This window comes from Cryobacterium sp. N21 (genome assembly GCF_002929575.1).
In the GTDB taxonomy this organism is placed as follows: Bacteria; Actinomycetota; Actinomycetes; order Actinomycetales; family Microbacteriaceae; genus Cryobacterium; species Cryobacterium flavum.
Genome location: NZ_PJJQ01000025.1, coordinates 1 through 57539, shown reverse-complemented (window position 1 = coordinate 57539; position 57539 = coordinate 1). Strand labels below are relative to the sequence as shown.

The 57539-nt window shown below is 64.0% G+C and carries 51 protein-coding genes and 1 riboswitch; of the genes, 19 read left to right on the top strand and 32 right to left on the bottom strand.

Translation table 11 applies throughout. The features are described from left to right. The first annotated feature begins 2 nt into the window (after window positions 1–2). A complete protein-coding gene (locus CXY77_RS20505; RefSeq protein WP_233197188.1) occupies window positions 3–242 on the top strand; it encodes a hypothetical protein in 240 nt (79 codons plus the stop codon). Window positions 243–650: 408 nt separating this feature from the next. After that, window positions 651–944: a hypothetical protein gene (locus CXY77_RS02915; protein ID WP_104129618.1), complete on the top strand. Its 294-nt coding sequence runs from the start codon at window positions 651–653 to the stop codon at window positions 942–944. A 201-nt stretch (window positions 945–1145) separates the two neighbouring features. Here the strand turns inward: CXY77_RS02915 and CXY77_RS02910 are convergent, their stop codons facing one another. From CXY77_RS02910 to CXY77_RS02900, 3 genes are all read right to left on the bottom strand, one after another. After that, window positions 1146–1694, bottom strand: coding sequence for a hypothetical protein (locus CXY77_RS02910; protein WP_104129617.1), 549 nt, complete (start codon window positions 1692–1694; stop codon window positions 1146–1148). A gap of 11 nt (window positions 1695–1705) precedes the next feature. After that, the gene (locus tag CXY77_RS02905; RefSeq protein ID WP_104129616.1) at window positions 1706–2734 is read right to left on the bottom strand and encodes a hypothetical protein; all 1029 of its coding nucleotides are present in this window, start codon (window positions 2732–2734) and stop codon (window positions 1706–1708) included. 238 nt (window positions 2735–2972) lie between these two features. Beyond that, on the bottom strand, window positions 2973–3617 hold the full coding sequence (locus CXY77_RS02900) for a uracil-DNA glycosylase (RefSeq protein WP_140425464.1): 645 nt from the start codon (window positions 3615–3617) through the stop codon (window positions 2973–2975). Between the two features lie 358 nt (window positions 3618–3975). Here CXY77_RS02900 and CXY77_RS02895 point away from each other — a divergent pair, with 358 nt between their 5' ends. Next, window positions 3976–4452, top strand: coding sequence for an HAD domain-containing protein (locus tag CXY77_RS02895; RefSeq protein ID WP_104087776.1), 477 nt, complete (start codon window positions 3976–3978; stop codon window positions 4450–4452). Window positions 4453–4456: 4 nt separating this feature from the next. On the opposite strand, the gene CXY77_RS02890 is transcribed toward CXY77_RS02895, so the two are convergent. Then, window positions 4457–4780 carry a multidrug efflux SMR transporter gene (locus CXY77_RS02890; protein WP_092341947.1) on the bottom strand — a complete coding sequence of 108 codons (324 nt, stop codon included), beginning with the start codon at window positions 4778–4780 and terminating at the stop codon, window positions 4457–4459. Between the two features lie 11 nt (window positions 4781–4791). Beyond that, a riboswitch (guanidine-III (ykkC-III) riboswitch) is annotated at window positions 4792–4855 on the bottom strand. 31 nt (window positions 4856–4886) lie between these two features. Between CXY77_RS02890 and CXY77_RS20070 the strand changes: the two genes are divergently transcribed. Continuing rightward, a complete protein-coding gene (locus CXY77_RS20070) occupies window positions 4887–5057 on the top strand; it encodes a hypothetical protein (protein WP_158252760.1) in 171 nt (56 codons plus the stop codon). Here CXY77_RS20070 and CXY77_RS02885 read toward each other — a convergent pair. Beyond that, the gene (locus CXY77_RS02885; RefSeq protein ID WP_092341948.1) at window positions 5054–6103 is read right to left on the bottom strand and encodes a dipeptidase; all 1050 of its coding nucleotides are present in this window, start codon (window positions 6101–6103) and stop codon (window positions 5054–5056) included. The two genes, CXY77_RS20070 and CXY77_RS02885, sit on opposite strands and share 4 nt — an antisense overlap. A 480-nt stretch (window positions 6104–6583) precedes the next feature. Here CXY77_RS02885 and CXY77_RS02880 point away from each other — a divergent pair, with 480 nt between their 5' ends. The 5 genes from CXY77_RS02880 to CXY77_RS02860 all read left to right on the top strand — a co-directional run bounded on the left by CXY77_RS02880 (window position 6584) and on the right by CXY77_RS02860 (window position 12755). Next, on the top strand, window positions 6584–8131 hold the full coding sequence (locus tag CXY77_RS02880) for a sugar transferase (RefSeq protein WP_104087778.1): 1548 nt from the start codon (window positions 6584–6586) through the stop codon (window positions 8129–8131). 1 nt (window position 8132) lies between these two features. Next, window positions 8133–9386 (top strand): DUF1972 domain-containing protein, encoded by a 1254-nt coding sequence (locus CXY77_RS02875; RefSeq protein ID WP_199181862.1) that lies wholly within the window; start codon window positions 8133–8135, stop codon window positions 9384–9386. Continuing rightward, window positions 9383–10156 carry a CDP-alcohol phosphatidyltransferase family protein gene (locus CXY77_RS02870; RefSeq protein ID WP_104087779.1) on the top strand — a complete coding sequence of 258 codons (774 nt, stop codon included), beginning with the start codon at window positions 9383–9385 and terminating at the stop codon, window positions 10154–10156. The genes CXY77_RS02875 and CXY77_RS02870 overlap by 4 nt, the downstream gene beginning before the upstream one ends. Before the next feature lie 128 nt (window positions 10157–10284). Beyond that, complete coding sequence (locus CXY77_RS02865; RefSeq protein ID WP_092341951.1) at window positions 10285–11751, top strand: polysaccharide biosynthesis tyrosine autokinase; 1467 nt, start codon at window positions 10285–10287, stop codon at window positions 11749–11751. A gap of 53 nt (window positions 11752–11804) precedes the next feature. Further along, the gene (locus tag CXY77_RS02860; protein ID WP_140425463.1) at window positions 11805–12755 is read left to right on the top strand and encodes a hypothetical protein; all 951 of its coding nucleotides are present in this window, start codon (window positions 11805–11807) and stop codon (window positions 12753–12755) included. 41 nt (window positions 12756–12796) lie between these two features. Here CXY77_RS02860 and CXY77_RS02855 read toward each other — a convergent pair whose 3' ends face one another. The 5 genes from CXY77_RS02855 to CXY77_RS02835 form a co-directional block, all read right to left on the bottom strand. Then, entirely contained in the window at window positions 12797–13885 is a 1089-nt protein-coding gene (locus CXY77_RS02855; protein WP_104087782.1) for a glycosyltransferase, read from the bottom strand. 22 nt (window positions 13886–13907) lie between these two features. Further along, window positions 13908–15422: a PKD domain-containing protein gene (locus CXY77_RS02850; protein WP_233197187.1), complete on the bottom strand. Its 1515-nt coding sequence runs from the start codon at window positions 15420–15422 to the stop codon at window positions 13908–13910. A 116-nt stretch (window positions 15423–15538) separates the two neighbouring features. Continuing rightward, complete coding sequence (locus CXY77_RS02845) at window positions 15539–16489, bottom strand: glycosyltransferase family 2 protein (protein WP_092341954.1); 951 nt, start codon at window positions 16487–16489, stop codon at window positions 15539–15541. Between the two features lie 97 nt (window positions 16490–16586). Further along, window positions 16587–20057, bottom strand: a complete 3471-nt coding sequence (locus CXY77_RS02840; RefSeq protein WP_092341955.1) for a PKD domain-containing protein — start codon at window positions 20055–20057, stop codon at window positions 16587–16589. Window positions 20058–20262: 205 nt separating this feature from the next. Beyond that, the gene (locus tag CXY77_RS02835; RefSeq protein WP_140425462.1) at window positions 20263–20973 is read right to left on the bottom strand and encodes a hypothetical protein; all 711 of its coding nucleotides are present in this window, start codon (window positions 20971–20973) and stop codon (window positions 20263–20265) included. 174 nt (window positions 20974–21147) lie between these two features. Here CXY77_RS02835 and CXY77_RS02830 point away from each other — a divergent pair, with 174 nt between their 5' ends. Then, the gene (locus CXY77_RS02830) at window positions 21148–22281 is read left to right on the top strand and encodes a glycosyltransferase family 4 protein (RefSeq protein ID WP_092341958.1); all 1134 of its coding nucleotides are present in this window, start codon (window positions 21148–21150) and stop codon (window positions 22279–22281) included. On the opposite strand, the gene CXY77_RS20065 is transcribed toward CXY77_RS02830, so the two are convergent. Next, the gene (locus tag CXY77_RS20065; protein WP_104129612.1) at window positions 22278–24164 is read right to left on the bottom strand and encodes a hypothetical protein; all 1887 of its coding nucleotides are present in this window, start codon (window positions 24162–24164) and stop codon (window positions 22278–22280) included. The genes CXY77_RS02830 and CXY77_RS20065 overlap by 4 nt on opposite strands. Window positions 24165–24488: 324 nt before the next feature. Beyond that, the gene (locus CXY77_RS20305; RefSeq protein ID WP_199181869.1) at window positions 24489–24626 is read right to left on the bottom strand and encodes a hypothetical protein; all 138 of its coding nucleotides are present in this window, start codon (window positions 24624–24626) and stop codon (window positions 24489–24491) included. On the opposite strand from CXY77_RS20305, the gene CXY77_RS02820 reads away from it, so the two are divergent. Beyond that, the gene (locus CXY77_RS02820) at window positions 24576–25037 is read left to right on the top strand and encodes an adenylyltransferase/cytidyltransferase family protein (protein WP_092341985.1); all 462 of its coding nucleotides are present in this window, start codon (window positions 24576–24578) and stop codon (window positions 25035–25037) included. The genes CXY77_RS20305 and CXY77_RS02820 overlap by 51 nt on opposite strands. An 85-nt stretch (window positions 25038–25122) precedes the next feature. On the opposite strand, the gene CXY77_RS02815 is transcribed toward CXY77_RS02820, so the two are convergent. The 4 genes from CXY77_RS02815 to CXY77_RS02800 all read right to left on the bottom strand — a co-directional run bounded on the left by CXY77_RS02815 (window position 25123) and on the right by CXY77_RS02800 (window position 30049). Further along, window positions 25123–26412 carry a right-handed parallel beta-helix repeat-containing protein gene (locus tag CXY77_RS02815; protein ID WP_140425461.1) on the bottom strand — a complete coding sequence of 430 codons (1290 nt, stop codon included), beginning with the start codon at window positions 26410–26412 and terminating at the stop codon, window positions 25123–25125. 190 nt (window positions 26413–26602) lie between these two features. Beyond that, window positions 26603–27613: a hypothetical protein gene (locus tag CXY77_RS02810; protein WP_140425460.1), complete on the bottom strand. Its 1011-nt coding sequence runs from the start codon at window positions 27611–27613 to the stop codon at window positions 26603–26605. A 110-nt stretch (window positions 27614–27723) separates the two neighbouring features. Next, window positions 27724–28788, bottom strand: coding sequence for an acyltransferase family protein (locus CXY77_RS02805; protein ID WP_158252759.1), 1065 nt, complete (start codon window positions 28786–28788; stop codon window positions 27724–27726). Then, on the bottom strand, window positions 28781–30049 hold the full coding sequence (locus tag CXY77_RS02800; protein ID WP_092341963.1) for a hypothetical protein: 1269 nt from the start codon (window positions 30047–30049) through the stop codon (window positions 28781–28783). Before CXY77_RS02800 ends, CXY77_RS02805 begins: the two co-directional genes overlap by 8 nt. A 296-nt stretch (window positions 30050–30345) precedes the next feature. Between CXY77_RS02800 and CXY77_RS02795 the strand changes: the two genes are divergently transcribed. Then, window positions 30346–31755 (top strand): oligosaccharide flippase family protein, encoded by a 1410-nt coding sequence (locus tag CXY77_RS02795; RefSeq protein ID WP_140425459.1) that lies wholly within the window; start codon window positions 30346–30348, stop codon window positions 31753–31755. An 18-nt stretch (window positions 31756–31773) separates the two neighbouring features. Here CXY77_RS02795 and CXY77_RS02790 read toward each other — a convergent pair whose 3' ends face one another. Next, entirely contained in the window at window positions 31774–32733 is a 960-nt protein-coding gene (locus CXY77_RS02790; RefSeq protein WP_104087796.1) for a glycosyltransferase family 2 protein, read from the bottom strand. A gap of 155 nt (window positions 32734–32888) precedes the next feature. On the opposite strand from CXY77_RS02790, the gene CXY77_RS02785 reads away from it, so the two are divergent. From CXY77_RS02785 to CXY77_RS02775, 3 genes are read left to right on the top strand one after another with little or no spacing between them, the layout of a single operon-like run. Next, on the top strand, window positions 32889–33905 hold the full coding sequence (locus CXY77_RS02785) for a glycosyl transferase (protein ID WP_233197185.1): 1017 nt from the start codon (window positions 32889–32891) through the stop codon (window positions 33903–33905). Next, on the top strand, window positions 33902–34900 hold the full coding sequence (locus CXY77_RS02780) for a glycosyltransferase family 2 protein (protein WP_104087797.1): 999 nt from the start codon (window positions 33902–33904) through the stop codon (window positions 34898–34900). Before CXY77_RS02785 ends, CXY77_RS02780 begins: the two co-directional genes overlap by 4 nt. 5 nt (window positions 34901–34905) lie before the next feature. Then, entirely contained in the window at window positions 34906–36420 is a 1515-nt protein-coding gene (locus tag CXY77_RS02775; RefSeq protein ID WP_104087799.1) for a lipopolysaccharide biosynthesis protein, read from the top strand. A 22-nt stretch (window positions 36421–36442) separates the two neighbouring features. On the opposite strand, the gene pip is transcribed toward CXY77_RS02775, so the two are convergent. Genes pip through CXY77_RS02760 form a run of 3 tightly spaced genes read right to left on the bottom strand, consistent with a single transcriptional unit; the run spans window position 36443 to window position 39379 of the window. Next, a complete protein-coding gene (gene pip, locus CXY77_RS02770) occupies window positions 36443–37399 on the bottom strand; it encodes a prolyl aminopeptidase (RefSeq protein WP_104087800.1) in 957 nt (318 codons plus the stop codon). A gap of 31 nt (window positions 37400–37430) precedes the next feature. Further along, window positions 37431–38081 carry a response regulator transcription factor gene (locus CXY77_RS02765; protein ID WP_092341986.1) on the bottom strand — a complete coding sequence of 217 codons (651 nt, stop codon included), beginning with the start codon at window positions 38079–38081 and terminating at the stop codon, window positions 37431–37433. Between the two features lie 32 nt (window positions 38082–38113). Then, on the bottom strand, window positions 38114–39379 hold the full coding sequence (locus CXY77_RS02760; RefSeq protein ID WP_104087802.1) for a sensor histidine kinase: 1266 nt from the start codon (window positions 39377–39379) through the stop codon (window positions 38114–38116). A gap of 561 nt (window positions 39380–39940) precedes the next feature. On the opposite strand from CXY77_RS02760, the gene CXY77_RS02755 reads away from it, so the two are divergent. Continuing rightward, the gene (locus CXY77_RS02755; protein WP_104087803.1) at window positions 39941–40786 is read left to right on the top strand and encodes a hypothetical protein; all 846 of its coding nucleotides are present in this window, start codon (window positions 39941–39943) and stop codon (window positions 40784–40786) included. Between the two features lie 1375 nt (window positions 40787–42161). Here CXY77_RS02755 and CXY77_RS02745 read toward each other — a convergent pair. The 12 genes from CXY77_RS02745 to paaA all read right to left on the bottom strand — a co-directional run bounded on the left by CXY77_RS02745 (window position 42162) and on the right by paaA (window position 54772). Further along, window positions 42162–43007, bottom strand: a complete 846-nt coding sequence (locus CXY77_RS02745; protein WP_104087805.1) for an ABC transporter permease subunit — start codon at window positions 43005–43007, stop codon at window positions 42162–42164. Next, the gene (locus CXY77_RS02740) at window positions 43004–43936 is read right to left on the bottom strand and encodes an ABC transporter ATP-binding protein (protein WP_092341974.1); all 933 of its coding nucleotides are present in this window, start codon (window positions 43934–43936) and stop codon (window positions 43004–43006) included. Before CXY77_RS02740 ends, CXY77_RS02745 begins: the two co-directional genes overlap by 4 nt. A 147-nt stretch (window positions 43937–44083) precedes the next feature. Next, window positions 44084–46192 (bottom strand): acyl-CoA dehydrogenase, encoded by a 2109-nt coding sequence (locus CXY77_RS02735; protein WP_092341975.1) that lies wholly within the window; start codon window positions 46190–46192, stop codon window positions 44084–44086. Between the two features lie 277 nt (window positions 46193–46469). Further along, a complete protein-coding gene (gene recQ / locus CXY77_RS02730; RefSeq protein ID WP_369831285.1) occupies window positions 46470–48530 on the bottom strand; it encodes a DNA helicase RecQ in 2061 nt (686 codons plus the stop codon). A gap of 73 nt (window positions 48531–48603) precedes the next feature. After that, a complete protein-coding gene (locus tag CXY77_RS02725; RefSeq protein WP_104087806.1) occupies window positions 48604–49245 on the bottom strand; it encodes a copper resistance CopC family protein in 642 nt (213 codons plus the stop codon). Window positions 49246–49344: 99 nt separating this feature from the next. Continuing rightward, window positions 49345–49971, bottom strand: a complete 627-nt coding sequence (locus tag CXY77_RS02720; RefSeq protein WP_092341977.1) for a hypothetical protein — start codon at window positions 49969–49971, stop codon at window positions 49345–49347. A gap of 170 nt (window positions 49972–50141) precedes the next feature. Beyond that, window positions 50142–50915, bottom strand: a complete 774-nt coding sequence (locus tag CXY77_RS02715; RefSeq protein WP_104087819.1) for an enoyl-CoA hydratase/isomerase family protein — start codon at window positions 50913–50915, stop codon at window positions 50142–50144. Window positions 50916–50942: 27 nt separating this feature from the next. After that, entirely contained in the window at window positions 50943–52094 is a 1152-nt protein-coding gene (gene paaE, locus CXY77_RS02710; protein WP_092341978.1) for a 1,2-phenylacetyl-CoA epoxidase subunit PaaE, read from the bottom strand. Further along, a complete protein-coding gene (paaD, locus tag CXY77_RS02705; protein ID WP_233197191.1) occupies window positions 52094–52615 on the bottom strand; it encodes a 1,2-phenylacetyl-CoA epoxidase subunit PaaD in 522 nt (173 codons plus the stop codon). The genes paaE and paaD overlap by 1 nt, the downstream gene beginning before the upstream one ends. A gap of 17 nt (window positions 52616–52632) precedes the next feature. Beyond that, window positions 52633–53475 (bottom strand): 1,2-phenylacetyl-CoA epoxidase subunit PaaC, encoded by an 843-nt coding sequence (gene paaC, locus CXY77_RS02700; protein WP_104087821.1) that lies wholly within the window; start codon window positions 53473–53475, stop codon window positions 52633–52635. Between the two features lie 5 nt (window positions 53476–53480). Further along, window positions 53481–53786 carry a 1,2-phenylacetyl-CoA epoxidase subunit PaaB gene (gene paaB, locus CXY77_RS02695; RefSeq protein WP_092106867.1) on the bottom strand — a complete coding sequence of 102 codons (306 nt, stop codon included), beginning with the start codon at window positions 53784–53786 and terminating at the stop codon, window positions 53481–53483. Next, window positions 53783–54772, bottom strand: a complete 990-nt coding sequence (gene paaA / locus CXY77_RS02690) for a 1,2-phenylacetyl-CoA epoxidase subunit PaaA (RefSeq protein ID WP_174774960.1) — start codon at window positions 54770–54772, stop codon at window positions 53783–53785. Before paaA ends, paaB begins: the two co-directional genes overlap by 4 nt. Window positions 54773–54971: 199 nt before the next feature. Between paaA and CXY77_RS02685 the strand changes: the two genes are divergently transcribed. From CXY77_RS02685 to CXY77_RS02675, 3 genes are read left to right on the top strand one after another with little or no spacing between them, the layout of a single operon-like run. Further along, window positions 54972–55415: a hotdog fold thioesterase gene (locus CXY77_RS02685; RefSeq protein ID WP_092341980.1), complete on the top strand. Its 444-nt coding sequence runs from the start codon at window positions 54972–54974 to the stop codon at window positions 55413–55415. Window positions 55416–55432: 17 nt separating this feature from the next. Next, window positions 55433–56752: a phenylacetate--CoA ligase PaaK gene (paaK, locus tag CXY77_RS02680; protein ID WP_104087809.1), complete on the top strand. Its 1320-nt coding sequence runs from the start codon at window positions 55433–55435 to the stop codon at window positions 56750–56752. Window positions 56753–56793: 41 nt separating this feature from the next. Continuing rightward, window positions 56794–57393 (top strand): TetR/AcrR family transcriptional regulator, encoded by a 600-nt coding sequence (locus tag CXY77_RS02675; RefSeq protein ID WP_092341982.1) that lies wholly within the window; start codon window positions 56794–56796, stop codon window positions 57391–57393. Window positions 57394–57539 lie beyond the last annotated feature (146 nt).

Genomic DNA, 57539 nt, shown 5'->3' with positions numbered 1-57539 from the left:
CAATGTCCACGCCAAGCGGTATTGAACAACATGATGTCTCTCTCCCGCTGCGATCTACCGACGGTGAGACCGGAATCCGTCTCACCGTGGGCAAGGGTGAGTTCCTCTCCATCATGATTCAGAATCGGGCCGACACCGGCACCGTGACGTGCGAGATCGTCGTGGACGGAGCCACCGTCGCGCAGAACACGACGAGCGCTGCGTATGGGATAGCGAGCTGTGATTACGGGATCCCCTATTGATTCCGCCGCATCCCGGCAAAGCAATGTCGCTGACGAAGGGGGTTAACTCGCGAGTCTCGGAACCTGTCCACGGTCCGTGTACGAGCGGGCTCGTCAGAGATGAGCGGATCGAAATCCAATCGCGCGCCGAAGCGATGCAGCAGCTGAGGAATCCGCCGCCCTAGTCATCGAACTCCGCACCGCATTTGAGGCCCTCGAGCAGCGAGCGGCCACCTTGGAGCAGGATCTGGCCATCGCGAGCGAAGACACAGCACGGGCAACCGAAGAGATCGCCACCCAGACAGGCCAGGTCGCCGCACTAGGCGCCGAGAACACCGCCATGACAGCACAGCTCGTCGAGGCCCGGGAGATCGCACAACGACCGCAACGGCCAAGGACGAGGCCCTGGCGGCCTCGAGGGACGCGGCCGTGCGTGCGGACACCGCCACTGCGCGCGCCGACCGAGCCGAGACAGAGGCTGCGAGCACTCGCGGCCAGCTTGACCAGGTCCGGACCGAGCGCGAGAGTGCTCGTGCGGAGGCGCTCGTGCTCACCGGACAGCTGGCCACTGCAGTAAGCGAACGTGACAGTTCCACGGCCGAGACCACGCGGGAGCGTACTTACGCGGAGCAGCGCGTCACTGACATGCGCGCCGCCTATGAGCAGCAGATCGCCCTACTGCGCGCCGACCATGACCAGTTGCGCACGGGTGGACGCCAATAACGTACCAGCACGGAAACACGGGCGGCCAAGCACTCCATGCGGCGGATGGCCACCCGACCCTTTCCCCCAAGCAATTCCTCGCTGGGAGGGCGCGTCGCCCCGGCCTACATCGCGAGTAGGTCCGCATCGAAGGGGCGAGGTCGCATCGGGGCAGCACCGTCTCGTACGGGGAACCGCAAGGGGCTCCGTCAGACGGAATTCCTAACTGCTCTTTGAGCCATCGAGCCCGGGGTCAACCCGGTTCATCTGCAGATAGGCGCTATACAACGCGGGTACAGCGGAGAAGAAGAGGATCAGCGAAAGTGTCGAACCTGCCCAGGTAGCAGCTGCGAAGACCCCGACGACGTGACCTTCCTCATCTGGTGCGATGCTCGTGCCGACGACCAGAATTGCTGCTGTCGTGGCGCTGACGAGGGTTGCCCCGAGCAGCCTTGTCACTGCGATGTCGACAAGGTCGCGCTCGGGTGCTTCTGCGGCACCAAGAGTGCTGTGCCGAGCATCCAGAACTTGACGTACTGAAGAGAGATGGGTGAATGCGGCCAAGAACCCACCGGCAAAGATCGCAATTCCAGCGATTAGTCCGTCTGAAGAGACGATGTCCCAGCTGAAGTAGAGGCTGCAGAAGACGATCGCAGAGAGCAGCAACCCCAGAATTACGAGCTTCGTCCAGAATGTGAATGAAGAGCGCGATCTGAATCGGGAGACCTTGAACTGACCACGGATAAGTGCCGTGAGGCTCATGAAACCCATGTAGCACCGCCTTAGATGTTCAGGGGAATCCTTAAGCTCGCTTCCAGCTTACGGATCCTCGATTCAGCTTTTGTTCGAATCTCGGAGGCCGTCGGTCGTTCCCCGACCTTGACCGGATAAATGAAGACGTCCCCAACATTGCTTGGACGGATCGTCTGAGTTCTACCCTGAGCATCATCGTAGGAGAGACTGCCGTCATCGAAGAGTGCGGCATCAATATCGAACCCAACGAGGCTTGCAAGCTGTTCTACAGGACTACCCGTGGGTGGTGCATCGTAATTGTCAGGTACCTGAATCTTGGCCCATCCAAGGACCATCGCCTTCACCGCGCCTAGCTTCCCAGCAGGTAGCCCGTTCCTCCTGAGGACCACCTTGCCGGTTCCCCGGGGCTGGCCCTTCGCCGCGGTGTGCCGCTCGAGCTGAAAAGCCAGGCCGTTGCCTTGCGTCAGGACCTCTTCAAGTCTTTCCGCATCGCCAATGGGGTTGCTCGCGAGCCGCCACCATTGGTCGTTATCACCATTCTGATTGGAGAAAGCACTCTCAAAAGAGAGTACGCCAATGAGTTTCATGAGCTGGCTGCCGGCAGATGTCCGCGATCGCACTTCCGAGACCAGTACGGCTTCGCTGCCAGTCGTGGGGAGATAGAGGGAGACGTGAAACGGGTTGGTTGACGCTTTGTCTTCCAGGCCCACGTCTTCACTTGAATCAGCCGCAATTGCGAGGTCGTGACTCCCCTGTCTCCCGACTCGAATCACGAAATCGATCCGAGAACTATTGATTGTCATCCGCTCAACACGCAGGGTAGGGATCGACCCACCCTCGTTGATGACCTCCTGATCTGCTTCAGAAGGCACATACTTCAGGTCTCCGACGCGAGTCACCCCGACGATACGGCTGCGCATTGATTCGAGCGTTTGGACGAATGTCTCGCCCTGTTGCGTTTCCAGCTTTGTGGTGGCGAAGTCCTGGCCTTGCCTGGTCCGCCCGTGGTTAAGGGTCACCCGATCCAAGCGGAAGCCAAACATTGTCTTGTTAGACATACACCCTCACCAAAGCGTCATTGAGTGGATCACCTTGAGCATATCGTCACGTGGTGGCGTAGAGAGGCGACCGATGACACCACCGCGACGTTCATCGAGTCGACGCTCAACGTCGAACATGTTTCCTACTAGGAGCGCAAGCGTTAGCCCCGATGGGCTTGATCGAGGTCCGTCGAGTTGCGCGACGAACGCGCGATGTCCCAAACGCAGGTGCGACGCTCTCGCTGTCACACGTTGGCTAATTCAGTTCCCAGATGCTGAGCGCGTCAACGGTCTGAGAGTGAAATAGCAGGGAGCCACCGTGGCTAGGGTGGCGGACCACTATCGCCGGGCTGGTATGAGAGGCGTGGCGGATTTCGGGGATCTTGTGTCCTAGAAGTCGTTCGACCCGGCCCTCGGCCTTCCTCCCGACGCAAACGATGCGACGCCCCGCAATAGCCAAACGGAGGGCAGCCATGCCGGTATCCAGCTCGGCGGACTTGGGAGTCCGATTGGAGCGAGGCTTGCCCGGATTATGCGGATGGAGCGGGAACGCATTCCAAAGAAGCGTGCGTTCTTCCATCCCGACGCTCGCAAGCAAACTGTGCACGGCAGTGGCACTTGGCTCCTTGCTGCCGCGGAGACCCACCGCGGCGGCTGAGGTGAACGGCACCCCGGACTGCCGAGCCCCCTGCCAGCCCGCGGCCTCGCCGACGAGCACGAGGTCGCCGGCTTCCACCGCACTGAGGTGCTCGTACAGACGCTCCCGTCGTTCCGCGGCTGTCGAGAGGAAATTCCCCTTGAGATCACTATCGTCAAGGTAGAAGTTGGTAGCTACCAGCGTCGAGGGCATTGCCAGAACTGCATCTGCGAGGCCGAGTGACACTGGCGGTGTTGTGGTCATGGGATCAGCATAAGGGCCGAGTGCGCGCGACTGAGACTGCCGTCGAACCCCGCATCTATCCCGCAAATTCAGTGACAGCCAGTGAAAGCCGGTAACAGCGGAAAACGGCTGTGATCAGGGAGGATCGAAGAAGCTGGCACTCCGCAGTAACCCCTGAAAGAGCCGTACTCTTACTCGAAAGGTCACCGGATCGACGCCGGTCGGGGCCACCACCGCCACTCCCTAGGAAACTCACTTGTGAGTAACTCGGGGAGTGGCCTTTTTTTATGCTCGCCACTCTCACTCGACAACTTTGGGGGGTGTGGCGGGGTCGCAACCGCTCAAAGTTGTCCAGTGAGCGGCCAGCTAGGCTCGAATGATGACCACGCGCACCGTTCTGATCCTGCTCGACGTCGACGACGTGCTCAACCCGCGGGTCGTCAACCAGAGGCTTGTGCTCGATCCACCCCGCGCAGAACTGGTGCGGCGGCTGGCCAAACTCGGATCCATCGTGTGGGCTACCACCTGGTCGCCGACACACACGTTTCACCTGACCCGGGATCTTGGCTTATCGTCGGACACCGAGGGCATCGCTTTTCCGCGCAATCTGAACTTCGACCCGTCAGCGCCCGCACCCACCGCGAAGCTGCACTGGGTCGCCCGCTGGCTGGCCAGGCAGGATCCGCAGCCCGACGCGGTGATCTGGATCGACGATATCCTGCGCCACGATGCCGTCGGCTGGGCCGACGCGCAGGCGCGGCCCACACTCCTGGTGCAGCCCGAGATGGACATCGGGCTCACGGCCGCGCACGTCGACGATGTGCGGCACTTCATCGAGGGCCTCGCTTCGTCCTGAGTGTTCAGTGCGCGCCGTCGACGAGCTTGAGCCCGACGATGCAGCCGATCAGGCCGAGCAGCAGGGCGATCTTCAGCCAGGACACGCTCGCATCCCCCGTGACCATCGCCCAGGTGACCGTGAGTGCCGCTCCGATGCCGACCCAGACGGCATAAGCCGTGCCGATCGGAATCTCCCGCATCGCCCAGGCCAGGCCGGTCATGCTGAGCGCGAGTGCCCCGCCGAAGATGACGGTCGGCCACAACTTGGTGAACCCCTCGGATTTACCAAGCGCCGTCGCCCAGACCGCTTCCAGAACTCCGGACACAATAAGCAGAATCCACGACATGACTAATACTCCTCGGCCAGTCTTGTCTTGTGCCGGGTACTGATCCGTCGTCCGGGGCCGCGCATCGCGACCTGCTTCGACCTTAGGCACAACCACTGTGCAAACGATGTGCAGAACCGCGTCCCGCCTCGAAACGGATGCCGCGGCATCCGTTTCGCGCGCCCGTCTGCTGCGCAGGCTGTCGTTTTCTGCTCGCGCGAGTGGCCGGCCAGCAGCGCAAGCAATCAGCGACAGCTGTTGCATCATTGCACCGCGCAGCCGCGGCTACGGCGGCTAGGCCACGAACGCCCGGTAGGCCGCATCGTTTGCGCGCAGTACGCGCAGCACGTTCTCGGAGCCGAGCTTGGCGAGTTCGGCGTCGGTCCAGCCGCGCCGCTCGAGCTCGGTGAACAGGTTGGGGTAGTCCGCCACGGTGGCGAGCCCGACTGGCATGTCCGGGCAGCCGTCGAAGTCGCCACCGAGACCGATGTGATCGACTCCGGCCACGCTTCGGGCGTGCTCCACATGGTCAGCAACGTGCGCCACGGTGATCTGCGGCTTCTCCGCCACCGAACCGTTGTCTTCCCAGCGTCGATAGTCGGCCGAGATGAAGGCCGGCACGAAGGTGATCATCTGAACGCCGCCGTTGGCGGCGAGCTGACTGAGAATCGCATCGGGCACGTTGCGAGGGTGCGGGTTCAGGGCATAGCACGAAGAATGGCTGAAGAGAACGGGGAGCGTTGAGGCATCGAGGGCGTCCTGCATGGTGGCAGCCGAAACATGGGACAGGTCGACCATCATTCCGATGCGGTTCATCTCGGCGATGACGACCCGGCCACGCTCGTTGATGCCGTCGTGGGTCACCTCGCCGGCAGCCGCGTCGGCCCACTCGGTTGACGAGTTCCAGGTGAGCGTCATATAACGCACGCCCAACCGGGCGTACTCGCGCAGTACCGCGAGAGAGTTGTTCATCTGGTTGCCGCCCTCAACCCCGAGGAGCGATGCAATTTTTCCGCCGTGCCGTGCACGCTCAACGTCGTCGGCGGTGACGGCCCGCTCGAAATCGTCGGGGTAGGCGGCAATCAGGCGGTGAATAAAGTCGATCTGCTCCAGCGTCGCCTGCACCGAATCGGTGCCCTCAAGGTCGGTGTGCACCCACACCGACCAGAACTGCCCCTGCACACCTCCGCGCCGTAATTTGGGGACATCCGTTTGCAAATGATTGCGGGCAGAATCCTGCTCGGAGTCCAGCCCGGCAACGGAATAGTCTCTATGCTCGCGGCATGCCCAGGCGAGGTCGTTATGCCCGTCAATAACGTCAAATTTCGGTTTTCTTACGGTCATGTGAACTCTTCCCGGCAATCGGTGCGAAATACCAGCCTAGGACCCTCACCATCGGGCATTTAATGCGCTCGAGCCGGTTTGCCCCCTGGCAGTGCCTGCCTGATTTCTACCCGCAATTCCGGGCCTGACAGGGACGTCGGCCGCTCTCAGGGTGAACACGCCCAAATAGGTCCCCCCATACAGGGCATTTTGACCCCCATTGAGGTTACAGCGCCGCCGACTTGAAACGGGGTAGTCTCTGCCAGTAAGTTGCTGAGAAAGAATCATCTTCATCCGCCGCGCCCCATCGAACGACAAGTGCCAGCATCGCCGCCTTGTCACTATGACCACCTGTTCCTGTAAACCCGACTGCAGGGAATGAAAACGTGACATTTATTCCACCCCGCCGAACCACCCCCAGAACCCGCGACACGCGCCCTCGCACCACAACCACGACGACACCCGGCACCACTTCCAGTTCGATCGCAGGGGGAATGACGCATGAGTGAATCAGATTCGCCCGCCTCTTTCCCGCAATCCCTGCCCCTTCGGCGTACCGCCAAACTCCGACTCGTTGACCAGACAGCGTCCGCGCCGGCCGACATCGCGGTGGACACCCCCTCGTCAGGGCTGATTTGGGCTCGGCGGTACCGCACCAAGCTGCGACTGACCGATGTCGTAGTCATTATTCTCGCGGTCGGTAGCGCACTGGTCTTTCGGTTCGGCGTGGACGGCATTCCGGCCGTTCCTGGATCGTTCAGCGCCAACTACTGGCTCGTGTCGCTGCTCATCGTGGCGACCTGGCTCACAACCCTCGAGCTCTTCCATACCAGGGACTCCCGCGTCGTGGGTGTTGGAGCGAGCGAGTACAAACAGGTCATCAACGCCAGCGCCGTGACCTTCGGCATGCTGGCCATCGTTTTTCTGATCGTTCACATCGATATCGCCCGGCTCTATTTCGTGCTGGCGCTTCCTATCGGAATTGTTGCGCTCGTTCTCGAACGGTGGCTGTGGCGCAAGTGGCTGCTGCACCAGCGCAGGTTCGGCCACTACCTCTCCCGCGTGATCGTCGTCGGCAATCGCGACGACGTGGAATACGTGGTCAGCCAGATCGACACCAAGTCCGGAGCCGCGTACTACATCGTCGGCGCAGCTCTGGAAGACGGCATTGGTGACGAGATCTCGGCCGGCGAACGCATAGTGCCGATCGTGTCCGATTTCGAGCATGTCGCCGCGGCGGCCGCTGCCATGGGCGTCGACACGGTCATCGTTGCTGGGCAGCCCAGCGGCGGCAGTTCCTACATTCGCAACCTGGGTTGGGACCTCGAGGGCACCTCCGCGGAGCTTGTTCTGTCGAGCCGGCTAACGGATGTCGCTGGTCCCCGCATCCACTTTCGTCCGGTCGACGGCCTCCCGCTGATCCATGTCGAAATCCCCCGGTTCGAGGGGGGCCGCCACGCCCTCAAGCGCACTCTGGACATCGTAACGACGGCTGCCGCGATCGTGTTCTTGCTGCCCGTGCTCGCCGTGATCGCCGTACTCATCAAACTCGACAGCCCGGGCCCGGTCCTCTTTCGGCAGGAACGGTGCGGCCGCAACGGACAGACCTTCCGCATGATCAAATTCCGCTCGATGGTGCAGACCGCTGAGGACGACCTGGCTGGCCTGCTCGACCAGAACGAGGCATCCGGGGTGCTGTTCAAGATTCGCAATGACCCTCGGATCACCAAGATCGGCCGCGTGCTGCGCAAGTACTCGCTCGATGAGCTGCCTCAGCTGTGGAATATCTTCGTTGGCGAGATGAGCTTGGTCGGGCCACGCCCGCCGCTGCCCGAAGAAGTTCAGGTCTACGAAACCCACGTGCACCGCCGCCTGTACATCAAGCCCGGCCTGACCGGCATGTGGCAGGTCAACGGGCGATCCAATCTCAGCTGGGAAGACAGCGTCCGGCTCGACCTGTACTACGTCGAGAACTGGTCCCTGACCGGCGACCTGATGATCATTTGGCGCACCTTTAAGACCGTCATTCAACCAGTAGGGGCATATTGACATGACCGCGGGCATCGAACACACTGCGCCCACCAGCCACCGGCGTCTGAGCATCGCAATGATCGGTACCCGAGGCGTTCCCGCAGCCTACGGCGGTTTTGAAACCGCCGTCGAGGAGATTGGTCGGCGACTCGTTGACCGCGGCCACGACGTGACCGTCTATTGTCGCCGCACGACCCAGCCGGTGCCGAAAGAGTACCTCGGCATGAAACTGGTCGAGCTGCCGGCGCTGCGCCACAAGATTCTCGAGACCCTGAGCCACACCGGGTTGTCGGTTCTGCACGCGACCCTGCACCGTCCGGCCGATGTCGCGTTCGTGTTCAATGCCGCCAACGCTCCGTTCGTTCCGCTGCTGCGCCTGCGCGGCATCCCGAGCGTCGTGCACGTCGACGGACTCGAATGGAAGCGCGACAAATGGGGCGGCGCCGGTCGCCGCTACTACCGCTGGGCCGAGGAAGTCTCGGTGCGCGAAGCGGATGCCCTCATCGCCGACGCGCAGGGAATCGTCGACTACTACTGGGACGAGTTTTCCATCCCGACCGAACTGATCTCCTACGGCACCCGAATTCTGCACGACACCCCGACTGATCGGCTCGCCGAACTCGGACTCCGCCCCGGCGGCTACCACCTCGTCGTCGCCCGGTTTGAACCGGAAAACCACGTCGACATCATTGTCGAGGGATATCGCGCGAGCGACGCGCGCCTCCCGCTGGTTGTCGTTGGCTCAGCGCCCTACGCGGCCGTCCACACCAACCGCATCAGTGACTTGGCCACATCCGATTCCCGCATTCGCATGCTGGGCAGTGTGTGGGACCAGAATCAGCTGGACCAGCTCTATACGCACGCCGCCACCTACGTGCACGGCCACTCGGTGGGCGGTACGAATCCGTCGCTGCTGCGGGCGATGGGTGCCGGAACCAAGGTCATCGCGTGGGACGTCGTGTTCAATCGTGAGGTCCTCGGCAGCGATGGCGCCTACTTCTCGCGGGCCGATTCTCTCAGTGGCCTGATCGAAGATTCCGAGCTGAACCCCGAGCAGGTCGCCGCGGTCGCGGCGGCGCTGCAACAGCGGGCCGAGCAGTTGTACAACTGGGACAGCGTCGCGGCCAGCTACGAAAGACTCGCTCGGCGGGTGGCCGTAGGCTACAGCACCCATCACCAGAGCAGCGGCCGGGCTGGAGTCTCAACGTGGAGCCTTCCCGACGGCATGAAACGCCAACCGTCAACCGCACCGTCCAGGGGGATCACCTCATGACCAGTACCCCGGCCCACGCCACTGCCTCGACGGAAACGTACTTTGACACCGTGCGTCGTTTGTCGTCCGCCCAGAAGACGGCGGCCCGCGGTGCCCCGCCCTACTCCGTCTATGTCAACCGCCGGGTTGGTCGCTACCTCGCGGCGGGCGCGTTTCGCTTAGGCCTGACTCCGAACAACGTCACGGCGATCAGTGCCGGCTTCACGTTCTGCGCGATCGGGCTGCTCGCGATCGGTGAGCCCAGTTGGTGGCTTGGACTCGTCGTGTGGCTGTTGCTGGCCATCGGGTACGCCTTCGACTCGGCCGACGGCCAAGTCGCGCGTCTGCGTGGTGGAGGCTCCCCCTCGGGCGAATGGCTCGACCACGTCGTTGACTCCATCAAGATCTCAACGCTGCACCTCGCGGTGCTCATCACGATGTTCACGCACTTTCCTCTGTCGAGCTCGATCTCGCTGCTCGTGCCGATCGGGTTTGCGGCCGTGGCCGCCGTGTCGTTCTTCGCCATGATCCTGAACGATCTGCTCAAAGCCAAGCACGCGCCAACGGCCGCCCTCTCCACTGCCCCCCGCACCGTGGTGCGGTCGCTTCTTGGTCTTCCCACCGACTACGGTGTGCTTTGCCTCTCCTTCGTGCTGCTGGGCGCTCCGTTGGCCTTTTTCGGCTTGTATACCCTTCTCTTTGTCGCCAACGCGCTGTATCTCGCACTGGCGCTGGGTAAATGGTTTCGCGACATGACAGCGCTGGGTCGAGTGGACGTCGCGCGACCGTAGTCAGGCATCCGCTGCCCTCAGGCGCCAGCTCTGCCGTGTGCCCCCTTCTGGGGATGCTCCCTCCCGCATTCAGAGGTGAGTTTTGGTCAGCTTGATTGTAGTGTGGGCGCAACCGGACGGAGAATGCTGTGGAACCAATCGACTATCTGAGGACCATCACGAGACGGTGGCTGCTCATTGTCATCGTGGGCATCCTCGGTGGGGCAGCCGGGTGGGGCTACGCGGCCACCCTGCCAGCCCAGTATCAGGCCACGAACAGCGTGTTCGTCACGAGCGATCGAGGTGAGACCACGAGCGAACTTCTGCAAACGTCGACGTTCACGCAGAACCTCGTGCAGTCCTACGCACAGTTGGCGACGACGCCGACAGTGCTCGACCCGGTCATCAGCCGGCTCGGGTTGAACGTCTCCAGCCAGGCCCTCGCCGCGCGCGTGAGCGCCGTCACTCCCCTGAACACGGTATTCATCAATATCACCGTCACCAGTCGGTCGGCCCAGCAGTCCGTCGACCTGGCCGACGCAGTTTCCCAGTCGCTCGCCAACACGGTCGAGAGCCTGGCCCCGAAGGGCCCCGATAACCTGCCGTCGATCACGGTCAAGACCGTCTCGCCCGCGCAGCTCCCCGGCGGTCCGTTCGCACCGAATACGCAGCTCATAGTTCTGACCGGCCTCCTGCTCGGGTTCGGCCTGGGCGTGCTGTATGCCCTGGCCCGTGAGGTGTTCGACACCCGGGTGAGTACGGAAAAGGACCTCGACCGGGTCTCCTCCGATCCGCTGCTGGGTATGGTCGGCTACAAACGCAGAAGCGACCCGGCCGGTCTGGTGATGCGGGTCATGCCGCACAGCGCACTCGCTGAGTCGTACCGCCGGGTGCGGGCCAACCTGGAATTCATCGACGTGGACCGCCCGCCGCGCAGCGCTGTCGTCACGTCGGCGGTCTCCAGGGATGGAAAATCCACCACAGCGATCAACCTGGCCCTCGCCATGGCTGAACGGTCGTCGCGCGTACTCCTGATCGATGCCGACCTTCGACGTCCGTCGATTGCCGAGCTCTGCGACCTCGAAGGCGACGTGGGCCTCACCACCATCCTGCTCGGCGATGTCGGGCCCGAGGACGCCATCGTGCGCTGGTCGGACGGCCTCGACGTGCTGCCATCCGGCGCCGTACCGCCCAACCCCGGGCAGGTACTCGGTTCGGACGCGATGAAGACCCTGATGAAGACCCTGCTGCAGGACTACGACTTCATCGTCATTGATTCCCCGCCCCTGCTTCCAGCAACGGATGCCCTCGGCCTGTCTCACCTCACCGATGGCGCCATCGTCGTTGCCCGGTACAAGTCGACCACCCGCCAGCAGCTCGCCACCACTCTCGAGTCCCTCGAAGCGGTCAATGCGCGCATTCTGGGCATCGTCCTCAACCAGGTGCGCGAGCGCCGGGCCGAGGTCTACTACGGCCCGCTCGCCGCGGTAACCGGCCCGAGCGTGCCACCATCGGTGCCAGCCAACCGGGTCACGGCCACGCGGGCACCGCGCACATCCTTCGACGAAGCTGGCCGCCGCAACTCGCGGTCGTCGGAATCGACGCGGTCGTCGTAGTGCGGGTCCTCCAGTCGTTTCCGGAGGGTCGATCCACCACCAATCCTTACCTTGTGCAACTCGACCGGGGACTGCGCGAGCACGTTCAGGTCGACGGTTTCTCCTGGTGGCGCGCCCTGACGGCACCGTACGACGTGTTCCATGTGCATTGGCCGGAGATTCTGCTGCAGGGGCGCACTCCCGCGCGTGCGCTCGCGCGGCGAGTGCTGTTTTCGCTCCTGCTGACGCGGCTGCGGTTGCGGAGCACCGCGGTGGTGCGCACCCTGCACAACCTGCGCAGTCACGAAATGCAATCCCCGCGTGACCGGCGACTGATGGAGCTCTTCGACCGCCGCACGACCGTGTGGATTCGGCTCAATTCCTTCACGCCGGTGCCGGCTGGCGCCCTCGAACGCACCATAGCGCACGGCGACTATCGCGACTGGTTCGCCCAATACCCGAGCCCGCCGACCGTTCCCGGCCGCGTTTTGTATTTCGGACTGATCCGCCCCTATAAAGGAATCGACACGTTGATCAGCGCGTTCAGCACCGAAACGGATGCCGCCGCCTCAGCCGCGACCCTGCGAATCGTCGGTGCACCCCAGACCCCCCAACTTGCCCACAATCTCGAGTCTCTAGCTGCCGCCGACTCACGCATCACGTTCAGCTTCGGGTACGCGAGCGATGCGGCCCTGTCGCGCGAGATCGGAGAGGCCGAATTGGTCGTGCTCCCTTATCAAGAGATGCACAATTCGGGGGCCGCTATTCTGGCCCTGTCGCTGTGCCGCCCGGTCCTGGTGCCACAGAACAGCGTGACCGATGCCCTGGCGAGCGAAGCGGGCGGTGACTGGGTATCGACCTACCCCGGCGCGCTCTCCGCTCAGAACCTCAAAAACGCGGTCGCTGCCGCACGGCGCCGACACGACACCGAGCGTCCAGACCTCTCGGCCCGAGCCTGGCCGGCCGGTCTGGCCGCGCACCTGGAAGCCTATGAGTGCGCAGTGCGCGCCGCTCGATCGCGCTAACCGATCGCACTGACCGATCGCGCAGACCGATTCGACGGGGGCTAGCTCGCCCCGGCGAACAACCAGGCGTCGGCGGCCAGCCGCCCGTCAACGGCCGGAAGATCGGCCGCCAGGCTGGCAGCAGTTGCGCCCCCGCGCTTCTGCAGGGCGTGCACCACGGAATCCGCCAACGCAGACGAGGGAGCCCCTGGCGCGACCACGTCATGCCCGTGCTCGCTGAGCCACCCGGCCAGGCCGGTTTCCGAGGTGGTCACGATGTTGCACCCGTGCGCGAGGCCCTCCACAATGGGCAGGCCAATTTGCTCCCGCCAGGTGGCGGTCGGCTGCGAAAGAAGGGCGAGAACACTGGCGCCGCGCAGGTGCCGGTGTATCTCACTCCGCGGTGGGTCGATAACCAGCGCGATCGTGGGGTCCTGCTCCGCCGCCTGGCGCGCCCGGTCCTCGAGTGCCCCTTTCCCGATGATGGTCAGGCGGGCGGTCGGGACCCGAGCGGTGACGCTTGGCCAGGCCTCGAGCAGGTCGAGAAAACCCTTGCGGGCCACGAGTGCTCCGAGAAAGACCACGCGCGGCTCGTTTGGACCGTCACCGGCGGGGCAGGTACAGGGCGCTGGCAACGCCGGAATCACGGTGGTCGTGAGTCCCCCGGGCCGGTGGCGCATGGCGCTCCCGTAGGTGACCCTCGCTGCATCCGTTCCAAAGGCGATTCGATCGGTGTGTCGCCAGACGAACCGCGACAGACGGCTGGTGGCGAAGCGTCGCAGTTGTCCCTCTCCTCCGACCGGGCGCCGAAGCGGATTCGAATTCTCCATGGCGTAGCTGACAATTGTCGCGCCGGGGCCACCGAGCAGCGACCTCGCCCGCAACCCAATGATGGCCAGCGAGCTGCCCCACACGCTCGAGAGCATCAGCGGTTCATTGATCTCCAGCGTCGTCACCTCCGACCGGGCCAGCAGCCAGGCAGCCCGCACTGGCGCGGCTTGAATAACCGTGAGTCCATCGACGAGGGATTCCTGAAAGTCATACCTTTTGACCCGAAAGAGAATGGTGGCCTCCGGCAGCAGATGCGCGCGTTCGAGATAGGCGCTGCGCAACGTTCGATACAGCCTCGCCCGCGAGGTCACGATGTGCATCAAGTCAGTCCTCTGGTCGCCATTAGTGCGATGGTTCAGCAATCAGATCGTCGAAGGTCGCGGTCATCGGGCTCAAGGTTGCCGACGCGCTGACGTAGAAGGCGAGTCCGATTGAGCCGGCCTGCTGGAGCGCAGCGGTAGAATCCGTCGCGCTCACCTGCCACGCCTCGGGAACAGCATCCCCCAGCTTCCACACCATGGCCTTGAGGGTTGTCGGCGAAGTGCCGGTCACCTGCAGTCGGAGTTTCAGCTGGTCGCCCGCCGCATAGCTGAGCCCAGGGACCGTCAAGTACTTCAGACTCGTCGCCCCACGCATCAGCTGCACCTGCACCGCCCCCGACGCGAGCAGTTTCGCGCGGGCCCGGTAGTCATTGCCCTCCACCCGACGCCCGATGGCCGACAGGTAGGTACCACCGCCGGTCACGGCCTGTTGCGTCCCCATGCTCACGGTCAGGTCGGTATCAACGGATGTCGCACCAGGGAGGTAGGCGTTGACCGTCTGACCGGCTGCTGCCTGAAGCTTACCCACACCGTCACCGACCGAATAGTTCGCCGTTGACCCCGTCGTGGTCCACGGCCCAGCGATATCGGCCGAGCCCAGGCCCCTCGTGATCGTGCGGCCGAAGGCATCCCCGGCGAACGCCGTGATCGGCGGCGCCGGTGGGTCGGTGGCCACAATGGTCTGCGTGTCGCTGGCGGTCGCGCCGGCGGTGTCGGTGACCGTGAGCACGACCTCGTACATTCCCGCACCGGGGTAGGTGTGCGTTGCCGTTGCAGTCGCCGCCCTTTCGGTCGTTCCATCGCCCCAGGCCCAGGCATACTGTGCGTTGACCGCGCCCCCGTCTGGCTGACCGGTCCAGGTGCCGAGGGCGCCGTTGGACGTCGCGAACGAGGCCGTCATGGTGCGGGATTGACCGCTGGCGACGGTGAACGTTCCCCCCGCGTAAACCGTGTTCCCGAAGATTCCCAACGCCTTGACCTGGGCATTTACTACCGGCTTCCAGGACGAGACCAGGGCGCCCGTACCGGTGTCGAAGGCCGCCAGTCGGAAACGAGTTTCTGAACCGACCTTGGTGAAGCCTCCTCCGGCGTACACTCGAGTGCCGTCGGCGGAGGCGACCAGGGCACGAACAGCCCCGTTGACGTTGGGATTGAACGAGGTGATCAGTTTTCCGGTGGTGAGGTTGTAGGCGAGCAGGTTGTTGCGCACGACTTCATTGACGCCGCGGGCAGAACCAGCCGGCCGGGACCGGGTGAATTCCCCGCCGACGTAGACGGTGTCCCCCACAATCAGCTGCGCCCAGACCACGCCGTTGATCTGCGTGGTCGGCAGCGAATCGGCAGAAACCGTCACCGGAGTGGCGGCATCGGCCGGGGCAGAATCGGCCAGCGCAACCGAGGGGGCGCTGAGAACCGCGGCGACCACGGCCACGACCGTGGCGAGCCCGACCCAGCCCGCCCGTGCCAAACGGGCCAGGCGCGGGCTGGGATTGTCCGCAACAGAACGGCGCGGAAGAACGAACACGGGAGTAGCCACCAGGAGGCCTCACTTAGGGTTTGGACCGCAGCCTTCGAGTAGCTACCGCACTAATTCGCAGTATATTGAATCTTTGTCATTTATAACTGCCCCCCTTACGGGGCGAGCCGTCGCGCTCAGCTGCGCTTGTACTCGTGATAGACCGATCCGACCGAACCGCTCAGCATGCCGGCTCCGCGGGCGGCGGTTCGTAATCCTCTGGCGCGCTGCGGCAGCTGCCCGACGATCAAACCGGCCAGGTAGCGGGCAAGCCCGCCCAACACCCGTACCGTTCCACGAACGAGCAGGGTGAACCGAACCAGCATCCGCTCGCCATTCTCGGTGTCGTCCAGGTTGATTCGACTCCAGGTGTTGCCCATGCGGAAAGCGCGTTGCAGCACCCATTCGTGGGTGAGCCGGTCGGCCGGAACCACGTCGATGACAACGGCCTCGTCGCACCAGATCATCTGCCCTCCCCGTCGGTGCAGCTGCCGGGTGAACAGCGAATCGGAGCCGCCGGAAAGTCCGAACCGTTCGTCGAAACGCAGACCCAGACGGCGCACCTCCACGAGGTCGAGCAGCAGGTTGTTGGTGGCGGCGAGCGAAACCGAAGTGCCAGTGGCGAATCGCCGACGTTCGAAGAAGCCGCCGCCGCGAATCCACGGGTCAGGCTCGGTATCGTACCGAGAGAGCACCGGACCGACCACGGCGGCCGGGCGAAACGTCGAGTAGGTGTCGAGAAGCTGGGTGAGCCATTTCGCGGTGGGGCGCTCATCGTCGTCAATGAAGACCAGCAGTTGGGCCTTTGCCGCCTCCGTCAATGCCCGGTTGCGAGCCGACGCGATACCGGGATTTGGTTCGTGCACGTAGCGTACCGGCACCGGACTGTCCGAGGTGTTGGCCGCAGCCACCTGGTCGCGGGCTCCCCCCTGAGGATCGTTGTCGACGACCAGAATTTCGACCGGCCCAGGAACGGTACCGGCTTGTTCGAGAAGTTCAGGCAACAGCTCCTCAAGGTCTTGGGGGCGGCAGTAGGTGAGGACCGAAATCACCACCCGGATCGCGGTATTTGGATACCCGCTATTCATGACTTCCCCCAATTTCAGCACTGCGCCGATCCGAATCCTTCACGAACACCGTTCTCCATCCGTACACTTTCTTCACTCCCGCCCGTCTCGGCGACGGTCAGTTCATGCGCGTGACGACTAGATCGTCGAAGGCCGCCGTAACCGGCGTCACCGTGGCCGTCGACCCGAGGTAGAACGCCAGACCGACGGAACCCGCTGCCTGCATCGCGGCCGTGGCATCAGTGGTGCTGAGTTGCCAGGCCGCCGGTTCCGTACCGCCGGCACTCCAAACTTTGGCCCGAATCGTCGTCGGCGCGGTGCCGAAGACCTGAATTCGGAGTCGAAGTTGTGATCCTGTGGTGTAAGTCAGGCCCGAAATGTTCTGCACGGTCAAGGTTGTTGCCCCGCGCATCAGCTGCAACTGCACGACGCCGGTCGCCAAGACCTTGGCCCTGGCTCGGTAGTCATCCGTTCCGACGCGTCGGCCGATGACCGATGCGTACGCTCCCGACCCGGTGGCGTCCTGTTGCAGGGCAACCGAAACACTGACGTCAGTGTCAGCCGATGAGACACCGGACAGGTACCCATTGAGCGTGGCCCCGGCCGCGGACTTGAACCGCCCCGAACCGGAGCTGACGGAATAGTTCGCCGACGATCCGGTCGTGGTCCAGACCCCACCGCTGTCGGCGGTGCCGAGCCCGCTACTAAGAACTCGGGAAAACGCGTCAGTCGCCAGGGGAAGGTTCGGGTCGACGTTGGGAACGAGCACATCCTGCGTCGTCGACCCTGTTGCGGCAGAGCTGTCGGTCACCGTGAGGGAGACTTGATAGTTGCCCGCCACGGTGTAGCTGTGCGTGGCCGTGATCCCGGTCGAGTTCGTGCCGTCGCCCCACGACCAGGCGTAACCGGTGGTGACTCCATCAGGGTCGGTTGAAGCGGATGCATCCACCGAGATTGCCAGTGGCGCAGTCCGGTAGCTGAATGCGGCCGTCGGCGGCACGTTTGCCGGCGGATCGTTGGCGACCACCGACCGGCTCGTGCTGGCAGTGCTTCCCGCGTTGTCGGTCACCGTGAGGGTAACCGTGTACGAGCCAGCAGTATCATAGCTGTGCGCCGCAGTGATTCCGGTCGCGTTGGTTCCGTCCCCGAAATTCCAGCTATAGCCCGTGATGGTGCCGTCGGAATCCGTTGATCCGGCGCCGTCCACGGTGAGTGCCAGGTTGTTGATGGCGGCGGTGAACGCAGCCTCTGGCACCATATTTGCCGGCGGACCGGATCGCCCGATGTTGTAGTGATTCGCTACGGATGCCGCCCCGAGCGCTGCTGGATACACGGCCACTTCGTCGATGTCAGCGGCGATATAGTCACTCAGAGGTCGGCTGGTCCAGCCACTCAGATTGTCACCGCCGATGCGCCAATAGCCCTGGATCGGAGCAGCCGATGTCGTGTCGGTGCGTTGGGCGACGAGCACCCCATCGATGTACAGGGACATCCCATTGACGCCGACGCTGGCCACGATGTGGTGCCACTGCCCGTCGTTGTAGGAAGAGGTCGTATTGACTGTGCGCAGGGTGCCCGGCTTGACACCGAACCAGATGCGACCGAAGTTGTCCATGTAGACGTGACGGTCATAGGCGGTGGAATTCCCCGTCGTGCTGCTGCCAAGTCCGATGATCTTGCCGCCACGTCTGGTCGTCGTCTTGACCCAGGACTCGACGCTGAATGCGTCCCGCGGCGTTTCAAACGCACTCGATGCCGCGAACCCGGTGGTGGTGCCGCTGAACCGCGACGCGGAGCCGGAGTTACCGGCGAGGGCACCGGTGACGTCCCGAGTCACACCGGTGCCGGTCTGGGCGTTTGCGGCCGAGGCCCAGTCGAAGGCCGTCGTTCCGCTCGGTTCGCCGAGGGGCCAGTAGGACGTCGGCGAGTCGGCGCGCACTGCGGACGCATAGGCGCTGTACTCACCAGTCGCAGAGACGGTCACGGATGCCGGACCTCCGGTGCGAACGTTTCCGAAGGGGTCACTCACCCTGACTTGGTAGGAATAGGTCTGGCCGGGGGTGAGCCCGGTATCGGTCCATCCCATGCTCGGGCGGGACCAGTCCACGGACAGCCCAGAAATCGTTCCGACCGAGACTCCATCGCGCAACACCTCATAGTTGAGTCGCTCGTTGTCACGGTCGTAGGCGGACTTCCAGGCGACGCGCACGGTTCCGCTCGACAGCGACTGAACGTCGGGCACGAAGGCCGAGGCGACAAAGGCCGCATTGGCCACCCGCGGACCCTCTTTGTTCGGCGCGCTTGCAGCGGTGGCGAATCGGGCCAGGCCCTGTTGTCCCTTGTTGTTGACGTTGGTGAATTCACCCCCGTACAGCAGGTATTGACTGTTGGTGACAACGTTCCAGGGCCCCTGCCCCTGCCCGGTATAGGTGCCGGTGTTGATCTCGGGATAGTAGCTCAGCAGTCTCGGGCGCGGTTTTCCGACGAAGTTGTCATAGCTGCCCACGGCATTCGGCGTGAGCAAACCGGTCGTCGCCATGGTGAAAGCCAGGGTGCGGTGGTAGGTGCGCGGCGCGGTCTCGACCGGCCCGCCCATATTGCCGCAATAGTGGGCGTGACCGGTGGTGTATACAACGTTTTGGGTGAGTGCGGCGGAGTAGGTGTCGCCGTGGCAATCTTCCATCCAAATGATGGAACCGTTCGACCAGTCAGCCCGGAAGGTGCCTTCGAAGTTGGCGCCGGCCCCGTAGTCATAGCCCGTGCCGAACACGCCATCGGTCGAAGACGTCAGGCTCGTGAACCCCCCGTTGAGCCCGCCGTTGCGCAGCAGGGAGTTGACCGCCCAGGGCAGGGAGTCGCCCGTGACGGCGTCGAGGGCTGCCATTCCATAGCCGGGATTCACGCCACCGTTGTACGAGGTGAACGCTCCGCCAATGATTACCTTGGTGCCATCGGGCGAGACGGTGAGCGCGTTGACTGCGCCGCCGTCTGGGGTTCCAGCCCAGGCTTTCAGCGCGCCGTTGGACGCGTCGAAGGACGCGATCTGACTGCGTGCCTGCCCGCCAGCCGTCGTGAAGGTTCCGCCGGCGTAGACCGTGCTTCCAGAAATACCGAGCGCCTTGACCTGGGCGTTCAGCACCGGAGCAAACGACGGTACGAGCTCCCCGGTGCCGGCGTCAAAAGCCGCCAGTCGATACCGGGCAACACCACTCATGCTGGTGAACGAGCCACCGACAAAGATGCGGGTACCGTCAGCGGAGGCGACGAGTGCTCGCACGGCACCATTGGGGTTGGGGCTGAAGGTCGGAATCAGCACCCCCGTCGTCAAGTTGTAGGCGAGCAGGTTGGTGCGCACTACCTCGTTCACGCCAACGCCGGAACCAGCTGGGCGGGCCTTGGTGAATTCACCCCCCACGTAGACGGTGTTACCCACGATCAACTGCGTCCACACCACACCGTTGATCTGCGCGGTCGGCAGGGAATCTGCGGCCATGGTCACCGGGGTGGTCGAATCAACCGGCGCGGTGTCCGCGACCGCCTGAAGTGGCACCGTGAGGGTGGCGGCGACCACCGCGAGTGCGGTCATCATGCCGAAGACGCCAGCGCGTGCTGATCGTTCGCGAATCAAACTTGGACGTGCGCGATTCGTGCGAGACGCGAACAAAGATCCCACGGAGTTTCCTTACTCGGAGGAGGAGCGGGGCCGTCGGGTGGCCATCGCATTCAACGGAGTCTAGTGAGGTTTTCTCAGTCTGGAATACCCCCGATGGGGGGCAGTCGACCTCGAGGATCGGTTATTTCGGCGCCGGGCCCTCAAACAGCACGATCGGCACACCGGCCGAGTAGTCAACAGCAATCTGCACACGGTCACGACCATCGTCGGGGACGTTGAAAATGAACACCCCGCGCGCCGTACCTCCCGCGGAGACCGCATCGGGGAGCGGAACTCCTCCGGGGGCAGCGAGCTCAGTCGCTGGCGACTGCTCCCCCCCGTAGTAGAAGTTGACCACCGTCGACGTCAACGACACCGACACGGCAGTGTCGTTGCGAACGGTTACGGCGAATCGGAGTGAGGGCCCGGCAACTTCGCCCGGACCGCGTGCCTCGCCGGCGACGGACTCAAGTTCGCTGATGCTGAAGACGACACCGGGTACAGCTGCCGCCGGATCCGCCAGCGGAACAGGGGCCTGAACCTGGGGTGGAGCGAGTTCGGTGGACGGAACGCCGATTCCGGCCGCCGGGTCCGGAGCGCTCGGCACGGGGGGCGCCGGCGTGGGACTCTTCGTCGGTGCCGGTGTGGGAGAAGCAGTCCGCGACGGCGATGGACTCGTCGCTGACGGCATCGAGACGCCGTCGTCCGAATCGGCGCGTTGCGACGCCCAGGCATTAGCGACGAGCACTATGACCACGAGCAGGACCAGCACACCGCACCCAAAGATCCACCACAATCTGCGCCGCCGGCTCGTGCTGCCAGTGCTGTCGTCGACGGGGTGTTGCACTGCCATGTTCAAACTCCAGAGTGGGGGCCCGATCGAAAAACGAATCGGGCGTGAGACGTCGTGCAGCCATCTATACACGCTCAGGCCCCTCATTCCTAGGGGGCAGGTGAACCCCGTCTGGGGCACACGCCGCTACCTGTACAGTGTGTGAAAACTGCCCACTATTGATAAGGCCCAGACATGCGTATCGCCATTCTGCACGGGAGCAACGACACCTACGGGGCCACCCGAGTGCTCATTCAAGAAATCTCCTGCCTGGTCAATGTCGGGCACACCGTGGTCGTAGTCGTGCCGCAGACCGGACCGCTCGCCCACGAAATCAGCCAGGCCGGCCTGGAGGCGACCGTAATCGTTGACCCGGGCCTGGCCGTGCTGAGGCGTAGCAATATCTCCGACCTCCTGCACCCAATTCGGTTGCGGCCGGAAGTCGTTGACGCTGATCTCGTCGTCATCTGGACGCTCGCCCTCGCCGTCTATATCCCCCTACTTCGCGCAAAGCGGAAGAATTTCTATGTCTCGGTGCACGAGCTCTTGCTCAGTCGCGTCGGCAACCTCCTTGTGCGGGCACTTCTGGCACCCGGCCGTTTTCCGATCTGCGCCTGCAGCGAAGCGACCGCAACGTGGCTTGAGCGCAATGGGGTCGCCCGTTCGCGCCTCACCGTTACGTCGCCCGTGTTCGAACCGGTGACAACGGTCGAAGCGCAGGCACCACATGACCCGCTCACGATCGCCGTCGTTGGACGAGTCAACGGCCACAAGGGGCACCTTGAGGTGGTGCGCGCGCTGCAGTCGCTCAGCCCCGAAACACGGCCGGCTTGCCCTCCTTTCAGTGCCTCGTGGCGCCTGTTACTGTTCGGTGCACCGTTTCCTGGGCAGGAAGCGGCCCTGGACGCCGTGCTGGATCTGATTGCGGGAGACGCACGCATCGAGTATCGGGGCGAGGCAGCATCCGTCGCAGCGATCGCCGGAGAAATCGATGCTGTCGCCTGCTTTCCGTCGACTCCGGAGCCGTTTGGCCTCGTCCCCGTTGAAGCGTGGCGGGTGGGAGTGCGCGCCATCGGCTTCGCTGACGGAGGCGCCGGGGAGGTTCTGCCCATTGTCGGCGGTATCGGTGTCGCCCGCAGCGGCGCCCCGGTGTCCGACATTGTGTCGGCACTGGAGCGACTGGAGCAGTCCATCCGAGCGAGGACCACCCTCCCGACGCCGTCGACGGTCAACCCCAAGTTCTCTCTGGAACGGCGACTTATGCTTCTGACCCGGGTCGTGACCCAGGCTGGCGTTCGATCGAACCAACGAACAGCGCGCGCGAACTAGCCCTGCCTGCCTTTCGGCGCCTGCACCACCTCCAGATCGAGATCCAGGTCAGGCTCCAGCACTATCTGCTTGTCGGGAACGACCTTCGGAGCAGGCTCCGCCTCAGGAACGGGAACAGGAACAGGAACAGGAACAGGAACAGCCTTCGGATCAACCACTTCCGGTGCCGGCACTAGGTTCAGATCAGCGGCGATTTCCTTGTCGGTCACTGGGGTTGGGCTCGGTGTCTCCGTGAGTGCGACGGCGCCAGCGGCCTTCACGCTCGCGGCGGCGCCAGTGACGGTGTTGCCGAAGGGATCAGTCACCCGAATCTGGTACGAATAGGTTGTACCTCCGGTACGGCCCGTATCGGTCCACGTGATCGTCGGACGGCTCCAGTCTGAGGAGAGGCCCGTTTGCGTACGCACGACAACGCCGTTTCGCAGCACTTCGTAGCTGAGTAGCTCATTGTCGCGGTCGTAGTTGGAGGTCCAGCTGACTCTGACAGTTCCGGCGCTCGGAGAGGTGAGCGCCGGAGTGAAACTCGCGCCGGATACCCTCGGCCCTTCCTTGTCTGGTGCGATGGCCGACACCGCGAACCGCACGAGACCCTGCTGTTTCTTGTTGTTGACGAGCGTGAACTCGCCGCCGTAGAGCACGTATTGGGAGTTAGCCGTTACATTCCACGGCCCCTGGTTTTGGCCGGTGAAGGATCCGGCATTAATGTCAGGGTAGAAGGTCAGCAGCGACGGGCGGGGGCGTCCCTCGAAGTTGAAGTAGCTACCGCCGGCGCTGTTCCGGGTGATGGTGCCCGTTGCATTCGCCGTGAAGGCCAGAGTGCGGTGATACGATCGCGGACTGGTTTCTGGGAATCCCCCGATGTTTCCGCAGAAATGTGCGTGCGCGGTGGTGTACACGACGTCGCCTGCGGCAGCGGCCGAATACGTGTCACCGTGACAGTCCTCGATCCAGATGATATTGCCGCTGCTCCAACTGGCACGGAAGGTGCCTTCAAACATGGCACCGGCGCCGTAGTCGTACCCGGTGCCGTAAACCCCGCCAGAATCGGACGTGAGCGACAGAATGGAACCATTCACGCCAGCATTCTTAATGAGTTTTCCGATGTTCCAGGACGTTGCGGCGCCCGTGCTCGAGATCGTGGCAGCCATTCCGTACCCCGGCGCGGTCGCGCCGTTGTACGACGTGAACGAACCGCCGATGACCACCCGGTCGCCGTTGGGTGAAATGGTCAGAGCGTTCACAGCACCATCGGGCACGGTACCCTTCCAGGCGCCGAGAGTTGCGGTGAAACCAGTGAACGATGCGATCCTCTGGCGCGACTGCCCGTTGGCCGTTGTGAAACTGCCCCCGGCGTAGATTGTGCTCCCGTTCGCGCCGAGGGCCCGGACAGTGCCGTTTGCCGTTGGCTTCCAATCATTCGCGAGAGCACCGGTGGCGGTGCTGAAGGCCGCCAACCGAGTTCGCGTCTCGGCACCGACCTTGGTGAAGGCGCCGCCGATATATACGCGGGACCCATCCGGTGCCGCGGTGATCGCTCTCACCGCGCCGTTGACGCTGGGGTTGAACGAGGTCATGACACCGGTCGACAAGTCGTACGCGAGCAGATTGTTGCGCGATACCTCACTCGTTCCCGCGGAGGCTCCGGCGGGGCGCGCACGCGTGAACTCACCGCCGACGTAGACGGTGTTTCCGACAATCAATTGCGTCCACACCACACCGTTGATCTGGGCTGTGGGCAGCGCATCGGCAGCGACGGTTCTAGGGATGGAAGCGCTCGGGGGGGCCGTGTCCGCTTGCGCGGTGCCGGTACCAAAAAAAATCGTCGCCAGCAGGGCTGCTGTAGCGATCGTTGCTATTGCCGGAGAGCGCCAGGGCCGCGCCATAAGAGAACCTCAACTTCAACTTGCACGGTGGCCGTCGAGCAGCCCCGTGGTGCAGTGATCATACTTGAGTTCCAGATTCTTGGGCTTACACCACAAGAAATCTCTGCCTTTGCGAAAATTGGACTTGCCGCCGCGCGTGTAGTCGAACGCCGCGTCGTTCCCCCTCGCCCCTAGTCAGGCAGCCGGATAAAGGTTAGGATTTCTCACTACCTCTCTTACCCGAATCGTGTTGAAGCTCACGCTGCAGCCTGAGAGAAATCTGAGCATTCAGTGACCCCTAAGCACCCAAATCACACCCCCCTGGCTCCATCGAACCCGAATATTTCACACGAGATCGTCCCCGGCCGCCCCGACGTGGGGAATCTTGCTGGCGATCAGCTCCCTGGGCGGCTCACGGCCCGACAGAACGGCCTGCGGATCGGTTACGCGGCTGGCGGGTTTGATCTCTTTCACGTCGGACATCTCAATATCCTCAAGCACGCAAGGAGCCAGTGTGACTACTTGATCGCCGGCGTGGTTTCGGATGAAATGCTTCAGCTAACCAAGGGCGTGTCTCCGGTCGTGCCGCTCGTCGAGCGCCTCGAGATCGTGGGGCACATTTCCTTCGTCGATGAGGCAGTCGCCGAGGTCGTCGAGGACAAATTGGAAACGTGGCGCGAGCTGGACTTTGATGTGTTTTTCAAGGGCGATGACTGGCGCGGCACACCGCGAGGGGTTCGCCTTGAGCACGAGTTCGCCGAGGTCGGAGTCGATGTCGTGTACTTTCCGTATACGGTCAACACGTCGAGCACGATACTGCGCCGCGCACTTGACGCGCTCACTCGCCCTGAGGCAGCCTCGCTCTGGCAGCAGCCACGGACCAGTACCTCCTAACGCAACCAGCCGAACCACAACGGGAGCGGATTCCTCGATGAGGGGCCCGCTCCTGTTGTGTGCGCTGCCCAAGGGAATCAGCCGGTCACCCCGGGTGCACCTCGACGAGCATGTCATCCGGGGCGTAGTAGTTGCGGGCCATGGAAACCTTTGTTGATGATGGCGCAATCACGGCGCAATCGTCGACTCGCGTGTTTCGGCCAAACGAGTTGTCAGAGATGACAACCCCCTTGATCGGCCCAAAGTCCTTCTCGGCCAGGTTGATGGAACACTTTCCGCCGTCTGCAATGTTGTTCGTGAAGGTCAAGTTCGAAACGTTACCGCGATCCTGGGTGACCTGCACCGTGGCATTCCACGCGCCGCTAAACCTGTTGCCGTCGATTCGTATATTTGAACCTTCCTGGATTTGAATCGAATCGTCGTGGCTCGGAGTTCCACCCTGATTGGGATCCCGCTCGAAATGAAGATTGTCGTGCAGCCACGAATCTGAGATATCGACGTTGCCTCCCGTCAAATGGATTCCGTCCACCACGCCATGAATATTCAAGCGCGTGGCCGCAAAGTTGTAACCGTAGATCCCCTGAACGTCTGGTGACGGCGAGGAGGGGAACAGCTCCGTGTCGATGATCTTCAGATTGGCGTACCCTCCCAGGTTGTCGATCAGGGCCATGGGACCGTTCAGATTGCGACCGCGCACGATGGAATCTTTGATAGTCACGTTGGGCGCTTCGATCGTGATCATGCCCCGAACGTCAAGGCCGCTGATCACCGTGCCCGGCGTCGTGATGCGCAGGTCGCCGTCGTGCACGGTGAGGTCGGGACCGGCGGGGACGCCCGTATTGGTGGGTCCCGGTGTGCCGGAGTCCGCGACGATGGGGGTCGGAATTGGGGCGGGGACCGGCACGGGCGCGAGAACAGGAACCGGGACCGGAACGACGATCGGGGCCGGAACCGGATTGGGAAGGGGAACCGGTTCAGGAGCCGGGGTCGGTACCGGCGTTGGAGCGAGTGTCGGGTCGGCGGGCGCCGGTCGGACCGGCGGGAACAGCCGCCCGATCAGACGGCGCCACTCCCCGCGGTCCAACCCGGAGGCGGAGGAGACGACGGGGACGATGGTTGTGCGCGCGTCCGAGGCGAACGGGTCGGCATCGCTTTCAGCGGCCTGTGTGGCAGCCACGGCACTGCGGCTGTTCGACGCGATGTCGTTTTCTGCGTGGGAAGACCCGGCAGGGTGCGCCTGGCCCAAACCGAGTGCAACACCGGTGAGACCGATGACGACAGCGGCCGTTAGGGAGGCTCCGGCCAGTCTGGAGGCGAAACGACGCTTCTTGCTGATCGTAGTGATAGCTTTTTCGGCGGGTAAGCCTGTGGACAATTTCGAATTGATTACCATGGGGTTGTTTTTTTCGTGTCCGGCACACGCTTCGGGGCGTGCTGTGCGGGGCCGCCGTAGGGGCAGCCGATCGGGAGCATTCCGTATCAGTCATAACGGTCAAACGGAATGGTGGATAGGCCCATATCGGGCGCAACTTCAGGGCCGTTCGCGGGTCACAATTCCCTGCTCACTATCCAGTGTGCACCGAGACAATCTTGCTGTCGGGTGTGTAGTAGTTGCGCGCCGTGGAAATTTTGGTTGTTGAGGGTGAGATGATGGCACAATTCACAACCCTGGTGTTGCGGCCGAATTTATTGTCAGTGATGACCGCGCCGTAGATCGGGCCGTAGGTTTTTTGCGCGATGTTGATCGTGCATTTTCCGCCGTCGGCGTTGTTGTTGGTGAACGTGAAATTGGAGACATCACCTCTGTCCTGGGTGATCTGGACTCCCGCGCTGTGCGCGCCGCTGATCGTGTTTCCGATCACCCGGATGTTGGAGCCTTTTTGAATCTGAATCGAGTCGTCGTGGCTGGCCGACCCACCTTGATTCGGGTCGTTCGTGTAGTGCAAATTGCTATGCAGCCACGATTGTTGGATTGTGACGTTGCTTCCGGTGATGTGTACGGCATCGATCACGCCGTGTATTTCCACTCGCGTTGCCGTGAAGTTATAGCCGTAGATGCCGTTCACGTCGGGAGAAGGGTTGGACGGGTACAACTCGGTATCGGTGATCTTCAATCCCGAGAATCCACCGAGGTTATTGATTAGGGCGCCGGGAGCATTCATCGTGCGACCTCGAACGATTGAGTTCTTGATTGTGACGTTGGCCGCTTGAATCTTGACCAGGCCGCGTATGTCGAGACCGCTCACGATAGTGCCGGCCTTGGTAATCGTCAGGTCGCCCGAATGCACCGTGAGGGTTGTGCCCGATGGGACCCCCGTTGTGGTCGCGCCCGCCGTCGCGGTGCGGAAGTGTACAGCGGTCACCGCCTGCGCTGGGCTCACGATCCCGGTCAAGGCAAAGGCGGTAGCGGCAATGGCCGAGGCGCCGACGAGAAACCTGCTGCGAACAAAAATGCGGGGGTGTCGTTGGTGCTGGTTAGGTGTTGAGTTGGTGTGGCTAGGACGATGCGAGCGCGTTGTGCGATTTGGCATTAAGTCATTTCGTGTCGTGCACGTTCGGGAATGCGCGTGAAGCAACCGTAGGGAGTCACCGATAGTTATTAGAGTGTTACCCAATAGTGATAATTCGTCAACCTTTCTCGCTGGGCCCACCGTGACGTAGATGCTTCGAGCACGAGATTTGGCTACTAAGCGGATGCTTCGGCTTGCTCAGCCCGCTGAGCCACGGCCGATGTGTCTACCCAGGAGGCAACGGGCACGGTGAAGATTCCCGGCACGGCTGCCAGCCTCCGGTACGCGGCCAACGCAAACATGATCGCAAAGCTGCACAGCAACACAGGAAGGGCCGTAGCCGCCACCGTCGGCAGGCTCACGCCGGTCGCCATCAGGACTGCCGCGAGGGCCGTCATGGGAAAAGTGTGGACCAGATATATCGGCAGAGTTTGGGTTCCGAGCACGCGGAGAAAATCGAACCCGGGCGCGCGGGCCACGACGACAGCCACGCTGACTCCGACCAGGACGGCGAGAATGCTCACGAACAGCAGCACGAACGGCACGCGCGTCAGGGACAGCTTGACCATGATGAGCACGATGCCGAGGTAGACCCCGCACACCACGGCCATGTGCCACCAGCGAATGTGCGGCACCATCCGACGCACACGGGGGCCCAGCCAGATCGCCGCCAGAAAGAAGACCAGATAGCGACCCATCTTGTCCCACGGCGTGTCCGTGTGCAGAATTTGCGAGCCGAACAACACCGCGAGGACGCCAGTGACGGCAACCGGAATGAGCGGATTCCACCGCCGGGTCAGCCACGCCACGGTCAAGAAGATGGGCAAAGCGTAGATGAACCAGAGGTTCGAACTGGGGCGAATGAACAGCGTGACCAGGTTGGTCCAGCTGGCATTGGGCCCGTCGGGGCTGATCGGCGGCAGGGCGAGCAGGAACAGGGTTTGGGCGGCCACCCAGACCGCGTAGAGATACAGCAGCAGCGACATCCGTTTTCGAAAGAGCTGCCAATAGGGCAGCCGAATGGCTGTGGCCGCGAGAATGCCGGACATGAAGAAGAACAGCGGCATGCGAAAGGTGTCGAGCAGGGGATTGAGGGGTGCCATTGCGCCGGCCAGGCCGACCCCGTCGAGGTACATGACCGCGTGGTAGAGCACGACCAGGGTGATCGCGACCCCTTTCGCCACGTCGATCCAGGCTTCACGGGGCCGGCCGGAAACGGCGACGGATGCCGAGTCAGTCACGCGGCAACGATTCCTTCGACCTGATAAACCGACGCAGCCCTGCCCACTGTCGATCGCGGAGTTTCGGCGTCAGTGAGTCCTTGGGAATCAGCACCAATGCCAGCACCAGGATGAGCAGTCGCGCGGCGGTGTACAGCGGGCCGAAGAAGAATACCCAGACGGTGTTCACCACGAGGAAAAGGAGAATTCCGCTGGCCCGGTTCACGGCCACCGCCGCTCCGACGCCCCGCAGGACCAGAAACAGGATGACACCGGCCAGTACCAGCCCGGGGATGCCGAATCGTGCCCACAGATCGCCGAGGACCGAATGAAGTTCGATATTGCCACCGAACATGTAGTTCTCAACGTAGCCGTTGTCGGGGGCGTAGTTAATAGACGCCATTCCCGTCTTGGCTGCGAGCACGTCGGTCGGGTTCAGTAGCGTACCGGCCCCGAATCCGTAGGGTTGATGCGCCATGAGGGAAGCCGTGGCGGCCAGTTCCGGTCTCCCGCCCAGGATGAGTGATCCGGCCGTGTTGAGCTGGTCGACGGTCCGAAGGCGGGTGGCTTCGCCGAACAGTCCTGCAACGATGGCCGATTGTCCCAGGTTGTACACCACGATCGCGAGCACGCCAATGGCTACCACGACCCCGGCTCCGGACCGGGATCGCAGGAAGCGACGTCGACTGGTTGGGCGCATCTGCCAGGCGACGAGTATGGCGGTCAGCAGCAGAATCGCGAATGAGGAACGAGCATCGGTGAGCATCGATAAACCGGTGAGACCGAGCACGGCCAGAAGGTCGAACCACCGGCGATTGAGAATGTGTGCGACGGCGAGGATGACCACTGTGAGGGCGAAGGAGAATCCGAAGCGCCACGGATTGTCAAAAAAGCGTTCGTTGTCGGTGGTGACTCCCGAGAGGAGACCGAGCCCAAACCACAGGGCCACCCAGGGGTCTGGCAACACGCTGCGCGCCCAGAGCAGGAAACCGAAGGAGAACAGGATGCCCACCAGGCCGATCGAATTTCCGGCCAGCTCGCCCGGTGCGATGACATGGGTCGGAGCGGCGAGTGCGGACAGCCAGATTCCAGAGCCGACCGCGACCAGGCCGACCAGCATGAGAGTCAGCGCGCCCCGATACCGACCAAGCATCGGCAGCCAGAGCGGAATGAGTGCTGCGGCAGCGAGGTAGCCCACGGTGATGCCGAGCGGTAGGTCCAAGCGCAACCCGATCAAAAACACGACGATGACGGCGAGAATCTTGCTTGAGCGTGGCACCACTGGTGCAGGCAGCTGACTGGAGCCGGGAGGAAAATCAGGAGGGAACGGCTCCCGTAGTGACTTCTTCGCTGCCAAGCGCTGTGGTGTCACCGGCTGTTTGGTCGTCTCGCACATGTAGGTCTTCGGGCCCCGCACCGGGCCGCGCCCGAAACAATTCGGGTATTGTCTCTGCCGCGCGACCGCATCGGCACAACAGTAGGTCCATGTGGGCGCGGGATCAAGGTCAGCGCCGAGCGGATTCGCCCATTTGATCCCCCCGATCGGGGGTCACCTCCCGCTGTCATGCTGCGTGTACAGTGGCGTTTCAGCTTGATCCAGCCTCTGACCCAACGGGAGCCACCGCCTTGCTCGAGGACGCCTCACCCGCAGCTCCGCCACAACGCAAGGCCGGCCTGCTCCCCAATCGGACGGGCACCGTTTCGCGCAATATGACGGTCGCGTTGCTAGGCAACGCTTTTCCACCGCTCGTCGCACTCTTCTCCGGCCCCATTCTGGCGCAGGCACTCGGAGTGGACGGCCGCGGTGCCGTGGCTGCTGCGACAGCGCCGCTGGCGCTGGTCGTCACCCTCGCCACTTTTGGAATTCCGGAAGCCGTCACCTGGGCGATCGCCCGCAAGCCGGCCTCGGCGCGAAACGCAGCAGGTCGCGGCATGCTCATTCTGCTCGTCGCCGGACTATTCGCTACCGCCGCCATTGTCTTCTCGCCGCCCCTTTTGAGCGGCGGTGACCCGGATGTCCAAAGTCTGATCGTGGTGGCCAGTTTGGCCATCGTGCCGAATCTTCTCGTGGGGATTCTGCGCGGAGTTGCTTCGGCCACAAACAGCTGGCGGCTCGTGTCCGTGGAGCGAATCCTTTCGTCGACTCTGCGCCTCGCAGTGCTCATCCCGTTCTGGCTCACGGGGACGCTCACCCCGCTCGTGGCCACCGTCACTGTTGCAGCCATGCCGGTGGTGGGCGCCTTTGTCTATATCGGGCGGATGCGCAGCCTTGACCCGAGGGCCCTCCAGGTTCCGCCCGAGGCTCGCATGCTCGGTCTCCTCAGTTACGGGAGCCGAATGTGGGTGGGTTCGCTGTCTGGCGTGCTGCTCACCCGTCTCGATCAGGTGCTCATGACGCCGCTCGCCGGTACGCACCAGCTCGGGCTCTACGTCGTGGCAGTGAGCATCAGCGAGCTGCCGCTGATCATTCACCACGCGGTACGTGACGTGTCGTTCGTCAACGAAGCAGCTGAGTCCGTCGATGACCGGCTCAGTTCGTCTGCCCGAATCTCGACGGCGCTGTCGGCGTTCGCCGCGCTCGTACTCGGAGTTTCCATGCTGTGGTGGCTGCCGTTTCTGTTCGGAGAAGGTTTTCGCGAATCGATCCCGATTGCCGCAGTGCTCCTCGTGGCGGTCGTGCTCCTCACGCCGGGCTCCATTGCCGGCGCCGGCCTCAGCGCGCGTGGTCGCCCCGGGTTGCGCAGCCTCGCACTCACCATTTCCTGCGTCATCAATGTCGCGTTGCTCATTGTTCTCGCGCCGCTGCTGGGCGCGATGGGTGCGGCGCTCACGACACTCGCCGGAAACGTCATCACGAGCAACCTGAACCTGTTGTTCCTGTCGAGGGTGTTCGGGATCGGCGTGCTGCAGTTCTATGGACTGCGCCGCTCGGACATTGCCACCATCGGTCGCTACGGCAAGCGGATGCTGCGCCGCAAGACGCGCTGACCGGCATCCGCTTGACTGCTAGTCGCGCACACGTTTGGCAGCGCGTAATTTTGTCAGTCCCTGAGCGCCAAGCAGAATCTTGCGGCCATCTCTGAGGCCGCGGGCGGCCGAGGCCAACGGCCGCAGAGAGCTCAGGAACTGACGACGCCCGCCCTGCAGCAGAATTTCCCAGGCGACCCGGGTGCTGTGACGCCGCCACCGTGCGGCATCCTCAGTCGTCAGGTTGCGTGCGGCAAACAGCATCCGATTACGCACGTTGAAATAGTAATAGGCGTTTGACTTGCCCTGCGCTGTACGCTCGATTCCGGCTCCCTGGGTACCGCCCTCCGCATGCACCGCCACCGCCTCGGCGCACACCCGCACGTCACCGCCGGCCTGCAGCACCCGCCAGGACAGGTCGACGTCCTCCCAATACAGAAAATACTCCGTGCCAAACCCGCCGACCCGACTCCAGAGCGCGGCACTGACCAGCAGGCAGGCCCCGCTCAACCACGGCGTGACCCGCGCGTCGGGGTGGCTCGCCCGGTGCCGCAGGGCGCGGATCCGGCCGTCATTGAGATCGAGGTCGCAACCGTCGAACCACACGGATCCGTCTGGCCGCAGGATTCGCGGGGCAACGAGGGTGAGCGGATGCGCCAGGGCCTCCGCCAGCAGAACCCCCACCTGGTCAGCAGCAATTTCGGCGTCGGGGTTGAGTAGCAGGAACGCGGTGCGACCGAGCTCGAGTGCCCGTTCCACGCCGCGGTTCATGCCCACGCCGAAACCGTCGTTCGCGTCGGACAGCACGACAGCCCAGCCTTCGCGCTGACCCATTTCGACCAGGCGTTCCCTCTCCCGCGGATGGGTGAAGTTGTCGACCACCACAATCTGCGCGGCGGGCACTGACCGAGCAAGGGGGACCAGATTGCTCTCCAGGAGCGCGCAGGACGCGAAGTTCACCACCACAATGGCGAGCGTGTCGAATGCCGGGACGGTCATCCGCTCAGTGTTGCAGATGCGGGAGATGCGGGCCGACTGGAATCGGGAGCTGTTTCGTCAAACTGACGAAAATTCGACTTGGAGGCCGGTGGGGCAATAGAGTGTGTCCGCGCGGCGCTGTGGGCGCCTTAGGCGCCGCCGACGAGAGGGTGGTCGTGACACGACTGACCGTGCTCCAATCATTTCCGCCCCCCCGACCGACCACCAACCCGTACTTGTCCATGCTCGGCAATGCCTTGCGAGACGCGCCGGAGGTGACGGTGTTGAACTTTCGATGGCGCACCGCGCTGGGAGCTCGGTTCGATGTCTTCCATGTGCACTGGCCGGAAATCCTGGTCACCGGCCGAACCCCGGCGCGGCAACTGGCGCGGCAAGCCCTCACCCTCGCCCTGGTCTGCCGACTACGCCTCACTCGCACGCCCATTGTGCGCACCATGCATAATCTGCATCGTCCCGTCGGGCTGTCTCGGCGCCAGGAGGTTCTGCTTACTCTTCTCGATCGACAGACGGCACTGCGGATTCGTCTCAACGAAACGACCGCCGTTGCGACTGGCCTGCGCGCCACCACGATTCGACACGGGCACTACCTGAGTTGGTACGCCAACCATCCGCGCGCACCCATGGTTGAGGGCCGGATCGGATTCGCCGGGTGGATTCGCCGCTACAAGGGGGTGGAGGACCTGGTCAAAGCTTTTCGCCAAACGGATGCGATTTCACACGGACTCACCCTGCGGATCGGCGGTCTGCCCTCGAGCGCCGAGCTCGCCCGGCAGGTGACCGCGCTCGCTGCGGGTGATCCGCGCATCACCATCGATCTCAGGTTCCTGGAAGATCGGAAGTTCGTTGATCTCGTCACGTCAGCGGAGCTGGTGGTTCTGCCGTACCGGTTCATGCATAATTCCGGCGGAGCCCTGGCCGCGCTTTCGCTCGGTCGCGCCATCCTGGTGCCCGACAATGCGACTAACCAACGTCTCGCAGCGGAGGTCGGGCCCGGCTGGGTGTATCGCTACTCCGGAGCGATCAGCGCCACGGCGATCGTGGAGACGATGGCACTGATGCACGCCAACACCGTGCGGGAGCCGCCGAATCTGAATGCCCGTGACTGGGCACGCGCGGGGATCGAGCATGTGGAGGCGTACCGCTTGGCCGTGGCGATGGCGAACCCGACATGACATTCCCCACGAATGCCGATCCGCTGCGCGCGGACCCGGCCCTGCAGGTCGTCACCCTCACCGTGGCCGTGTTGACCTATCTGCGACCGGAGGGGCTGCGTCGTGGCCTGCCGGCCATTGTCGAGCAGGTTCGTGCCATCAACGCCGATCATTCGGTGCTCGCGAACATTCTGGTCGTCGACAATGACGCCGACGGCAGCGCCGGAACGTTCGTCGCGACGCTCGATGCAGACCTCGTGCGCTACGTGATCGAGCCGGAACCCGGCATCGCCGCAGCACGCAACCGCGCGCTCGACGAGACCGGCGACTCCGACTTGCTCGTCTATATCGACGATGACGAGCGCCCGACCGCTGACTGGCTGCGTCCCCTCGTCGCCACCTGGCGTTCATCCCGGGCAGCCGCTGTGATGGGACGCATCGTTCCGGAGTTTTCGGGCGATCTCGACCCGTGGGTGGCGGCCGGCAGCTTCTTTCGACGACGGAGCATGACAACCGGCACCGAAATTGAAGTGGCCGCCACCAATAATCTGCTGCTGGACCTGCAGCAGGTGCGCGATCTCGGCTTGCGGTTCGACGTGCGTCTGGGACTGTGTGGCGGCGAGGATTCCCTGTTCAGTCATCAACTCACCCGTCGGAAGGCCCGAATCGTGTGGTGCGAAGAGTCGGCAGCGACCGACTTCGTCCCGGTCGAGCGGTCTGGCCGACGGTGGGTGCTCATGCGCACGCTGAGCCACGGCAACACCACGAGCCTCGTGGCCGTATTTCTGGCTGAAACGGGGGCGCAACGGGTGGGGGGTCGCGTGAAACACACGATAGGCGGGCTGACGCGCATCGGCGGCGGCTGCGCGCGCGGAATCTTCGGCCTGGCGACCGGGTCGCTGCGCCACGAAGCGCGCGGTCTCCGCGCGGTGTTCCGCGGAGCGGGAATGGTCGCGGGTGCCTGGGGATTCACCTATCAGGAGTATGCCAGGCCCACCTCGACGGTCCAGGACTGATCACGATGGTAAAAACGGCACCGGGCCAGCGCGGCCCCCAGCTGCGCGACCGGCGACCGGACGGCCTCGGTGCGCGAGCGATGCGTGGTGCAACCGTGGTTCTCGGGGGACAGGCCGGCAAGGCGATCATCCAGCTGGCCTCCGTCGTGGTCCTGGCGCGCTTGCTCAGCCCCAGCGATTATGGACTCATCGCCATGGTGATCACCGTCGTCGGTGTGGGCGAGCTGCTGCGTGACTTCGGCCTGTCCTCCGCCGCGATCCAGGCGCCGTCGCTGTCGCGGGAGCAGCGGGACAACCTGTGGTGGGTCAACGTGGGTCTGGGAATTGCGCTGGCCGGTCTGGTGTGCGCCGGGTCAGATGTGCTGGCCGCGGCCTACGGCCAATCGTCGATTGGCCCGATCGCGCAGGCGCTCTCGCTGACCTTTGTGATAAACGGATGCGCAACCCAGTACCGTGCAGACCTCGTTCGCCAGCTTCGGTTCGTCAGGATCTCTGCGATCGACGTGGTGGCGCCGGCGGTGGCGCTGACCCTGGCGATCGGCGCTGCGCTTCTCGGCTGGCACTACTGGGCGATCGTGGTGCAGCAGCTGGCCCAGGCCGGGGTCACGCTGATCCTGCTGGTACTCTCCGCGCGGTGGATTCCGGGCCGGCCCCGCCGGGACGCACCGATCGGTGGGTTCCTTCACTACGGCTGGAACATGGTGGCCGCCCAACTCGTGGGCTATCTGAGCAACAACGTGGACAATCTGCTGATTGGCCTCCGATTCGGACCGGTCGCGCTTGGCACCTACAGCCGGGCGTTCCAGTTGCTGATGACCGGCGTGAATCAGGTACGCCTTCCCCTGACCACGGTGGCCCTTCCAATCCTCTCGCGGCTCAGCGACGATACGGTCAGGTTCGGCGACTGGCTGTGCCGCGGCCAGCTGATGCTCGGGTACACCCTGGTGGCAGCCCTCGCGGTTGTGGCGAGCGCGGCCGAACCGATCACGGCTGTGTTTCTCGGACCGCAGTGGGCAGCGGCCGCCCCGATTCTGCGGCTGTTGGCCATCGCAGGCATCTTCCAGTCCCTCGCCTTCGTGGGGTATTGGGTGTACCTGTCGCGGGCGCTCACCGCCGACCTGTTTCGATTCTCCCTGCTGGGGGCTTTCATCAAGATCACCTGCGTGGTGGTCGGCTCCACCGGGGGCGTCGTGGGAATCGCCCTCGGCTATGCCATCGCTCCGGCGATCGAGTGGCCGATCTCGTTATGGTGGCTGTCACGCCGCACGAGTATTCCGACCCGGCAGTTATTCGGCGGGGCTTCTCGCGTACTCGCCATCGCGAGCATCGCCACGCCCATCGCCTGGTTCGTCGTCGAGTGGGGATCGAGCTGGCCCGCGGTGCCGCAGGTGCTGGCGGCGTTCATCACCGTGGTTGCCACCTACGCACTCGCCGGCCTCCTGGTGCCGCGCATCCGCCGCGACCTGGCTGGCGTGATCGACGCGATGCGCCTCGTACGGGGTCGCGGCGAATCAGCCTGACGGGTGCGCGGCAGACGCCCGGCTAACCAGCGAAGCGGTCCGTCGCCTCGATGATGGCGTCGAGAATTCCGGGCTGGTCAAACGCGTGACCGGCGTCAGGAATCAGGCGGAAGTCGGCCTCTGGCCAGTTCTTGTGCAGATCCCAAGCGGTGAAGGCGGGGGTGCACATATCGTAGCGGCCCTGCACGATGACACCGGGGATCTCGGCGAGGCGGGAGGCGTTGTCGATGAGCTGGTTGGGCGTGAACCAGCCTTTATTGGCGAAGAAGTGGTTCTCGATGCGGGCGAAGGCCACCGCGAAAGCCGGATCGGAAAAGTGCGCGATCTTGTCGGGCTCCTGCAGCAGGGTGATCGTCGAGGACTCCCAGGTGGCCCAGGCGACGCCGGCACGTTCGCGCACGAATTGGTCGGGGTCGTGCAGCATCCGACCGTAGGCCTCGATCAGGTGACCGCGTTCATTTTCGGGAACGGGTGCGAGGAATGATTCCCACAGGTCGGGGTAGATCGCGCTCGCGCCTCCCTCGTAGAACCAGTCGAGTTCAACCGGGCGCAGGGTGAAGATGCCGCGCACGACGAGTTCGGTCACTTGGTCGGGGTGCGTCTCGGCGTAGGCGAGGGCGAGGGTGCTGCCCCAAGATCCCCCGCAGACCAGCCAGCGGTCGATACCGAGGTGCTCGCGCAGTTTTTCCAGGTCGGCGACGAGGGTCCAAGTGGTGTTGACGCTGAGGTCGACATCGGGCTCGCTCGCGTGCGGCGTGCTCAGGCCGCAACCACGCTGGTCGAACAGGATGATGCGGTACTTTGCCGGGTCGAACACCCGACGCTGGTCGGGGCCGGACGCGCCGCCAGGGCCGCCGTGCAGGTAGACCGCCGGCTTGCCGTCTGGATTGCCAGAGGCTTCCCAATAGATGGTCTGATTGTCGCCGACATCGAGCAGGCCGGTTTCGTAAGGTTCAAGCTCGGGGTAAAAGGTACGCATGCGTCGAGCCTATGCCACGCGCCTGCCGGGTTCAGCGGCCGACCAGGCCCTGTTCGTAGGCCAGAATGACCGCCTGCACCCGGTCACGCAGGCCCAATTTGTGCAGAATTCTGCCGACATGCGTCTTCACTGTGGACTCGGAGAGAAAGAACCGCTCGCCCAGTTCGGGGTTGGAGAGCCCCTCGGCGATGGCGAGGAAGACCTCGGTCTCCCGCTCGGTGAGGGCCGCGAGGGCCTGGGCGGCGCATCCGTTTTCGGCGTCGACGAGTGGCAGCTGGGTGCCGAAGAGGTCAAGCAGCCTCCGCGTCACGCGTGGTGAAACGGATGCCTCCCCCGAGACGACCGTGCGGATGGCGGTGATCAGTTCCCCCGGCTCGGCGTTCTTGAGCAGGAAGCCGCTCGCGCCAGCGCGCAACCCACCAAAGGCGTACTCGTCGAGGTCGAAGGTGGTGAGGATGATGATGCGGGTCTCGGGCTGGACCGCCATGATCTGCCGGGTCGCCTCGATGCCGTCGAGCCCCGGCATGCGCACGTCCATCAAAATGACCTGCGGGCGCGCACTGGCGGCGAGCGCGACTGCCTGCGCGCCGTCGCCCGCTTCCTCGACGACGCTGAAGTCGTCTTCGGCTTCTAGCACCATCCGAAACCCCACGCGCAGGAGCGCCTGGTCGTCGACAAGCATGATGCGGATCGGTGCCGGCAGAATCGTGGCGGTCACGTGTCCTCCGCCACAAACTGGTGGACTTCTTCGTCCAGTGTCATCGTCGCGTGCACGCGCCAGCCGTCACGAACGCCAGCTCCGGCTTCGAAGGTGCCGCCGTAGATGGCGACGCGCTCCTGCATTCCGATCAATCCCCGCCCGAAGGACTGGGTGTTCGGTCGCTCGTGCTGCCGACCGTTGTCGCTGACCGTGACCTCGATGGTGTCCGGCATCGAGTCCAGCCGCACCACGACCCGAGTGGGCGTATCGGCGTAGCGCAGCACGTTGGTGAGTGATTCCTGCACCAGTCGGAAGATGGTCAGCTGCACGCTCGGGTTGGCGGGATCACGGCCGCTGCGCTCCAGCACGACCGGCAGCCCGGTGGACCGAAAAGACTCGACCAGGTCGGCGAGCTGGTCGATACCCGGCTGTGGGGCGCGCGGTGCCGGCTCGGTGCCGACATCGAGCACCCCGAGCAGCCGCCGCATCTCGGTCATGGATCGGCGACCAGTGGCGGCGACGTCGAGCATGGCCGCCCGGGATCGCTGGATATCCTTGGGCGCGATTGCGTGGGCACCGTCGGCGAGAGCGACCATGACCGACAGGCTGTGCGCGACGACGTCGTGCATCTCGCTCGCGATGCGGGCCCGCTCGGAGATGCGCGACAGCTGCGCCTGCTGGTCGCGCTCACGGGTCAACTGCGCGGCCAGGTCGAGCAACGAGACGACGTACCGTTTGCTGTTTCCCATGTTGATGCCGACCAGGGTGGCGGCGAGCATCATGATGGCCACCTGGATGGCCACCGGTATCCAGCGCACCTCGTCGGGGTTGTCGGTGAGCCACGCTGCCAGCACGGCCAGCAGCACGGATGCCCCATAACCGGCCCACGCGCTCCGCACGTCCGAGTAGACCGCGACCGCATACAGCGCGAGCAACTGTGCGATGAGGTGGACTTCGCCGTAGTCGGCGAAGGTGAGCAGGCTGAGCCAGGTCAGGGCCAACACGAGCCGCGGCATCCGTCGACGGAAGTACAGGGCAACGGCCAGAACGAGCATGATGGCGGCGTTGAGGAGCCCCTCACGGACGGGTGCAGGCTCGGCGTCGAACAGGTTGAGCACCAGAACGAGAGCCATCGGCACAGCGTAAATCGCCACGACGAGCGCGTCGGCGAGGTGGGGATGCCTGGTCCAGAACCGGCGCACCGCACCGGGAGGGGTGGGCAGGCGCACATCTCCCCCCGGCGGCGGGAATTGTCCGTTAGACGAGGTGATACAGGTCATCTAATGACTCTAGGTGCCCCAGCTCTCGGGCAGAAAAGCTGCTCCGTCGATGATTCAAGGAGCATCCCGTGGAGAGCGGGGTAAAGCTTTCCTTCATTAGGGCTGCCATTGTGCGCCATTTCGAGCGGATAACAACATGCGCACCGAGCAGATTCATTGAGTCTTGGTCGATGGGATTGGCATGTCCGGGTTGAACGGCACCGCGTGGGCGACCGCTTCAATTTCATTTCGACCGACGCACTCACTCGCCATGAAAGAACTATTATCGACGCATATTGGCAGGAAGGTCGGGCCGAGGTACTAGTCCTCGTCTTTCTGAGCTAGTACGCAGGTATGACGCGTCCGATCACGACCTCTATAAGTCTCCTCCTTGAGCCGGATTCGCCCACCGTTTAAACGGGAATAGCCTTGAGTGAATTCACAGACAAGCCCAATTAGAGGCGAGGACTTGTGAAACGACAGAATTAGGGCAGAGTAATGAAAACCAGAGTAAGAGGATCTTGGCAGATACGATTTATCGGGGTCGCAAGCGTTGTAACAGCTAGCCTGCTGACATCAAGTGTGACGTCGACCGCGGCGGCAAGCGCCTCGCCGCAAAGTGCAGGCATCCAGGCATCCAGCGCACAGCTACAGAAAACGATCGCAACGGTTGACAAGACTCTAGGAAAATCGCCAGGTCTAGTTTCGAATGACGCTGAGACGAAGGAGACACGAGTCATTGCCGGTGTAGCCCCCGGCGCCCCGCATATCGAGGCGAGTGGCGACGCCGTTTACGCGATGCTCAGAGCCCTCTCCGCGGATTCCATTGTCAAGCAGTCCGGATCTCAGCAGAGCCTGATCACGGTACTCGAGAAAGGCAACATTGCTGAATTCGAGCTGAGTTTGCCCATCGGTTTTGAACCGTCCATCCAGCCAGACGGTTCAGTTGACCTGAAATCTGAATCGGGGACCCTCACCCCCTTCATTGAGGTTCCTTGGGCCCTAGATGCGAACGGCACGCGTGTTCAAACTTCTTACACAATCGTTGGTGACATCCTCCAGCAAACCATTGCGATCGACGGTGCTGAATTCCCGATCGTTGCTGATCCGAGTATCCAGTGGATTCCCTTTCCGGTAATCGCCGCGTGGGGTTATGAATGGGAAGCGGTGGTAAAGGCCTTAGGTACGATCGCTGTAGCTTCCGCCGGCGCAGGTTGTGCCCTCACTAAAGTCCCGAGCGTGGTTCTGAAAGTCTTTAAGGCTTTGTGCGGCGTCGTTGGGGTTAACACGGCAAAAGACACACTCGCAGCACTCGGGAACTTGTGGGGTTCATCAATAAATCGGGACCAATACACATGCTGGAGCATCCCGATCGGCGGCTTCAATAGCACCACTATCAGGGAGATGCCAGCCGCCGATTGCGCCTGACTCGTCGAAAGAAATCCCGCATAGTGACAATTCAATTCGGCTCAGATTTGATCTAGACACGGTCTGAGAATTCGGCCGTACTTCGGCCCCAAGTGAAGGGGTCCGTTGCTCCCCATTTGGGCGGCAGCGGACCTTTTCCGCACTACTGACGATCCCACCGCCACTGATCCTGACGGCCAATACCGCGAGACGCCTGACGCAGGTTTGGTCCACTGGCCGAAGTAAGCAGAAACCGAGAATTTCAACGCCGCTCTTGGAAAGGTAGCCCCCAGGCACTAACAGTTCCAAGCAGTCAATGCAACGGTGTGGCCTAGCGGACTCCTCGTGAGCTTCGCCGGAAAAGTGAGAATGGGACGGAAACCAAAGCCACCGGAGCAACGGATGACATTCTTCTCGGTGCGTTCCTTTGGTACATCATTGCGAAAGCCTGCGACACTGGCCGGGATATCAAGGCCCACCGAATGTCTCTGGCTCAAGCAATCCCGCGGGGTGGGCCACGGGCGAAGGCGCCGCGGTCGGCTTTGCCGCTATCGCCCGATGAGCGTGAGAGTTTCGCGCGGACTCGCCGCGCAGCGGTTCAGGACAGCGATCGCTGTCGAGCTGAGCCGGTCGGTCTCGACCGTTTCGCGCGAGGCACTGCGTGGCGGCTTGAGCAGCTATCGGGCGGCCCCAACCAAACGTCCTCCGAACGCTCGAAGACGCCGGCCCCGACTGTGGAAACTCGCCCTTGACGATCGGCTGCGGCAGAACGTGGAATCCAAGCTGAACGCGTGCTTTTCTCCGCAACAGATCTCCAAGCAGAAACTCTCGGACTTCCCGGCTGACGAGACCAATGGCGTCTCGTAGGTGACCATCTGTACCTCCATGTACGTGGAGGCATAGCCCGGTCTCAATTCCGAATTGCCTGTGAAACTCCGCACCAAGCGGCTGCGCCGACATCCGCAACGGCGGGTCGCATAGGGCGAAATGAGGTCGCGGATACCCGGCCTCGGTCCGCAGAAGGATCGCCCGGCTGAGGCTGACGATCGACACAGGCCAGGGCATTGGGAGCGTGGCGTGATCGTGGGCTGCTACAGCGCCTCACTCATCGTGACCCTGATCGAACGGCAAAGCGTCTGCTGATCGCTATACCACTGCCACTGCCACTGCCACTGGGTACCAAGAGTGAACGGGCGATCGCGGCGCTCAATGACCTATTCAACGAGTTGCCCGAGCCCCTCCAAGGTTCCGGTCTTCTTCAGGCATACTCACCGTGACAGCGCGGTACGAACGAAATCAATAACGGCCTTCTGCGTCAGGCTCTGGCGCACGTCTCCCCGGCGCACGATCGCGCACGGAGGGAGACGGTTTTGTGCTCATACTTCGATGGTAGGGGTCAGGCGTCGCGGCGCTTCAGCAGGAAAGCTGCCGTGCCGAGGCTTACGGCGACCCAGGCCATGACGACCAGTAAGGCCTGCCAGGATTCCATGGTGTTCGGGGTGATTATCTCCGTGCCCGCCGTGGTGAACAGAAACGGCATGATGTCACCAATCCACTCGACAAAACTGGAAAGTATGCCAAGTACCACCGGCAGGAGCATAGTGATTCCGAGCACGGTTGCGATGCCTCCGGCGCTGCTGCGCAGGATCGTGCCGATTCCGACAGCGAAAACCGCGATGAGGGCGAGGAACAGCACATTTCCGAGCAGCGGCAGGAACACGTCAACGTCGAACAGGTCCGCGGTGATGTCCTTGGATCCCAGAATGGGCATGGCCACGAGGAATGAGCCGACCACACTGAACAGTCCGACCAGGAAGGTGAAGGCGAAGAGCACGATGACTTTGGACCAGAGTGCGGGAAGGCGGTTCGGCACTGCGGTGAGCGTTGACTTGATCATCCCACTGGCGTACTCGCCACTGATGGACAGCACGCCAAGAACAGCGACGATCAGCTGCCCGAAACCGATGCCGGTGGTGGCGACGAGCACAAACAACTGCGCATCCCCCATAACCATGGGGGTACCGGTTGCGGCGTCGTATCCCATGGATTGTGCCGACATGGCGAACGCCATCAGAACCGCGATTCCGAGCGAAGCGACAACTACGAGGGAGAAGGACCAGTAGGTGGAGCGGAGGCTCCACAGCTTGATGGTTTCCGAACGAAGGAGGCCGGTGAAGCTGAGCCCCGATCCGGCCGGCACGAAGGATGCGCGGGTGGTGGTCGGCGCGGTCTGGGTGGTCATCGGGCTGCCTCCTCTTCGGTGTGGGTATCGCCCGTGCGGTATTCCACTTCGTTTTGGGTGAGTTTCATGTAGGCATCTTCGAGCGAGGCACTCACCGTCGCGAGTTCGTGCAGGGAGATCTGGGCGGCTGCAGCGCGGTCGCCGATCTCGTTCACAGAAAGTCCCGTGATCTCGAGCACGTCCGGCTCGACGTTGGTGATGGTCACGTTTTCCTGCGCGAGCAGGCTTGCTAGGGCCGCAGTGTGCGGGGTGCGTACGCGAACCGTATTCTGCGCTGCCGAGGCGATGATTTCAGCGACCGAGGCATCCGCTATCACCCGACCGCGACCGAGCACGATGATGTGGTCGGCGGTGAGGGCCATCTCACTCATGAGGTGCGAGGAGAGCAGCACGGTGCGGCCCTCGGCCGCGAGCTGCTTGGTGAGCTTGCGAACCCACTGCACGCCCTCCGGGTCGAGGCCGTTGACCGGCTCGTCGAGGATCAGTGTGGCCGGGTCGCCGAGCAGCGCCGCGGCGATGCCAAGCCGCTGGCCCATGCCGAGCGAGAATCCGCCGACGCGCTTGCGGGCGACGGACTCGAGACCGGTGAGGTTGATGACCTCGTGCACCCGACTGGTGGGGATGCTGTGGGTGGCGGCCATGGCGCGCAGGTGGTTGTAGGCGCTACGACCGGTGTGCACAGCTTTAGCGTCGAGCAGCACACCGACCTCACGCAGGGGCGCCTTGTGCTCGTGGTACGGCTTTCCGTTGACGATGACCGAGCCGAGGCTGGGTCGGTCAAGGCCCACGATCATGCGCATGGTGGTGGACTTGCCGGCGCCGTTCGGCCCGAGAAAACCGGTGACCTTGCCGGGCTGCACCGTGAAGTCGACCCCGTCGACCGCGGTCTTGCTTCCGTAGTGCTTGGTCAGGGACTGTGCCTGGATCACGACTGCCTCATTCCGGTAGTGGGTGAGGCCCCGTGTCGTGCTGTGAAGCCCCCAACCAAACGGTACGGTTTGTGGCGGCTGTGGCGCATCAACCGTGGGGATGGTTGTGCGCCACCGATGTCGTACCTGAGTACGACGTGTGGCGCCTTACCGCCTGACCGGTTTTTCGGGTGCAGGAGCGGTCCCGGACGCCCGCTGGTCGGCGTAGTAGTCACGCGCCTCGATCTGGCGTTCACGTTCGATACCACTCGCGATCGTGGCCCGCAGGTGGTCCTGCGAGTAGCCGAACGCGTCAACCAGATCGAGGGCGTGCGGACGGATGCGCGCAATCAGCCGGTCGATGTAGGCCGTGACCGCCTGGGCTCGCTGGGCCGAAAGCCGACCGTGGATGAGGTACCAGGCGAGGTTTTTCTCCACCAGGCCGAGTCCGAACAGGTCGCGCAGCCAGGTGAGAACCTGCTTGGTGCCGGCATCCGTCGTAGCGTCGAGCGCCCGGGTGAACGACTCCCACTGCAGCAGTTCGCCGTGGGCCCTGGCCGCCTCGATCAGCTCGTTCTGGTGCGCGTTGAACAGGTCGGCGGCCTGTTTCTTCGGCAGCTTGGTGGCGCCGCGCAGCTTGCCGGCAACCTCGCCGATCATGCTCTCGACCCGATCGGTGAGCAGCTCGCGCTGAACATCAGCCTCGCGGAGGGCACCGACCGAGCGGGCCGTGGAACCGCGGTCGGCAACGGACTGGCCCAGGGTGCGCAGGCCGGTGCCGTGGTAAGCGCGACCAGCGGCGTGCTGCACGACGTAGCGGGCGAGGGCACCGGCATCCGCTGTGGCGAATTTACGACTGTAATCGGTGAGCAGACGTTTGGCCACGAGCTGTAGCAGCACGTTGTTGTCGCCCTCGAAGGTCGCGAAGATGTCGAGGTCGGCGCGCAGCCCCACGAGGCGGTTCTCGGCCATGAAGCCGGCGCCGCCGCAGGCCTCACGCGCCTCCTGCAGGGTGTCGAGTGCGTGCCAGGTCGAGAGCGGCTTGAGCGCGGCGGCCAGGGTTTCGAGGTCTTGCCGGTCGTCGTCAGTGTCGGTTTTGCCGCTAAACACGTCGTCGAACTTCACCAGAAACTCGTCGTGCGCGAAGGTCTGCGCGTAGGTCGTGGCGAGGCGCGGAAACAGGCGGCGCTGGTGCCGCTGGTAGTCGAGGATAACCTCTTCGTCGGTGTCACTGCCGGCGGTGAACTGGCGACGCTGGCTTCCATAAGTGATTGCGATGGTCAGGGCGAGAGCGGATGCCGCGGTGGCGGCCCCGTCGAGCGATACGCGACCCTGCACCAGCGTGCCGAGCATGGTGAAGAAGCGGCGGCCGGGGCTCGAAATCGGGCTGGAGTAAGTGCCGTCTGCGGCGACGTCGCCGTAGCGGTTGAGCAGATTTTCGCGCGGGATGCGCACGTTGTCGAAGTGCAGTCGGCCGTTGTCAATGCCGTTGAGGCCACCCTTGAGGCCGTCGTCTTCGCCGCCGACGCCGGGGAGGAAGTCGCCGTCAATGCCCCGAATGGGTAGGTAGAAGGCGTGCACACCGTGATTGACGCCCTGCGTGATGAGCTGCGCGAACAACACGGCGGCGATGCCGTCTTTCGCGGCGTTGCCGAGGTAATCCTTCCAGGCGGCGCGAAACGGGGTGTTGATGACGAACTCGCCGGTCGCCGCATCGAAGGTTGCGGTGGTCGCAATGCTCGCCACGTCGGAACCGTGGCCAATCTCGGTCATGGCGAAGGCACCGGGCACGGAGAGGTCCATGATGCCGGGCAGGTATTTATCGTGGTGCGGCTTGGTGCCGAGGTGAAGTACGGCGGCACCGAACAGGCCCCATTGCACGCCGCCTTTGATTTGCAGGCTCGGGTCGGCGATGACGAGTTCTTCGAAGCCGGCGATGTTTCCGCCATGGTCGTCCTGCCCGCCGAGGTGTTTGGGGAAGGCGCGTAGCACGTGACCGTTGGCGGCGAGCACCTTGAGCTGCTCGAGCACGCGCAACCGGTGGTCAGCCATGGAGAGACCCTCGATGCGCTGCATGTCGGGCCGCGCGGTGACCTCACGGGCGGCGAGGCGCACGTCGGCCCAGGTGCCGAGCAGCTGGCGCCCGAGTTGTTCGACGTTGACCGCGGGCCCTGTTGGGTCGCCGATGGATTTGATGGGGCCGGTGTCGATGCTGACATCGCGGCTGTGGTCGATCGTCGTCGATCGGGTGCTGGAGCGCTGGGCTGTGTCAACCATGGGTGGTCCTAACTGTTCGCGCGAAGTGGTGGTCGCAACGCTAGGGCCGCGTGGGTACAGTCGCGAAATGCGCGGTACGGGGGCGACAACGATGTATGCCGCGCGCGGCATCGGTTTTGTAGGTTCACTACAACTTAGGGCCGTTTGAACCAGCGTTCCTCCACAAGACCTCGGCCCACTGACGCCCCTACACTGCTGGAGTCGCCGCCGCCCCGTGAGTATCAATGCGTTTGCCCGTCTTTTTGGGGTCGAAACTCACGGGTCGGCGAGGCGGGGATCAGACGGAGGCGGCGACGACCTCGAGCAGGGCTTCGCCGTAGGCCTCGAGCTTCTTCGCGCCAATGCCGGTGATGCCGTCGAGCGCCGCGAGGGTCGTGGGGCTGGCCGCGGCGACGGCGATGAGGGTCGCGTCGCCGAAAACGATGTAGGCGGGAACGCCCTGCTCCTTCGACTCCGCCGAGCGCCAGGCCCGCAGAGCCTCGAACAGGCTTTCCTGCGCGGTACTGAGGTCGGCGGCCGCAACCTTTGCCGCGCTCGGCCGGCGGGCGGCACTCGAGCGCGCCGGCCGGTCTGGTTCGCGGCGCAACTGCACCGTGCGGCCTCCGCCGAGAACCTGGGCCGCGGCATCCGTCAGTATGAGGGTGCCGTATTCGCCGGACGTGGCGAGCAGGCCCTGGGCCAGCATCTGGCGCACGACGCCGCGCCAGGCCTGGTCGCTGAGGTCGGCTCCCAGTCCCCAGGTGCTCAGTTCGGTGTGCCGGTACTGGGTGGCGCGCGGTGTTTCCTTGCCGCGGAGGATGTCGATAAGGTGGCCAGCACCGAACTTCTGGTTGCGTTCGCGGTGCAGCCGCACGATGGTGGAGAGCAGCTTTTGGGCCGGGATCGTGCCGTCCCAGGCCTCGGGTGGCTCTAGGCACGTGTCACAGTTGCCGCAGGGTTCGCTGGTCTGGCCGAAATAGCGCAGCAGGTTGACCCGGCGACAGTGCACCGTCTCGCACAGGGCGAGCATGGCGTCGAGGTGGGCGGACAACTTTCGCCGATGGCCGAGGTCGCCCGGCGACTCGTCGATCATGCGGCGCTGCTGCACCACGTCTTGCAGGCCGTAGGCGAGCCAGGCGGTGGCCGGGGCACCGTCGCGGCCGGCCCGACCGGTCTCCTGATAGTAACCCTCGACCGATTTGGGCAGGTCGATATGGGCGACGAAGCGCACGTCGGGCTTGTCAATTCCCATGCCGAAGGCGATGGTCGCGACAATGACAACGCCCTCCTCGCGCAGGAACCGGGACTGGGTGCGAGCGCGAAGTCCCGCGTCGAGGCCGGCGTGGTACGGCAGAGCGTTGACCCCGTTCTGACGCAAAAACTCGGCGGTCGCATCGACGGTCTTGCGGCTGAGCGCGTAGACGATCCCGGAGTCGCCCGGGTGCTCGGTTTTCAGGAAAGAGAGCAGCTGCTTGCGCACCTCAGCTTTGCCGACGATGCGGTACTGAATATTGGGCCGGTCGAAGCTCGCCACAAAATGTTTAGCGTCGCCCATCTGCAGGCGGGTGGTGATCTCCTGGTGGGTGGCATCCGTTGCGGTGGCGGTGAGCGCGATGCGCGGCACGTCGGGCCAGCGGTCGGCCAGCTCGCCCAGGGCCAGGTAGTCCGGACGAAAGTCATGACCCCACTGCGACACACAGTGGGCTTCGTCGATGGCGAACAGGGCGATGGTTCCACGCTCGAGCAGCCGCTTGGTGCCCTCATTGGAGAGCCGCTCGGGGGCGACGTAGAGCAGATCGAGGTCGCCGTTCAGGTAGTCGCGCTCCACCTGGCCGCGGGTCTGCGAGTCCTGGCTGGAGTTGAGGAACTCAGCGCGCACGCCCACAGCGGTGAGCGCATCCACTTGGTCTTGCATGAGGGCAATCAGCGGCGACACGACGATGCCGGTGCCTGGCCGAACCAGCGCTGGAATCTGGTAGCACAGGCTCTTGCCGCCGCCGGTGGGCATGAGCACGACGGCGTCTTTGCCGTCGACGACCTGAGCAATGATCTCGGCCTGATCACCACGGAACGAGTCATAGCCGAACACGGTGTGCAGGGCCTCGGCCGCGGTGGCGAACTTGCGGGTGGCGGCGCGAATCGGTGCGGTGGCGCGAGCGGCAGTCAGCTGCTGACTGCAGGGTCTCTGCGAAGCGGATGCCGCGCCCGAGTAGGCCGGCTGCCGCTCGCCGAACTGGCGGTCAGCTTTGGGCGGCGGCGCATCGAAGTCGTCGGGGGCGTCGAAGTCACTCGGTGCGTCAAAGTCGCGAGGTGGTTCGACGTCGTCAGGGTTCCAGGGCAGCTCAGCATTCCAACTCACCTGCCCAACTTTACCCGGGCCCCCTGACACGTTCCCCCGCGCGCCTCTCCCCCTCCGAGTTGGGTGGGGGCGGTTAGGGGCGGGGCTTGCGGCGCAGGAGCAGCAGGGTCGCGGCGGCGGCCAGGAGCACAGCCGCCAGGGTTCCGCCGATCCAGACGAACGTCGAGACCGAGCTTTCGGAGCCGGAACTGGTCGCGCCGAGGTCTGCGGGCGGCGATGTGGCGGAATCCGGTGTGGCGGCATCCGCTGTCGTGCCGCAGGTTGGAGCCGTGGCGACCCCGTCGGCGAGTACCTGGTCGGCGGCGGGCTGCCAGTCGAAGGTGAACTCATCGGAGATGGGGTGGCCGTCGATGGAAACCGTCTGCCAAATCACCGTGTATTGCCCGGCAGCGCCGAGCTGCGCGGCGGTCGCGACTGTGGCGCCAGAGACTATGGCGCACCCGTCGCCATAGAAAAGCGGCGCGTCGGCCGGGCCGGTTACGACCATGGCGCTTCCCGCTCCGGTTCCGCCGAGATCCAGGAGCAGATCGCTTGTGGTGACGGAGAATTCACCGGGCTGCTCGGTCACGACCGAGCCGGCCTCGGGTGAGGAACCAATCTCGTCGTTGTGGGCCGACGCCGGGGCCGCGCCCCAGCCGAGAGCCAGAGCAATAACGGCGGCCGCGAAGAGAGTGCGAGCGGCCGCGGCGGTAGATTTGGGGGTGGTGAACGTCATGATTGTCCTTAAACGTGGGTGCCCGGCGCTACTCGAATGGTGCAGGGCGAAGCCTCTGCTACTCGTTCGGTGCGATGGGCGAACTGGTCGGGTTGCGGTTCAGGCTGCGAGCGCGCAGGCAGGCGGACCACGATGCCGCATCGCCGACAACACCAGAACCAAATCGCGCGGTGACAATACCGGCGCATCGTGACGAATGCGCTGCGGGGCCTCGACCGGCACCACCAGGTGGGCCGGAACGAACAGCGTGCGGATGCCCAGACGCACGTTCTCGACCAGGCCCCAGAACGCGCGTTCCGCGTACCGCAGGGCCAGAATCGTCACGATCGCGGCACCGAAGTGAGCGCCCCACATGGCCGTGGAATCGTGGGCCATGGGCGTGGTCGAGCCGAGAACCATCGGGTCGATCAGCTCGGGCGGCGCCGCGTGCTGGTGCGTGCCGGGTGCGGCACCGGCCCCGGCGCCGAGTGCCCCACCCGGCGCTCCGAGCGAGAATAGCCCGTGAAAGATGAATTGGCTGATCAAAACGGATGCTGCGCCTCGCCAGAAGGACAGGGTGCGGCCCGCGAGGGCGACGCAGACCATGCCGGCAAAGGCGAGCGACACGACGACGGCCAGAAGGCCGGGCGCCGCGGCGCCGCCGAGCGTGTGCGAGAGGGCAGCGACAAAGGTCGAGAACACGGCGACGATCCAGCCGCGCGCGAAGCGGGCCCAGCGTGTGTGCATTGAGGCCCCTCTCCGGTCTCCTCCAGAGTAGCCGGTCGACCTAGGTGTGTTTTATCAACTGCACGGCGATGCATTCCACAGTCCCACAGTGGTGGCTTATTCAGGAGATTCGGGTGCCAGCCCCAATTCGACCGCACTCTTTCGGGGACCGCGATCAACTCCGGGACAGGTCAGGCGCGACCGGTGAAAGCGGGCTTGCGCTTCTCCTGGAAGGCGGCGAAACCCTCGCGGTAGTCGCCGGTAGCGCACAGCGCGGCCTGGGCTGCGGTCTCGGCGCTCATGCTCTGCCACAGCCCGAGGCGTTCGTCACGCAGTGACTGCACGAGCGCTTTGCTCGCGAGAAAAGCCTGGGTGGCACCGGATGCCGCGCGTGTCGCCGCCTGCACGGTCGCCTCGGTCAGTTCCGCGGCCGCGAAAACCTGGCTGAACAGTCCGCCGGCGACGGCCTCGGCCCCGGACATGAGGCGGCCGCTGTAGATCAGGTCGAGGGTGCGGTGAGCACCGAGACGTTCCACGAACAGGGCGTGTCCGCCGGAGTCGAGCGTGGCGCCGAGGTTCGCGAACGGCGAGCCGATCTTGGCGGTGTCGGCGACGTAGACCACGTCGGTGGCGATGAGCAGGCCGAGCCCCACGCCGAGGCAGGCGCCGTGCGCCGCCGCGAAGGTGGGAGCCGGAAACCGGCTCATGCGCTGAAGCAGCGGGGTGACGAGGTCGCCGAGATACCCGAGCACGTCATCGGTGCGCGGATCGACGGCCGAAATGTCGCGGCCGGCGCAGAAGGCCCGACCCTCGCCACTCAGCACCAGCGCACGCACGCCGACTCGCTCGGCTTCCTGGTAGGCCGCGTCGAGTTCGACGATCGCGGCCTCATCGAGGGCGTTGAGTTTGTCGGGCGCGTTCAGCACCACGTGGGCGACGTTGTTGTCTATCGAGAGCTCAATCACGTACATCCGCTTTCTGAGGGGTTGAAGCTAGACGTCGTAGTCGACGACGACGGTGTCGGTGGTCGGGTGCGACTGGCAGGTGAGCACGTAACCGCGAGCGAGCTCTTCGGGCTCGAGCGCGTAGTTCTCGGTCATCGTGACATCGCCGCTGACCAGCTTGGCGCGGCAGGTTCCGCAGACGCCGCCGGCGCAAGCGAACGGAACATCGGGGCGTACCCGCAGGGCAGCGTTCAGGATGCTCTCGTTCGCGTTGATCGGAGTGGTCACCGTGTTGCTCTGGCCGTCGAGGGTGAATTCGATCTGGAAGGTCTTGTCGCCCTGGCCGATGATGACGGGCCGGCCGCGGTCGCCGCTCGCGGCCGAGGGCTCACCGGTGGTGAACAGCTCGAACCGCACGTGCGACCGCTCTACTCCGGTGCTCTCGAGGGTGTCACGGCAGAGCTGCACGAGTTCGAACGGACCGCACAGGAACCACTCATCGACCGTCGCCGGACGCAGAATGGTGTCGAGCATGCGCCGAAACTTCTCTTCGTCGATGCGGCCGGAGAGCAGCGACGACGACCGCTGCTCACGCGACAGCACGTGGTACAGCGCGAGACGGGCCGGGTAGCGGTCCTTGAGCTCGGCCAGTTCGTCGAGGAACATCACGTCGAGGGCGGTGCGGTTGGTATAGACGAGGGTGAACGTCGACGTCTCGGACGCGGCGAGCACGGTGTGCGCGAGCGCCATGAGCGGGGTGATACCCGAGCCGGCAGCTACGCCAACCACGTGCTTGTGATCAAGGTTGTGCAGGGTCGAGGTGAAGTTGCCCTGCGGGCTCATCACGTCGATCTCGTCGCCGGGGTGCAGTTCGCTGTTGGCCCAGGTGGAGAAGGCACCGCCGAGGTCGCGCTTGATGGCGACGCTGATCTGGCCCCCGTGGCTCGCCGCGGGCCGGCAGATCGAGTAGCTGCGGCGCAGTTCCTGGCCTTCGATTGTGGCGCGCAGGGCGAGGTGCTGGCCGGGCAGGTAGTCGAACGCGCCCTGCAGTTTGGGCGGAACGGTGAAGGTGACCTCGACGCTGTCGGCGGTGAGCGGGCGTACTTCGGCCACTGTCAGGGTATGGAAGCGTGCGCGGTGCTTGACCGGTGCCAGGGTCGTGGCGCCCTGGTTGGTGGATTCGAGACGTGTTGCAGCCATTAGAGCACCTTGAAGTAGTCGAACGGCTCGAGGCAGTCTCGGCATTCGTAGAGGGACTTGCAGGAGGTGGAACCGAAGTGCGCGAGCTCGCGGGTGTTGAGCGAGGAGCAGCGCGGGCATTTCACAGCCATTTTCAGACTGATCGGGCCGGCCGGCCCTGAGCCGCGCACAGTTGCATGCCCGGTGGGGGCGGCGATACCGTATTCGCGGAGTTTGGCCTTGCCGATCTCGCTCATCCAGTCGGTGGTCCACGCCGGGCTCAGCACGAGCCGCACCGACACGTTCTGGTAGCCGGCGGCGGTGAGTACCCCGAGAACGTCGTCGCGCATGGCGTCCATGGCGGGGCATCCGCTATAGGTCGGCGTCAGCGTGACGGCGACGGCATCGCTGGTCACGTTCACGGAGCGCAGCACACCGAGGTCTTCGATGGTGAGCACCGGAATCTCGGGGTCGACGACCTGGGCGGCGATCGTCCAGGCCGCGAGGGATGCCGCGTCGGCGGGGCGCGGACGGGCGACGATCTCGTGCACCTGCGTGGTCACCAGGACGCTCCGGGGTGGGCGCGGGTGAGCACCTGCATTTCGGCGAGGAGAAAGGCGAGGTGTTCGGAGTGGTTGCCCGTGCGGCCGCCGCCGGAAGCAACGAAACCGCGCGGAATTTCGAGTTCGGCCTCGGCGAGCACCGGCGCGATGGCCGCGTCGAACGCCGGACGCAGGCTCGACGGGCGCACCGCGATGCCTTCGAGGCGGTCGATGAGCGTGTCGTCGCGAAAAATCTCCTCGACGTAGGGCCACAGGTCACTTAGCGCGGTGATCATACGGCGACGCGACTCGTCGGTACCCTGCGCGAGACGCAGCACCCACTGGGTCGAGTGGTCACGGTGGTAGTCGACCTCTTTCACCGCTTTGGCGGCGATCGCGGCGAGGGTCGCATCAGCGGATGCCCGCAGCCGGCTGTACAACTCGAACAGGTAGTGGGACACGATGAACTGGCGCGCGATGGTGTGTGCGAAGTCGCCGTTGGGCTGTTCGACGATGTGCAGCGAGCGAAAATCAGGCTCGGTGCGCCAGTAGGCGAGGTCGTCTTCGCTGCGGTCCGTGGCGGTTCCGGCATAGTGCAGCAGCGACCGGGCGTGGCCGATCAGGTCGAGGGCCACGTTGCCGAGGGCGACGTCTTCTTCGAGCTCTGGGGCACGGGAGATCCAGGCGCCGAGCTGCTGGGCCAGAACGAGCGAGTCGTCCCCGAGCCAGAGCGCGTATTCGGCAATGTCGACGGTTGCCTGAGACGGACCCTCGATAAGCTCGGCGTCGAGCGTGGTGACGTCGACCGCGACGTGGCCGTGGGCATCTTCGTGGTCGTTGGCGGGGGCATCCGCTTTAATTTCGCTCACAGGTGCTTCACTCCCTCACTCTTGGAGTAGTAGCTCGCGTGGCGGTAGTTCTTGCCAGCGGGCGATTCGAAGAAGGCGCCCTTGGCGTCGGGGTCACTCGTGGTGATGGCGGCGGCGGGTACGACCCAGACCGAGACGCCCTCACTGCGGCGGGTGTACAGGTCGCGGGCGTTACGCACGGCGAGGGTCTCGTCTGGGGCGTGTAGGGACCCGACGTGAACGTGGCTCAGGCCACGGTTGGAACGCACGAAGACCTCCCAGAGGGGCCAGATTTCTGCTGCGGAATCGCCGGGAGTCGTCATTTGGCTGCCATTTCTTCGGTTCGTGCGGACTGTTTGTGGGCATAAGCGGCCGCGGCTTCGCGCACCCAGGCACCCTCGTCGTGGGCGTCACGGCGACGCTGCAAGCGCTGGGCATTGTTGGGACCGCGACCGGCGAGCACCTCGTGGAACTCGGTCCAGTCAATCTCGCCGAGGTCCCACTGCTGGGTTTCTTCGTTGAAGTGCAGGTCGGGGTCGGGCAGGGTGACGCCGAGCACCGCTGCCTGCGGAACGAGCATATTCACGAAACGCTGACGCAGCTCGTCGTTGGAGTGGCGCTTGATCTTCCAGGCCATCGACTGCGCCGAGTTGGGCGAGTCGTCGTCGGGCGGTCCGAACATCATGAGTGCGGGCCAGTACCAGCGGTTGACCGAGTCCTGCGCCATCTGGCGCTGCTCCTCGGTGCCCTGCATGAGCTCGAGCAGAATCTCGAAACCCTGGCGCTGGTGAAAGGATTCTTCCTTGCAGATACGCACCATCGCGCGGCCGTACGGGCCGTAGGAGGCGCGGCAGAGCGGCACCTGGTTGCAGATGGCTGCGCCGTCGACGAGCCAGCCGATCGAGCCCATGTCGGCCCAGCTCGGGGTCGGATAGTTGAAGATGCTCGAGTAGCGAGCCTTGCCGGCGATGAGGGCATCCGTCATGTCGTCGCGGGTAGCGCCCAGGGTTTGCGCGGCGGAATAGAGGTAGAGGCCGTGACCGGCTTCGTCCTGCACCTTGGCCATGAGGATGGCCTTGCGCTTGAGGCTTGGGGCGCGCGTGATCCAGTTCGACTCGGGCTGCATACCGATGATCTCGGAGTGCGCGTGCTGCGAGATCTGTCGTACGAGCGACTTGCGGTAGCCCTCGGGCATCCAGTCGCGCGGCTCAATGCGCGAATCGGCTTCGATCAGATCGTTGAACTGCTGTTCTTCGACGCTGATAGCGACGGGTGCGCTCGTATCGGGCGTGATGGTGCTTGTCATCATCGGCTCCTGGTCTGCGTTGACTGCGGTGGTCGTGGTCGGATCGTAATCGTGCACAAGCTGGCGACGCTAAGGTGATGCACGTCGGGAATTTTGCGCACGGATCGGCAATCTATTACCAACCGATCGTTTAGTTAGTATATAGTCACATTATCGGTCGGGCAACCCCCGACCTGCACGGCAACTCAACGAGGAGAACCGAATGACGGAAGCACTGCCCGTAGGTAGTGAGGCCATGATGCAGCGCGACCGGGCATCCGCTTCTCTCGGCATGATCGTGCACCGCAATGAGCCGGGTCATTCCGTCGTCTCGATGGTCGTACGCGACGACATGCTCAACGGTTTCGATGTGACCCACGGCGGTTTCGTGTTCGCCCTCGCCGACACGGCCTTCGCCATCGCCTGCAACGATTCGCACCACGTCACCCTTGCCGCCGGCGCCGACATCACGTTTCTGAAGCCCACCACGAGCGGCCAGAATCTCACCGCGACCGCGCTGCTGCGCGTGAAGAGCGGTCGGAGCGGCATCTACGACGTGCGCGTGGCTGTCAACGGAGACGCGATCGGCGACGACGTCACCGTGGCCGAATTTCGCGGCCGCAGCCGCACCACCAACCTGCCCGTCCCTGCCCGCAACCACCTCTAACCCTTCCGGAAGGCATCATGTCAACGCTGACCAAGACCCGTCTGCACGCACCGGCTCTCGTAGAACTCGACGCGGCCGAGCGCCTGGACCGCGACGAGATTCGCGCGCTGCAGCTCACCCGCCTGCAGCGCACCGTGCGGCACGCCTACGCGAACGTACCTCTGTATACGCGCAAATTTGATGCTGCCGGCGTGCACCCCGATGACGTTCGTACCCTCGAAGACGTGGCGTTGCTGCCGTTCACGACCAAGGAAGACCTGCGCGTCTCGTATCCGTTCGGCATGTTCGCGGTGCCGATGGACCAGGTTGCGCGCATTCACACGTCGTCGGGTACCACCGGGTTGCCCACGGTGGTCGGCTACACCAAGAACGACCTCGCCATGTGGTCTGGTCTGGTGGCCCGCAGCCTGCGCGCATCCGGAGTGCGGCCCGGCATGAAGGTACACAACGCCTATGGCTACGGGCTGTTCACCGGCGGACTCGGCGCCCACGCCGGCATTGAAGCACTCGGTGCCTGTGCCATCCCCATGTCGGGTGGCCAGACCAACAAGCAGGTGCAGATGATCACCGACTTCGAGCCCGACGTGATTTTGTCAACGCCGAGTTACCTGCTGACCATCACCGATGCCATGGTCGCAGCCGGCCTCGACCCCCGACGCTCAAGCCTCAAGGCCGGGGTGCTCGGTGCGGAGCCGTGGACCAACCAGATGCGTCTCGAGCTCGAGGACCGTCTCGATTTTGACGCACTCGACATCTATGGCCTCAGCGAGGTCATGGGGCCGGGCGTCGGCAACGAATGCATCGAGTCGAAGGATGGCCCGCACCTCTGGGAAGACCACTTTCTGCCGGAGATCATCAACGGCGACACCGGCGTTGCGCTCCCGGACGGCGAAACCGGTGAGCTCGTCTTCACGTCGCTCACCAAGGAGGCCTTTCCGGTCATCCGCTACCGCACCCGCGACCTGACCCGCCTGCTTCCCGGCACCGCCCGGCCCGGCATGCGCCGCATGGAGAAAATCACCGGCCGCAACGACGACATGATCATTCTGCGTGGGGTCAACCTGTTCCCGACCCAGATCGAAGAGATCGTGCTCGGCATCGAGCACCTCTCCCCGCATTTTGTGCTCGAGCTGACCCGGCCGTCGCGCATGGACGAGCTCACCGTGCGCATCGAGCGGCACGAGCACGCCGACGATGCCGCCTCGGCTGTCGCTCGCGCCCTGCTGATCGCCCTCATCAAGGACAGGATCGGCTCGAGCGTCAACGTGCTCATCGTCGAACCGGGCACCCTGGAGCGCAGCACCGGAAAGCACAAGCGCGTCTACGACCTGCGCTAATCGGTCGTAGCTGGCACGCCTGCGTGAGAGACTCAAGACCTATGTCTGACGTACACACCCCCAAACGCGGGCGCCCCGGCTACGACCAACGCGCCATCCTGGCGATCGCCGTCACCGCATTCAATGAATTTGGCTACGACGCCACCTCAATGGGGGTGCTCGCAACCCGCCTGTCCCTCTCGAAGGCGGCCATCTACCACCACTTCTCCTCCAAAGATGAAGTTCTGCAGCTCGCCCTCGACGAGGCCCTCAACGGTCTCGAGGGCGTTCTGCGCGAGTCCGGCGCCGTGACCGGCAGCGCCATCGACCGCCTGGCCTACGTGCTCCGCGGCGCCGTGCTCGTGCTCGCCGATCGGCTGCCCTACGTGACGCTGCTCCTGCGGGTGCGCGGCAACACCGAGGTCGAGCGCGATGCGCTGACCCGCCGCCGCGCTTTTGACCGTGCCGTCTCAACGCTCGTCGTCGAGGCCCGCGACGAGGGCTCGCTTCGCAGCGACATCGACCCGCGAGTCGTTACGCGTCTGCTCTTCGGCATGGTCAACTCTATTGCCGAGTGGTACCGCGCAGAAGGCCCCGAGGATGCCGCGCACCTCGCCGACGACGTGCTCGCCGTGGCCCTGGACGGCCTCCGCCGCCGCTAGCTGTTGAATATCGAAAGGCCACGCACACTGTGCGTGGCCTTTCGTCTTGCCAAACGAAAACAGGGCACCCGCGTGGGTGGCCTGTTAACGCAGGAAAGCCATCCCCGGAGGGATGGCTTTCCTGGTGTTTCTACGTTAAGTCCGGC

Bases quoted from the DNA above. Each gene is read 5' to 3' on its own strand.
- CXY77_RS02845 (WP_092341954.1), bottom strand. From the start codon at position 16,489: ATGAATAGCGGGTATCCAAATACCGCGATCCGGGTGGTGATTTCGGTC.
- CXY77_RS02765 (WP_092341986.1), bottom strand. From the start codon at position 38,081: ATGCTTGTCGACGACCAGGCGCTCCTGCGCGTGGGGTTTCGGATGGTG.
- CXY77_RS02830 (WP_092341958.1), top strand. From the start codon at position 21,148: ATGCGTATCGCCATTCTGCACGGGAGCAACGACACCTACGGGGCCACC.
- paaK (WP_104087809.1), top strand. From the start codon at position 55,433: ATGTCAACGCTGACCAAGACCCGTCTGCACGCACCGGCTCTCGTAGAA.
- paaE (WP_092341978.1), bottom strand. From the start codon at position 52,094: ATGGCTGCAACACGTCTCGAATCCACCAACCAGGGCGCCACGACCCTG.
- CXY77_RS02870 (WP_104087779.1), top strand. From the start codon at position 9,383: ATGACCAGTACCCCGGCCCACGCCACTGCCTCGACGGAAACGTACTTT.
- paaA (WP_174774960.1), bottom strand. From the start codon at position 54,772: ATGATGACAAGCACCATCACGCCCGATACGAGCGCACCCGTCGCTATC.
- CXY77_RS02890 (WP_092341947.1), bottom strand. From the start codon at position 4,780: ATGTCGTGGATTCTGCTTATTGTGTCCGGAGTTCTGGAAGCGGTCTGG.
- CXY77_RS20065 (WP_104129612.1), bottom strand. From the start codon at position 24,164: ATGGCGCGGCCCTGGCGCTCTCCGGCAATAGCAACGATCGCTACAGCA.
- CXY77_RS02725 (WP_104087806.1), bottom strand. From the start codon at position 49,245: ATGACGTTCACCACCCCCAAATCTACCGCCGCGGCCGCTCGCACTCTC.
- CXY77_RS02905 (WP_104129616.1), bottom strand. From the start codon at position 2,734: ATGTCTAACAAGACAATGTTTGGCTTCCGCTTGGATCGGGTGACCCTT.
- CXY77_RS02910 (WP_104129617.1), bottom strand. From the start codon at position 1,694: ATGGGTTTCATGAGCCTCACGGCACTTATCCGTGGTCAGTTCAAGGTC.
- paaB (WP_092106867.1), bottom strand. From the start codon at position 53,786: ATGACGACTCCCGGCGATTCCGCAGCAGAAATCTGGCCCCTCTGGGAG.
- CXY77_RS20505 (WP_233197188.1), top strand. From the start codon at position 3: ATGTCCACGCCAAGCGGTATTGAACAACATGATGTCTCTCTCCCGCTG.
- CXY77_RS02780 (WP_104087797.1), top strand. From the start codon at position 33,902: ATGACATTCCCCACGAATGCCGATCCGCTGCGCGCGGACCCGGCCCTG.
- CXY77_RS02875 (WP_199181862.1), top strand. From the start codon at position 8,133: ATGACCGCGGGCATCGAACACACTGCGCCCACCAGCCACCGGCGTCTG.
- CXY77_RS20305 (WP_199181869.1), bottom strand. From the start codon at position 24,626: ATGTCCGACGTGAAAGAGATCAAACCCGCCAGCCGCGTAACCGATCCG.
- CXY77_RS20070 (WP_158252760.1), top strand. From the start codon at position 4,887: ATGTGCAGAACCGCGTCCCGCCTCGAAACGGATGCCGCGGCATCCGTT.
- CXY77_RS02790 (WP_104087796.1), bottom strand. From the start codon at position 32,733: ATGACCGTCCCGGCATTCGACACGCTCGCCATTGTGGTGGTGAACTTC.
- CXY77_RS02760 (WP_104087802.1), bottom strand. From the start codon at position 39,379: ATGACCTGTATCACCTCGTCTAACGGACAATTCCCGCCGCCGGGGGGA.
- CXY77_RS02900 (WP_140425464.1), bottom strand. From the start codon at position 3,617: ATGACCACAACACCGCCAGTGTCACTCGGCCTCGCAGATGCAGTTCTG.
- CXY77_RS02885 (WP_092341948.1), bottom strand. From the start codon at position 6,103: ATGACCGTAAGAAAACCGAAATTTGACGTTATTGACGGGCATAACGAC.
- CXY77_RS02840 (WP_092341955.1), bottom strand. From the start codon at position 20,057: ATGATGACCGCACTCGCGGTGGTCGCCGCCACCCTCACGGTGCCACTT.
- CXY77_RS02720 (WP_092341977.1), bottom strand. From the start codon at position 49,971: ATGCACACACGCTGGGCCCGCTTCGCGCGCGGCTGGATCGTCGCCGTG.
- CXY77_RS02855 (WP_104087782.1), bottom strand. From the start codon at position 13,885: ATGCACATCGTGACCTCGCGGGCGAGGCTGTATCGAACGTTGCGCAGC.
- CXY77_RS02685 (WP_092341980.1), top strand. From the start codon at position 54,972: ATGACGGAAGCACTGCCCGTAGGTAGTGAGGCCATGATGCAGCGCGAC.
- CXY77_RS02775 (WP_104087799.1), top strand. From the start codon at position 34,906: ATGGTAAAAACGGCACCGGGCCAGCGCGGCCCCCAGCTGCGCGACCGG.
- CXY77_RS02735 (WP_092341975.1), bottom strand. From the start codon at position 46,192: ATGGTTGACACAGCCCAGCGCTCCAGCACCCGATCGACGACGATCGAC.
- CXY77_RS02880 (WP_104087778.1), top strand. From the start codon at position 6,584: ATGAGTGAATCAGATTCGCCCGCCTCTTTCCCGCAATCCCTGCCCCTT.
- pip (WP_104087800.1), bottom strand. From the start codon at position 37,399: ATGCGTACCTTTTACCCCGAGCTTGAACCTTACGAAACCGGCCTGCTC.
- CXY77_RS02745 (WP_104087805.1), bottom strand. From the start codon at position 43,007: ATGACCACCCAGACCGCGCCGACCACCACCCGCGCATCCTTCGTGCCG.
- CXY77_RS02835 (WP_140425462.1), bottom strand. From the start codon at position 20,973: ATGGCAGTGCAACACCCCGTCGACGACAGCACTGGCAGCACGAGCCGG.
- CXY77_RS02895 (WP_104087776.1), top strand. From the start codon at position 3,976: ATGACCACGCGCACCGTTCTGATCCTGCTCGACGTCGACGACGTGCTC.
- CXY77_RS02675 (WP_092341982.1), top strand. From the start codon at position 56,794: ATGTCTGACGTACACACCCCCAAACGCGGGCGCCCCGGCTACGACCAA.